Source organism: Sphaerisporangium sp. NPDC088356, from assembly GCF_040685555.1.
In the GTDB taxonomy this organism is placed as follows: Bacteria; Actinomycetota; Actinomycetes; order Streptosporangiales; family Streptosporangiaceae; genus Sphaerisporangium.
In genome coordinates, this window is record NZ_JBFBIK010000064.1 from 1 (window position 1) to 42,262 (window position 42,262).

Annotated in this window: 29 protein-coding genes; 19 read left to right on the forward strand and 10 right to left on the reverse strand. The window is 69.0% G+C overall.

Features of this window, described 5'->3' with window-relative positions:
* Positions 1–130 precede the first annotated feature (130 nt).
* On the reverse strand, positions 131–5,959 hold the full coding sequence (pulA, locus tag AB0O34_RS22655) for a pullulanase-type alpha-1,6-glucosidase (protein WP_363918353.1): 5,829 nt from the start codon (positions 5,957–5,959) through the stop codon (positions 131–133).
* 611 nt (positions 5,960–6,570) lie between these two features.
* Between pulA and AB0O34_RS22660 the strand changes: the two genes are divergently transcribed.
* Complete coding sequence (locus tag AB0O34_RS22660; RefSeq protein ID WP_363918303.1) at positions 6,571–7,155, forward strand: hemerythrin domain-containing protein; 585 nt, start codon at positions 6,571–6,573, stop codon at positions 7,153–7,155.
* A 13-nt stretch (positions 7,156–7,168) separates the two neighbouring features.
* Here the strand turns inward: AB0O34_RS22660 and AB0O34_RS22665 are convergent, their stop codons facing one another.
* Complete coding sequence (locus AB0O34_RS22665; RefSeq protein ID WP_363918305.1) at positions 7,169–7,843, reverse strand: hypothetical protein; 675 nt, start codon at positions 7,841–7,843, stop codon at positions 7,169–7,171.
* A 41-nt stretch (positions 7,844–7,884) separates the two neighbouring features.
* On the opposite strand from AB0O34_RS22665, the gene AB0O34_RS22670 reads away from it, so the two are divergent.
* Positions 7,885–8,145 carry a hypothetical protein gene (locus AB0O34_RS22670; protein WP_363918307.1) on the forward strand — a complete coding sequence of 87 codons (261 nt, stop codon included), beginning with the start codon at positions 7,885–7,887 and terminating at the stop codon, positions 8,143–8,145.
* Positions 8,146–8,165: 20 nt separating this feature from the next.
* The gene (locus AB0O34_RS22675) at positions 8,166–8,750 is read left to right on the forward strand and encodes a hypothetical protein (protein ID WP_363918309.1); all 585 of its coding nucleotides are present in this window, start codon (positions 8,166–8,168) and stop codon (positions 8,748–8,750) included.
* Between the two features lie 35 nt (positions 8,751–8,785).
* Here AB0O34_RS22675 and AB0O34_RS22680 read toward each other — a convergent pair whose 3' ends face one another.
* The 4 genes from AB0O34_RS22680 to AB0O34_RS22695 form a co-directional block, all read right to left on the reverse strand.
* Positions 8,786–9,202 (reverse strand): DNA-binding protein, encoded by a 417-nt coding sequence (locus tag AB0O34_RS22680; RefSeq protein ID WP_363918311.1) that lies wholly within the window; start codon positions 9,200–9,202, stop codon positions 8,786–8,788.
* A 122-nt stretch (positions 9,203–9,324) separates the two neighbouring features.
* Positions 9,325–10,241, reverse strand: a protein-coding gene (locus AB0O34_RS22685) for an IS5 family transposase (protein ID WP_363918355.1) whose coding sequence is annotated in 2 segments (ribosomal slippage) — positions 9,325–9,876 and positions 9,879–10,241 — 915 coding nt in all. Because the reading frame shifts where the segments join, the coding sequence is not laid out codon by codon here.
* The gene (locus AB0O34_RS22690; protein ID WP_363918313.1) at positions 10,242–10,463 is read right to left on the reverse strand and encodes a hypothetical protein; all 222 of its coding nucleotides are present in this window, start codon (positions 10,461–10,463) and stop codon (positions 10,242–10,244) included.
* Between the two features lie 242 nt (positions 10,464–10,705).
* Positions 10,706–11,704, reverse strand: a complete 999-nt coding sequence (locus AB0O34_RS22695; RefSeq protein ID WP_363918314.1) for a Fic family protein — start codon at positions 11,702–11,704, stop codon at positions 10,706–10,708.
* Between the two features lie 673 nt (positions 11,705–12,377).
* Between AB0O34_RS22695 and AB0O34_RS22700 the strand changes: the two genes are divergently transcribed.
* The 4 genes from AB0O34_RS22700 to fabG all read left to right on the forward strand — a co-directional run bounded on the left by AB0O34_RS22700 (position 12,378) and on the right by fabG (position 17,489).
* Complete coding sequence (locus AB0O34_RS22700) at positions 12,378–14,540, forward strand: NB-ARC domain-containing protein (RefSeq protein WP_363918316.1); 2,163 nt, start codon at positions 12,378–12,380, stop codon at positions 14,538–14,540.
* A gap of 163 nt (positions 14,541–14,703) precedes the next feature.
* Positions 14,704–15,114, forward strand: coding sequence for a hypothetical protein (locus AB0O34_RS22705; RefSeq protein ID WP_363918318.1), 411 nt, complete (start codon positions 14,704–14,706; stop codon positions 15,112–15,114).
* 78 nt (positions 15,115–15,192) lie between these two features.
* The gene (locus AB0O34_RS22710) at positions 15,193–16,566 is read left to right on the forward strand and encodes an NADP-dependent succinic semialdehyde dehydrogenase (RefSeq protein WP_363918357.1); all 1,374 of its coding nucleotides are present in this window, start codon (positions 15,193–15,195) and stop codon (positions 16,564–16,566) included.
* Between the two features lie 173 nt (positions 16,567–16,739).
* A complete protein-coding gene (gene fabG / locus AB0O34_RS22715) occupies positions 16,740–17,489 on the forward strand; it encodes a 3-oxoacyl-ACP reductase FabG (RefSeq protein WP_363918320.1) in 750 nt (249 codons plus the stop codon).
* 11 nt (positions 17,490–17,500) lie between these two features.
* Here fabG and AB0O34_RS22720 read toward each other — a convergent pair whose 3' ends face one another.
* Together AB0O34_RS22720 and AB0O34_RS22725 are read right to left on the reverse strand one after the other, a co-directional pair.
* Positions 17,501–18,214 carry an anti-sigma factor antagonist gene (locus AB0O34_RS22720; RefSeq protein ID WP_363918322.1) on the reverse strand — a complete coding sequence of 238 codons (714 nt, stop codon included), beginning with the start codon at positions 18,212–18,214 and terminating at the stop codon, positions 17,501–17,503.
* 273 nt (positions 18,215–18,487) lie between these two features.
* The gene (locus AB0O34_RS22725; protein ID WP_363918324.1) at positions 18,488–19,534 is read right to left on the reverse strand and encodes a zinc-dependent alcohol dehydrogenase family protein; all 1,047 of its coding nucleotides are present in this window, start codon (positions 19,532–19,534) and stop codon (positions 18,488–18,490) included.
* A gap of 239 nt (positions 19,535–19,773) precedes the next feature.
* Here AB0O34_RS22725 and AB0O34_RS22730 point away from each other — a divergent pair, with 239 nt between their 5' ends.
* From AB0O34_RS22730 to AB0O34_RS22745, 4 genes are all read left to right on the forward strand, one after another.
* Positions 19,774–20,325 carry a DUF2243 domain-containing protein gene (locus tag AB0O34_RS22730; RefSeq protein WP_363918326.1) on the forward strand — a complete coding sequence of 184 codons (552 nt, stop codon included), beginning with the start codon at positions 19,774–19,776 and terminating at the stop codon, positions 20,323–20,325.
* Positions 20,292–21,125, forward strand: coding sequence for a cytochrome c oxidase assembly protein (locus tag AB0O34_RS22735; protein ID WP_363918328.1), 834 nt, complete (start codon positions 20,292–20,294; stop codon positions 21,123–21,125). The genes AB0O34_RS22730 and AB0O34_RS22735 overlap by 34 nt, the downstream gene beginning before the upstream one ends.
* 235 nt (positions 21,126–21,360) lie before the next feature.
* On the forward strand, positions 21,361–23,013 hold the full coding sequence (locus AB0O34_RS22740; RefSeq protein WP_363918330.1) for a catalase: 1,653 nt from the start codon (positions 21,361–21,363) through the stop codon (positions 23,011–23,013).
* 156 nt (positions 23,014–23,169) lie between these two features.
* Positions 23,170–24,144, forward strand: a complete 975-nt coding sequence (locus AB0O34_RS22745) for a YihY/virulence factor BrkB family protein (RefSeq protein WP_363918332.1) — start codon at positions 23,170–23,172, stop codon at positions 24,142–24,144.
* A gap of 1 nt (position 24,145) precedes the next feature.
* On the opposite strand, the gene AB0O34_RS22750 is transcribed toward AB0O34_RS22745, so the two are convergent.
* A complete protein-coding gene (locus AB0O34_RS22750; RefSeq protein WP_363918333.1) occupies positions 24,146–24,664 on the reverse strand; it encodes an Lrp/AsnC family transcriptional regulator in 519 nt (172 codons plus the stop codon).
* 155 nt (positions 24,665–24,819) lie between these two features.
* Here AB0O34_RS22750 and AB0O34_RS22755 point away from each other — a divergent pair, with 155 nt between their 5' ends.
* The 6 genes from AB0O34_RS22755 (at position 24,820) to AB0O34_RS22780 (ending at position 40,306) form a co-directional block, all read left to right on the forward strand.
* Complete coding sequence (locus tag AB0O34_RS22755; RefSeq protein WP_363918335.1) at positions 24,820–27,171, forward strand: pyruvate dehydrogenase; 2,352 nt, start codon at positions 24,820–24,822, stop codon at positions 27,169–27,171.
* Between the two features lie 54 nt (positions 27,172–27,225).
* Complete coding sequence (locus tag AB0O34_RS22760) at positions 27,226–27,651, forward strand: PH domain-containing protein (RefSeq protein WP_363918337.1); 426 nt, start codon at positions 27,226–27,228, stop codon at positions 27,649–27,651.
* Between the two features lie 123 nt (positions 27,652–27,774).
* A complete protein-coding gene (locus tag AB0O34_RS22765; protein WP_363918339.1) occupies positions 27,775–30,438 on the forward strand; it encodes an exo 1,3/1,4-beta-D-glucan glucohydrolase in 2,664 nt (887 codons plus the stop codon).
* A gap of 483 nt (positions 30,439–30,921) precedes the next feature.
* A complete protein-coding gene (locus AB0O34_RS22770; protein WP_363918341.1) occupies positions 30,922–39,216 on the forward strand; it encodes a LamG-like jellyroll fold domain-containing protein in 8,295 nt (2,764 codons plus the stop codon).
* Positions 39,217–39,379: 163 nt separating this feature from the next.
* Entirely contained in the window at positions 39,380–39,733 is a 354-nt protein-coding gene (locus AB0O34_RS22775) for a hypothetical protein (protein ID WP_363918343.1), read from the forward strand.
* A gap of 138 nt (positions 39,734–39,871) precedes the next feature.
* On the forward strand, positions 39,872–40,306 hold the full coding sequence (locus tag AB0O34_RS22780) for a putative glycoside hydrolase (protein WP_363918345.1): 435 nt from the start codon (positions 39,872–39,874) through the stop codon (positions 40,304–40,306).
* Positions 40,307–40,453: 147 nt separating this feature from the next.
* Here the strand turns inward: AB0O34_RS22780 and AB0O34_RS22785 are convergent, their stop codons facing one another.
* Positions 40,454–40,870: a RidA family protein gene (locus AB0O34_RS22785; RefSeq protein ID WP_363918347.1), complete on the reverse strand. Its 417-nt coding sequence runs from the start codon at positions 40,868–40,870 to the stop codon at positions 40,454–40,456.
* A gap of 172 nt (positions 40,871–41,042) precedes the next feature.
* Here AB0O34_RS22785 and AB0O34_RS22790 point away from each other — a divergent pair, with 172 nt between their 5' ends.
* Positions 41,043–41,978 (forward strand): oxidoreductase, encoded by a 936-nt coding sequence (locus tag AB0O34_RS22790; protein WP_363918349.1) that lies wholly within the window; start codon positions 41,043–41,045, stop codon positions 41,976–41,978.
* Positions 41,979–42,076: 98 nt separating this feature from the next.
* The coding region (locus tag AB0O34_RS22795) for a hypothetical protein (protein WP_363918351.1) at positions 42,077–42,262 on the forward strand (186 nt) is incomplete at its 3' end.

A 42,262-nucleotide genomic window follows, 5' to 3' on the forward strand; every position in this document is an offset into this window, starting at 1 on the left:
CTCCTGGTCGTTGGATGCGATCCCGTGCGGGGCCGGGTGCTGCAACACCCGGCCCGGCGTGCGCCCCTCCCGCCGGTGGACCGCCGGCGCCCGGCCGACCGGTCCCGCGGCGCGGGAGGGGGTGGTGCGCCTACGACCGCACGAAGACCGCGACCGTACGGGCCGGGACGGTCAGGGTGCCGGTCGAGGAGTCGAAGGCCGACTGCCTGACGACGGGGTCGCCGGAAGCCGCCTGGACCGGATGGAGGGTGACCTTAGTCCCCTTCAGCGCGGCCACGGTCTGCGACCGCGTCTGCGGCGCCGCGTTGAAGACGACGGTGATCGACTTCCAGCGCGGGTCGATGCCGGAGGAGTCCAGGTGCATGGTGAGGACGCCCGGGGTCTCCGTCGCGCCGCTCACCGGGAAGGACAGCCGCTTCTGCACCTCGGCCAGGGAGCCGAGCGAGAACGCGGGGGAGGAGGAGCGGATCTTCAGCAGGTCGCCGAAGCGGGCACGGGCGGCGCCGATCGCCGCGCAGTCGGGCTTCAGCGCCGGATCGGCCAGCAGGGGCTTGGCGTACGGCCACTTGGCCTCGTTGTCCGCCTTGGGCGGCAGCCCGCCGCCGAAGCCGTTGCCCGCCGAGCAGTCCCACAGCAGCCGGTTGAACCAGTCGCCGGAGTCGAAGGAGTTGCGGTCCAGGGACTTCGACCGCAGCCGCTCGGTTCCGGCGTTGAGGAACGCGGTGCCCTGCGACAGCAGCACCGAGGCCAGCGAGAGCGACTGCATGCGCACCCGGTCGGTCATCGGCGTGCTCTGCGGCAGCTTGTAGGCCAGGGCGTCGAACAGCGTCTCGTTGTCGTGGGCGTCCACGTAGTTGACGGCCTCGCCCGGGGCGCCGGTGTACCCGGCGGGGGAGCCGTTGTAGTCGACCTCCGAGCCCTTCACCTCCTTGCCCGTCGAGGCGGTGAACCGGAAGTCGCGCAGGTTGCCGGTCAGCCCCACCTTGATCAGGTCCTGGTAGTGCAGGAGCCGCGCCTCCTGCTGCTCCGCGGTGCCGTTGGCCGGCGAGCCGTTCGGCGCGCCCGCGAGGCCGGATCCGAAGCCCTGCACCCGGGGGTCGGCGTCGAAGGGCCCGCCGCCGCGCACCGCGTCGCGCAGGCGGTCGTTGAAGGTGCCGATGCCGGTGCCCGCCATGTTGGCCTGCGTGGCCTGGACGAAGCGGGCGTTGTCCGCCACCTCCCCGAAGTTCCAGCCCTCGCCGTACAGGATGATCGACTTGCCGTCGACGCCGTCGCGCGCGACCGTCAGCCTGTCGAGCGCGGCCCGCACCGCGAGGATGTTCGCCTTCGGGTGGTGGCCCATCAGGTCGAAGCGGAACCCGTCGACCTTGTACTGCCTGGCCCAGGTGACGATGGAGTCCACGACGAGCTTGCCCATCATGGCGTTCTCGGGCGCGGTGTTGGCGCAGCAGGTGGAGGTGGCCACCGTGCCGTCCTCCAGGAGCCGGTGGTAGTAGCCCGGCACGATCCTGTCGAGCACCGACTTGGGGTCCTGCCCGGCGGCGTAGGTGTGGTTGTAGACCACGTCCATGACGACCCGCAGCCCGGCCCCGTTGAGCCCGGCGACCATCGACCGGAACTCGCCGATGCGGCGTGACCCCTCCGGGTCGGTGGAGTACGACCCCTCGGGCACGGTGTAGTGCACCGGGTCGTATCCCCAGTTGAAGGAGTCCTTCGCGGCGGTCTTCGCGACGCATTCCTGCTGCTGCTCGGAATCGGCGGGCATCGAGGCCAGGTCGCACGACGGCTCGGTGCGGTCGGCCCTCTTCTCCGGGACGCTCCCGATGTCGAAGGCGGGCAGCAGATGCACGTGCGTCAGCCCGTCGGCGGCCAGCGCCTTGAGTTCCTTCATTCCGGCGGAGTCACCGGTGAAGGCCGCGTACGTGCCCCGCTTCGCCGCCGGGACGGTCGGGTCCGAGGCCGAGAAGTCGCGCAGGTGCAGCTCGTAGATGGACGCCTTGTCCTGGCTCACCGCCTTCGGCTTGCGCAGCGAGGCCCACCCGTCGGGCCGCAGCGAGCGGTCGTCCAGGTCCACGAGCTGGCTGCGCGCGGAGTCGGCCGCGAGCGACTGGCTGTAGGGGTCGGTCACCTCGTTGGTCACGACCTTGCCGGCCGCCGGGGCGTACACGGTGACCAGGAAGGTGTAGTACCGCCCCTTCCAGGTGGGCATGCCGCGCACCGACCAGACCCCGGTGGCGTCGTCGCGCCGCATCTGCTCGACCGTACGGCCGGCGCCCGACGCGTCGCGGTAGAGCGCCAGCTCGACCTTCTGCGCGGTCGGCGCCCACACCGACAGCGTGGGCGACGCCGACCCTGTCGTGGGCCACACGGGCCCGAGCTCGGCGCCCGAGGCCTTGGCGTAGAGGTCGTCGAGCACGCCCGCGACCTGCACGCCGGTCGCCGTGAGCAGCACACCCGCCGCGTCCCGCTCGACGGCGACGACCTGCCCGCGCAGCGCCTTCCGTACCAGGTCGGCGTCGCGCGGGTCGACCTTGAGCGCGGCGTAGGAGGCCAGGTGCGGCCACTTGGCCTTCTGGGCGTCGGTGAGCCCCGCGCCGGGGACCAGGCGGACGACCCGGAGGTCGCCGGTCAGGTCGCCCTTGGCGTACGCGATGTCGCCCTTCTCGGAGAAGACCAGCGAGTAGTGCGCCGCGGCGGAGGGGGTGACGTTCCACGCGACGGTGTCCCGGTCGATCCAGTTGGCCTTCGCCTTGGACAGATCGGCGTCCGCCCCGCGCGCCGGAGGCTGCGGCAGCAGGTGGCCCTCGGTGGCGGCCAGCCGCCAGACCTCGTTGCCGTCGGTGGCGAGCTCCAGCGACTGGTTGTCGGGCAGGTCCTTCTCGTCGCCCTTGTGGATGATGTAGCTCAGGCTCGTCGCCCCCTCGGCCAGCGGCACGCGGTAGTACGCCCCGAAGCCGTCGGTTCCGGCCGGCTGGACGGGCGTGGCCCACTCGGTCGGGTCGGCCGCCCCGCCCCACACGTGCAGCCCCCAGCCGTCGTAGTTCCCGTCCGCGCGCCGGTAATGCATGATCGCGACGTTCTCCGCGGCGGACCGGCTCTTGTAGAGCCTCGCGTCACCGGACTTGACGTACGCCTCCGGCTGGGTGGCCGGGGTGAACGACTGGTCGGGGCCGGGGTCCTTGGTGTCGCCCTTGTGGATGATGTAGTTCAGCGGCACCGCCGGGTCCTTGAGCGGCACCTTCCAGAACGCGCCGTAGGAGTCGGTGCCGTCGGGCGGGCGCGGGGTCGCCCACTCGGTGCCCGCGCCGTCGGCGAGCCCGTCGCCCCACAGGTGCAGGCCCCACCCGTCGTAGTCCTTGCCGGGGCGGCTGTAGTGGACGGTCGCGTACCCCTGCGCCGCCGCCCGGGAGGCGAACGTCTCGGGCTTGCCCTCGGCCAGCCACACCTCGCCGTTCTTGGCCGGGTTGACCGTACGGTCGCCGCCGTCCTTCTCGTCGCCCTTGTGGGCGATGATCCCCACGCTGGCCGTGCCCGGCTTGAGCTTGATCCAGGCGAACCGCCCGAAGGCGTCCTCACCGGTGAGCGGCAGCGGGGCGCCCCACTCGGTGGGCTGCTCGACGTCGCCCCACACGTGCAGGCCCCAGCCGTCGTAGTCCGAGCGCTGGTAGTGCACGACCAGCCAGTCGCGCGTGACCGCGCCCGGCTCCTCGGGGACGGGCGCCGCGCCGACGGTGACCGTCTCGCTCGCGGAGGCGAACCTGCCCGCCGAGTCCTTCACGACCGCCTTGTAGGCGATCTTGGTACCGGCCGCGAGCCCGCTCAGGTCGTGGAAGACCCGGAACGTACGGGCCGAGCCGGTGACCGTGGGCGCGTCGTCGGTGCCCAGCACCTTCCACGGGCCGTCACCGGCCTTGGCGGCGAACGTCACCTGGTCGAACCCGGTGCCCGGCACGGTCGCGGTGACCGGGATCCGCCCGTCGGCCGCCGTGCCCCTGACCTCCGCGCCGGGGAGCGCGATCGACACGGCGGGCGCGGCGGCGGGGGCGGCGAGCTTGGCCGAGGCGCGGTAGACGACCGCCGAGAGCGGCGGGACCGTCACCGGGAGCCGGCGGTCGGCGGCCGAGGTGGCCGTGGCCGCCGCCTCGCCGTAGACCTTGGTGAAGGCCATCCCGGCGGAGTAGGTCGGGACGGCGGCGGTCGCGGCCGTCTTGGCGTTGTTCACCGCGACGACGTACTCGACCTGGTCCTTGGCGTCGATGCGGCTGAAGGCGTACAGGCCGTTCTCGGCCAGGCGCTCGATCTGGGCGCCGTCCGCCAGCGCGGGGTGCGCGTCACGCAGCTTGCCCAGCGCCGCGATGCCCTGGTAGAGCGGGTGGGCGGGAACGAAGTTGTCCTGCGCGTGGGTCGCGGTCGTGCCGATCAGGTCGTCGGTCAGGTAGCTCTGGGTCTGCGAGGCGAACATCGTCTGCCGCGCGTCCTTGTCGCCGCCCTTGCCGGTGAACCCCTGCTCGTCGCCGTAGTAGACCACCGGCTGCCCTCTGGTGAGGTACATCAGCTCGTGGGCGAGCAGGTCCCTCCTGAGCAGCTCGCCATCTGGCGCGCCCGGGTTGTCCTGGCTGATGAACCGGCCGATGCGGCCCATGTCGTGGTTGCCGAGGAACGTCGGCAGCGACGCGGCGTTGCTGTCGGCGTCGGTGTGGTAGTCATCACCCGCGTAGAGCTGGGCGAGCCGCGCCGCTCCCGCCGTGCCGCCGCTGAACGAGCGCGCGGCCTCCTGGAAGGGGAAGTCGAGCGTGGCGTCCAGCTCGCCGCGCGTGGAGTAGCGGCTGGTCATGGCGGGGTCGCTTGAGTACACCTCGCCGAACATGAAGAAGCGCTTGTTGCCGAGCTGGGCCGCGTAGCCGTGCAGCGCGGGGGAGAAGCGCTCCCAGAACTCCATGTTGACGTGCTTGGCCGTGTCGATCCTGAAGCCGTCGATGCCGGTGTCACGGACCCACGTCTTGTAGATGTCGGTCATGCCCTTGACGACCTCGGGACGCTCGGTCCACAGGTCGTCGAGGCCGGAGAAGTCGCCGTACTCGTCGGTCTCGCCGCCGCTGAAGGTGGAGTCGCCCCTGTTGTGGTACATCAACGGGTCGTTGAGCCAGGACGGGGTCTTCACTCCCTTCGCCGCGACCGGTGTGTACGGGAACGAGTCGGTGTCGACCTTCGGGAAGGTGTCCTTGCTCGCGTAGTCGCGGTCGTCGAACGGCCTGCCGTCGACGTCGACGTACGGGTAGGCGGCCTTGGACCGGTAGGAGTAGGCCTTCTCCTTGTAGTCGACGACGTCGGCGGTGTGGTTGGTGATGATGTCGAAGAAGACCTTCATCCCCCGCTTGTGCGCCTCGCGGACCAGCTGCTTCATCTGCGCGTTGGTGCCGAGGTGCGGGTCGATCGAGGTGAAGTCGGTGATCCAGTAGCCGTGGTACCCGGCCGAGGCGTCGGCCCCCGTGCCCTGGACGGGCCGGTTCTTGAACGAGGGGGTCAGCCAGATCGCCGTGCTGCCGAGGTTCTTGACGTAGTCGAGCTTGCCGAGCAGCCCGGCCAGGTCGCCGCCCTGGTAGAAGCCCTTGTCGGTGGGGTCGAAGCCGGTGCTGAGCCGGTCGCCGGTGAGGCCGCCCCTGTCGTTGCGGGTGTCGCCGTTGGCGAACCGGTCGGTCATCGCGAAGTAGAACCGCTCGCGCGACAGGTCGGCGCGCAGCGCGTCCCGCGCCAGGTCCTTGTCGGAGGGGTCCGCTTTGCCGCTCAGCGCGGAGACCAGTGGTTTCCCCTCGTCCTGCGGGGCCTGGGCGGTGGGGGAGCCGGGCGCCGCGAGGCTGGTGGCGGGAAGGGTGGTCACCGCCCCGAGGGTGGCGGCGTGGGCGGGGGACACGGCGGCGAGCGGCGACGCGGTCAGAACCGCTGCGAGGACCGCGGCCACCAAGGGGCCGGGCCTGCGTGCGGGAGACCTTCTCGCGGGCCGTGGGGGGAATGGCCAGACCACTGGAGGCTCCACGGGTCGTATTTCATGGGTGTTGCCCGGAAGTTACTCACAAGACACGATCTATGCAATGCCTTACTGAAATTTCCTGAAAATAACCAATCGGCATGACATGGGGCTGTGAGGCGGCCGGTGTCGTTGCCGAGCGGTTACTCCATGAGGTGATTTACTGAACACGAACCGTGATGTTTTCGGTCTCCCCAAAACCACCGCGATGCCGGTAACTCTCCTGGATGTGGAGAAATATGCTGTATGTCTTCTTTGGTGGCATAAATGGTGATTTGGGGCTTTGGCGGCAGCCGTACGCGCGAAGCTCCAGGGTGGGACGCCGGTGCCTGTGCCCGGGTCGCTCTCTCGCGCCCGCCCCGTCCGCCGCATTCGGCCGCCTGACCGCGAGCACGACCCGCGCGCCTTTCCGCGCCTTCCACCGCCGCCGCCCACGCGCCTGGTCCGGCCCGCACTGCGCGTTCCGCCACTTGGGACACCGGGATTCCTGATGCGTTTGATACGGCCGGTGAAGGTAAGCGGACGGTTCTCGTAAGGAGGACGATATGGACGGACGTCATGCGGCACCCGAGCTGTCGAACGAGAACGACGTGGTCGACCTGCTACTGCGTCAGCACGGCATGATCACCGAGCTTTTCGACGAGGTGGAGCGGGCCGCCGGTTCCGAGCAGGGCGAGGCTTTCCAGCGCCTCGTGCGGATGCTGGCCGTGCACGAGACCGCCGAGGAGGAGATCGTGCACCCGTACGCCCGGCTGAAGCTGGAAGACGGCGACACGGTGGTGGACAGGCGCCTCAACGAGGAGAGGCAGGGCAAGCTGCTGCTCAGCCACCTTGAGCAACTCGGGACCGACCACCCGGAGTTCTCCCACAACCTGCGGGCGCTGCGGGCCACCGTGCTGGCGCACGCGCGGGCGGAGGAGCGTGACGAGTTCACGCTGCTGCGGGCCCATACCAGCGAGGCCGAGCGCCGCGCCATGGCGGCCGGGGTGAGGGCCGCGGAGGCGATGGCGCCCACCCACCCGCATCCCGGCGTCGAGTCGGCCACCCTCAACTTTCTGCTCGGCCCGCCCGCCGCCATCATCGACCGCACGCGCGACGCCATCAGGAAGGCCATGGGCAGATCGGCCTGAGACCGCCGGGCGGTCAGCTGGTGGCCGCCGGCGTACGGGGCGTCGCGCGGGCGTCAGGGGGGATCCGCACCGGGATCTCCCCGCCCAGCCGCGCCCCCGCCGAGAGCTCCAGGTCGTCACCGCTCCAGAAGCGGCCGGGGTCGTACCAGTTGGGATTGCGCCCGGCGGGGAGCAGGCCCATGTCCTGGTACGTCGCGGCGACGACCTCCGCGCAGTAGGCGGTCTCCAGGGCGGCGTCGCCCGCGCCCCGCCTGAAGGCGGGCACCCGGCCGCGCAGCCAGCGGCCGGCGAGCCGGGCCGTCGAGGGGAACGGCGTGCCGTCGAGACGCGCGATGGCGCGCAACAGCCCGTCCTCCATCTCGCGGGTGACCGGCCTGTCGAGCTGGCGCAGCCACGCCCGCTGCCCGTACCTCGTCGCCCACACCACCACCGCGTCGCGCAGGTCGTGCAGCTGGACCCCGCGCTGGTGGGTGCCCGACCACATGTCGGGCAAGGATCGGCCCAGCTCGGCATGCCACATCAGCGGCGGCAGGTCGTCGATGACGACGGACATGCCCACGTGGTTGACCGGGCTGTTCGTCGTCATCTGGATGGCCCGGTCGGGTACCGTGCGCCCGCGGAACAGCCAGACATCGCCGGTGCGCGTCAGATCGAGGGCCTCGTCGAGGCTGATGCTTACGCCAGACATCCCATTAGCCTAGGGACATGCGCTGGTGGAAGATACTCGGCTTGGCAGGCTTCGCGGGGGTCGCGGCCACGGGAGTGGTGATCGCCCGGGCTGAGCGGCGTCGCCGCGCGTACACCCCGGAGGAGATCCGATCGCGGCTGCGTGACCGCCTCGCCGAGGCATCGGCCACCGGCCCGCTCCCCGCGAGCACGCCCCCGTCCGCCGCCGGCCGTACGGGCGTGACCGGGCGTCTGCGGGCATTCCTCCGCTCACGCGCGGACCAGACCAGAGCCAAGTGGCCGGCGCACAGGCGTCGCTCCTGAGGTTCCCCGCGCTGGTGTGAGTGTGGTGCGCGGCTTCCCTCGGCGGCGCGGGGGAGAAGCCGGACTCCCTAGACTCCCTGGCCACCTGCACCCTTGACGGAGCCGCGACCACCGCCCAGCCCTACGACACGGCGATCCCTCTGGACACCGCGACCCCCGTCGACACCGCGATCCCCCTCGACACGTCGATCCCTCTGGACACCGAGAAGCCGAGTGCCTTGGCCAAGGCCGCCGTCGGCGCGAAGGCCACCCCGACCCCGAAGCCGACGAAGACCCCGGAGCCCAAGAAGACCGCGAAGTCCGATGGTCCCGTACAGATCCTCGTAAGCGACAAGCCCAGCGCTTCGGCCAAGCCGGCCCCCTCGTCCGGCGGTCCCGCACCGGACGCGTCCGCCGACCCCGGTGACACGGCGGCTGCCGCGGACACGGGCGCTCCCACGGACAGCGCGGCGTCCACGGATACGACGGCACCGGTGGACAGCGCGGCTCCCGCGGACACGGCGGCGCCGGTGGATGGTGGCACGCCCGCGCCGAGTGACGGCGGCACGCCTGCCCCGGCGGACAGCGGAACGGCGGTGGGCGCGGGCCTCGCGGTCGTGGATTGAGCGCGCTGGTCGAGACGACGGGTGGGCTGGATCACTCAGACGCTCACGACCCGGACTGCTTTGCCACATAGCTTCAGCATGTCATCTGCATCCGATGCCAGAACGATGACTGGTTTGATCGCCCGGAGGGCGGCAGCGGCCACGACTGCGTCGATCGCGTACTTGTGTCCGTGGAGGCCCCCAGCGCGGAGCAACTCAAGAGCGTGCAGAGAAATCTCCTCCGTGACAGCCTCGACCCTTAGCCGAGATAGGTGCCAGCGAAGTCGATCGTTCTTCACGCGAATATCAAAAGCCTCGATCGGTGTCATGGCACAGACGACGACACGGAAGTCGTTGTTCTGCGCTTCTCGCACGATCGCCGTGACTTGCTGGTCGGCCGCACACCACTTCGACAACCCCTCCGAGTCCAGAACCACCGTGCCGGCACTCAGCTTGCTTCGCGCCCGTGCCATCCGTCCCCCTCCTGGAGCTCAGGAGTGGACTTCACGCTGCGAAACAACTCCGCCGCCTCGTCCCGGAGTGCCTGCGGGATAGGACCGGCCTCACTCTCGTTGGCTAGGGCGTGTCCTGTGAATCAAGGAACTGGGTCCCGGAGCCAGATCCTGATCGAGGCGACATCGATGGTGCCCTGGTAGATACGTTCGCGCTTGTCGAAGCGCATGGCCACGGCGCGGTATGACTTGAGTTTGTTGATGCAGCGTTCAACGGTGTTGCGCTCGGTGTACCGTGCGGCGTCGAATATTGGTGGCCGACCGCCCTTGCGGCCTCGTTTGAGGCGGTTGGCCTGCTGGTCCCTCTTCTCCGGGATGACGCCGTTGATGCGGTGTCTCCGCAGGTAGGCGCGGTTGCCGCGGGAGGAGTAGGCCTTGTCGGCCAGGGCACGGCCCGGCCGTCGGCGTGGACGGCCACGACCGCGCCGCGGAATGCGGATAGCCGCCATCACCCGGGTGAAATACGGGCTGTCGGCTCGCTGCCCCGCACTGGTCAGGCGCGCGATCGGACGGCACCGCCGATCGGCAGCCAGATGGATCTTGGTGGTCAGGCCGCCACGGGAACGTCCGAGCCCTTCCCGGCCCTTGGCCGATTCGTGATCTACACGATCCCCTTTTCCGGGACGTCGGCGGGCGGCTCATGACGCGCCCCGGCCGCATGATGATGCGCGCGGGCGATGGTGGAGTCGACGCTGACGGTCCAGTCCTCGCCTTCGGCCTCATCGCATCCCGCGCGCAGCCGATCCAGGATCGATTCCCAAGTGCCGTCAAATGACCAGCGGCGATGCCGGTTGTAGACCGTCTTCCAGTTCCCATAGCCCTCAGGGAGATCCCGCCACGGGCAGCCGGTCCGGGTCCGGAAGAAGACCCCGTTGATCACCAGCCGGTGATCGGCCCACCGGCCGCCCTGACGCGGATTGACGGGCAGCAGCGGCAACAGCCGCTGCCATTCCTCCTCGGACAGGTCATGACGATTCAGACGATCATCCACCGTACCGATCTACACCAAACCACCATCAAAGATCCACAGGACACGCCCTAGTAGCGCCTCCTCCAGCAGGTCGCGCTCGATCTGGCGCTCGACCGCCGCGTCTACGTAGGCAGAGAAACCACGCGCCCCGACGCGTTCCCGTACAGCACGGACATTACCTGCACGCAAGGAGACGCTGATCTTGGTAGCAGGCCCCTCCCCAAGGGGGAATTCCAGCTCAGACTCGCTCACGCCGACCACTTTACTACTGTCAGTAGCAAATTGCCCTGGGTGGGCGTGGAGTAGTGAAGATCTTTCGAGGACGAGGGCCACACCCCTGATAGGAGTGGCCCTGTCTCGATCAGGCTTCGCCGGTAGTGAGGCCGGTGAGGCAGCTCACGCCCGTGCCGCCCATGCCTCAGTGGCCGTTATGGAGGAGGGCACTGTTGGTGTGGTCGTGCCGCTCATGTCACCCTTTATCCACAGCAGACACGTCACGACCTGCGATGCCTCGACTTGAGGTAGTCGTTCACCCACTTCTTGCTGCTACGCCACATGCCGTCGTCCCCCTTGACCGCACGAAGTCGTCCCCGTGCGGCAGCTACCCGGAGGGCATTTTCGGTGACGTCGCGCGTCGCGAGAGCAGGTAGGGGGACAAGCTTGACCGGGCCGGCCACCGCCGGCATGACGAAGCGGTACAGATTTGTCGTCACACTGCGCGCGATGAGTTCACCCAATGGACCGAACTCGCCATTGTCGGCCCGACGCATCGCCTGAAGGTACTTGTCGCGGTCACGCTTGTAGATGATCGCTGGTGGATATCCAATCCTGGAAAGTATCAGGTTGAGCACCAAACGGCCGGTCCGTCCGTTGCCGTCGAGGAACGGGTGTATTTGTTCAAACCGGTTATGAACGTGGGCCAAGCGTTCGGGGAGGGGTTCCTCGGACTCGCCGCGAAGGTCATCGACAGCCTTCACCCAGTCCCGCATCTGGGGGTCGACTTCCGGCCATGGCGGCGGCTTCATACCGCCCGGGAACTTGGCGATCTCGTGCTGCCGGAAGTTCCCAGGGCCTTCGGCGGGAGTGGCATGAGGATGGGGGTCGACAGCCCACACGAGCGACATGGCGGTGTGGTGTATCTGACGAACCTCCTGGAGCGTGATGAGATCTCCGTTTTGCCAGTCTCCCGGCTCCAGTGCTTGCCCGTACACCCACTTCGCGGCATCGCCATATCCCCTCACCTCCATGTAGTCCCTGAGCGGCTTCGCGCCTACCGCCCGGCCCTCCTCAAGGAGCTTCTCCACCTCTTGCAACACGAGCGTGTTGCCCTCGATCGCAGTGCTGTTATGGGCCTCCTGGTGCCAGATGTCAGACCAGATGTCCTCCGCCTCAGCGGGCGAAGGCAATCCGCCCAAGCGGTCACGGAGTTCTCGAACGGCCTCGTCGAGGCGCTGATACACAGTCGCCCTGGACGGCCTGCCCAATCCTGACACCGACGCTCCCATGATTTTGTTCGACTGAGCCAATATAAGTGTACCGAACAAAATCAACCTAAGTTGTTCGCCTCAGCCAAAAAAAGCGAACCGAACAGATCGCTCGGTGATCCGGCGCCCACGGCCAAGGAGGGCAAGACGTGGGAGCCGATGAACACCCTGGTTGACGTCCTCACTCCCGGCCTGTGCTCCTTGCCCAGGAAGCGAACGAGATCTCTGAGCAGGCCGGGCACCGCCCGAAACTCCTGGCCACTCCTCACAAGAGGTCGTCAGCCCCGTCGAACACCAGGCCGAAGGGTTACCGGCATGGACACCAGCATCTACCACGGTGCGTTCGAGGCCGGTCGTCCGAAGAGGACTGACATCAACCGCCTGGATCGGCGGAAGGGCGATGACGCAGTTGCAGGCAGTGCGGCTCACGCCCAGAAACCGGGTGTGAACCGTACAAGTGAAGTTCGGCGCTACTCCTCCGTCGGGACCTCGCCACCTCGGCGGCGTGAGCCGAAGACAGTCCGGGGACGCGTGCGCGTACCATCCGGTCGTGACCTTCGAGGGGTTCGGTAGTCGCGGAGGCCGTATGTGAGCGTGGCATATCGCGATCTTTCCAGATCGGCGGGGCTGACTTACGATTGCGGAGCATCTGGAGCCGAGGTGACGTGGGGCGGCGAGGGATGTGCCGGCTGGGGCACACGTGGGCAACCTGCCCGCCGAGGAAACGAGCTTTGTGGGACGGCAGCGCGAGGTCGCTGAGGTCGTGCGGATGCTGGGGGAGTCGCGCCTGGTCACGCTCACGGGGGTGGGCGGGGTCGGCAAGACGCGGCTTGCTCTGCATGTCGCGGGCGATCTGAGGTCGCGTTTCCCCGACGGGGTCTGGTTCGTGGAGCTGTCGTCGCTCCGCGAGCCGGCGCTGCTCGGCCATGCCGTCAGCTCGGTGCTGCGGGTCGCCCAGCAGGCCGGCCGCTCGCAGATGGCCGTTCTCGTGGAGTTCCTCGCGCGGCGGCGCTCGCTGATCGTGCTGGACACCTGCGAGCACCTCGTGCAGGGGTGTGCCGCGATGGTGGAGACGTTGTTGGCCGCGTCCGAGCTGCGGATCCTGGTGACCAGCCGGTGTCTCCTCGGGCTGCCCGGCGAGTCGTGCTTCCAGGTCGAGCCGCTGCCCATCGAGGGCCGTTACCGCCCGGCCGCGCCTTCCGCGGGCGCGCCTGCTATGTCCGGCGGTCCGGTGGCGCCTTCCGCGAGTGTGGCTCCGGGGGGTGCGGTCGCGTTGTTCGCTGACCGGGCGGCGTCGCATGTGCCCGGGTTCGTCGCGACGCCGGAGGTGGCGCTGCTGTGCCGGCGGCTCGACGGCATCCCCCTGGCGATCGAGCTGGCGGCGGTACGGCTGCGCACGCTGTCCGTCGAGCAGATCATGGGCCGCATCGACGACCGTTTCGACCTGCTGTCGAGCGAGAGCAGTACGGGCCCGCCGCGCCACCGGACGCTGCGCACGGCCATCGGCTGGAGCCACGAGCTGTGCGAGCCGCTGGAACGCCTGCTCTGGGCCCGCCTGTCGGTCTTCGCCGGCGACTTCGACCTGGAGGCGGCGCAGGCCATCTGCGCCGACCCCGACACCGGCTCGGAAACCGGGCTGCGGCGCGAGCTGGTGGAAGACGTCCTGATCGCTCTTGTCGAGAAGTCCATCGTGCGGCGGATCGACACCGGCAGGGCGATCCGCTTCCGGATGCTGGACACGCTCAGGGAGTACGGCGCGGAGTGGCTGCGCGAGCTCGGCGAGTGCGCCCAGACGCGATTCCGTCACCGCGACTACTACCTGCGCCTGGCCCGGCGGTTCGACGAGGAGTGGTTCGGCCCTGACCAGGTCGCGTGGTACCGCCGCATGAACCACGAGCTGCCGAACCTCCGTTCCGCGCTCGACCACTGCCTCGCCGACCCCGCCGACCCCGCCGAGCACGCCGTCGGCCTCGACCTCGCCGGGAGGCTCGCCTACTTCTGGATGGCCTGCGGATTCATCTCCGAGGGACGCCACTACCTCCAGCGGGCGCTCGCCGTCAGCCATGCCTCCGGCGCGAGCCTGTCGCGGGCGCTGTGGGCCTGCGCGTGGCTGGCCGATTTCCAGGGAGACCTGGACGAGGCCAACGACCTCGCCACCGAGTGCCTGTCGCAGTCGTTCTCCGAGAGCGACCTGGCGGCGGCCGGGTGGGGCACGGTCTGCTGCGCGAACACCGGGCTCCACTGGGGCTACGTCTCCGAGGCGCTGGCCATGTACGAGCGCGCGCGGGAGACGCACGAGGACGGCGGTGACCGTGGCGCCGGCCTCGCGTACGCGCTGACGGGCCAGGCGTACGCGCTGACGCGCCTCGGCAGGCCGGAGCAGGCGCTGTCGTGCCTGCGCCAGCAGCGGTCGCTGTGCGGTTCGCGCGGCGACATCTGGTTGCACTCCTCAGGAGATTGGGTACGCAGCCTCATCGAGCTCGACCGCAGGGACTTCCCGATGGCCGACAGGTTCGCCCGCACGTCGCTGCGGGCGAAGCACCTGCTGAACGACAGCCTCGGGATGGTGATGGCGCTGGCGAGCATGGCCCGTTCGGCGGTGGGCCTCGGCGAGATGGAACGGTCGGCCCGGCTGCTCGGCATCGGCGACCTCGTCGAGCGCGGCTTCGGCCTGCGGCACGGCCCCTTCGAGCCGGACGGGCTGCGCGAGGAGGCCGAGTGGCGGGCCAGGGCGGTGCTCGGGGACCGGGCGTTCGAGGCGGAGTACGCCTGGGGCCGTGAGCAGGACATCGAGAGCGCCCTCGCGTACGCGCTCACCGGCGACGATGTCACCGGTCGCCCATAGTTTCGTCGCGGGAAGGTCATTTCACGGGCGCCTCGGCCGGTGAGGCCGGGGCCTCCTCCTGGCCAAAGGTGATCACGATGTACGGCCGTGGGACGCGCGGAAGCGGCGAAATCGGGGATGGAGGTTGTGTTGACATAGATGCCAAAAATGACATTATTCAGCCATGCGTCAGGAAGCCGAGCGGCTGCTGCAGATCCAGGACGACTTCGAGCGCTTCCGCGCCGCCACGCGGCTGCTGGTGGATCTCGATGATCTGATCCTCGAGATCTCGCGCATCAGGAACGAGAGCGCCTCGCGGATGCAGATCAGCGCGGTCACGCCCCCCACACGGTCCGACGCCGCCCTGCCCGACGACGCCCGCGCCGTGCTGGAGTGCATCCGGCGTACGGGGGCGCGGCGTTTCCGGCGGCGTGACGTGTTCCGCCGCCTCGCGCGCCGCTTCAAGACCGTCGCGGCGATGGTCCCCGCGCTGGACCTGCTTGAGGCCGCCGGCTACATCCGCAAGGTGGAGCCCAGCACCGAGCCGGGCCAGCCCGGACGGCGGCGCTCGCCCGAGTACGAGGTGCGTCTCTAGACGCGGGCCTCCCCCCGGCCGTCCTGCGAGGTGGTGAGGCGGATACTGGGAGCGAGAGCCAGGTTCCGGGGGGTGCTCATGGCGATCGCGACGATCAACCCGGCGACGGGTGAGACTCTGAAGACCTTCGAGCCGCTGGACGAGCACGAGGTGGAGGAGCGGCTCGCGCTCGCCGCCGCCGAGTTCGAGAGATACCGCACCAGCGACTTCAAGCGGCGTGCCGAGTGGATGCTGAGCGCCGCCGGGCTGCTGGAGGCCGAGCAGGACCACGTCGCCCGGTTGATGACCCTTGAGATGGGCAAGACGCTGGCCTCCGCGAGGGCCGAGGTGGCCAAGTGCGTCGGCGGCATGCGGTTCTACGCCGAGCGCGCCGAGGAGTTCCTGGCCGACGAGCCCTCGGACCCCGCCGCCGTGGGCGCCCGGCGGGCGTACGTGCGGTATCAGCCGCTCGGGCCGGTGCTCGCGGTCATGCCGTGGAACTTCCCCTGCTGGCAGGTGATCCGGTTCGCCGCGCCCGCCCTGATGGCGGGCAACGTCGGGTTGCTGAAGCACGCGTCGAACGTGCCGCAGGTCGCGCTCTACCTCGGCGGGCTCTTCGCCCGCGCCGGGTTCCCCGACGGCTGCTTCCAGACCCTGCTGATCGGCTCGGACGGGGTCGAACGGGTGCTGCGCGACGGCCGGGTGGTGGCGGCGACCCTCACCGGTTCGGAGGCGGCGGGCCGTTCGGTCGCCTCGATCGCGGGTGGCGAGATCAAGAAGACGGTGCTGGAGCTCGGCGGCTCCGATCCCTATGTCGTCATGCCGTTGGCCGACCTCGGCAGGGCGGTGGAGACCGGCGTGACCGCCCGCGTGCAGAACAACGGCCAGTCGTGCATCGCCGCCAAGCGGTTCATCGTCCACGCCGGCGTGTACGACGACTTCACCGCCCGGTTCGTGTCGCGGATGCAGTCGCTGCGGCTGGGCGACCCCATGGACGAGACGACCGACGTCGGGCCCCTCGCCACGCAGCAGGGGCGGGACGACGTGGAGAAGCTGGTCGCCGACGCGGTCGGCAGGGGCGCCCGGGTGCTGTGCGGGGGAGTGACCCCGTCCCGTACCGGGTGGTTCTTCGAGCCGACGGTGATCACCGATGTCACCCCGGACATGAGGATGTTCGGCGAGGAGGTGTTCGGCCCGGTGGCGCAGCTGTACCGGGTGGAGGACATCGACGAGGCGCTGGCGCTGGCCAACGCCACCACGTTCGGGCTCGGGGCGAACGCCTGGACCGCCGACCAGGAGGAGCAGGAGCGCTTCGCCGACGAGCTGGAGGCCGGCCTGGTGTTCGTCAACGGCATGGTCACCTCCTATCCGCAGCTCCCGTTCGGCGGCATCAAGCATTCCGGGTACGGCCGGGAGCTGGCCGCCAACGGCATCCGCGAGTTCTGCAACGTGAAGACCGTCTGGATGGGCTGAGCCCCCCGCCGGTACGCCGGGCACCCTGGACCGCTCGGATGATCTAATTTCCGGATGGGACGAGCGAAGGGCGGTGTCCGGGTGAAGGTCTTCGGCGGGACCGGTGATCGGGCGGCGGGCGCGGCACGGCGCCGCCGCGGGCGGGCGGAAGCGGCTGCCGCCGGGTGCCTCACGTGACCGGCGGCGGGCTGGTGCCGGGTCGTACGGCCCTGGTCACCGGGGCCGGGCAGGGCATCGGGCTGGCCATCGCCCGCATCCTGCACGAGCACGGGGCCAGGGTCGTGGTGACCGACCAGGACGCCGCGCTGGCCGCGACGGCTGCCGAACGGCTGGGTGGCGGGGAGCCGGTGTCCTCGCTCGGATGCGACGTCACCGACGAGGAGGCGGTCACGGCCGCCGTGAACCACGCCGTCGAACGCTTCGGCACGCTGGACATCCTGGTCAACAACGCGGGGATCACGCGGGACGCCACCCTGCGCAAGATGACCCTCGCCGACTTCGAGGCGGTGGTGGACGTCCATCTGAAGGGAACGTGGCTCGGCGTGCGGGCGGCGGCGGAGGTGATGCGCGCGGCCGGATCCGGTTCGATCATCAACATCTCCTCCCTGTCTGGTAAGTCGGGCAATTTCGGGCAGACGAATTACAGCGCCGCCAAGGCGGGCATCATCGGGCTCACCAAGGCCGCCGCCAAGGAGCTGGCTCCCCGCGGCGTCCGGGTCAACGCCGTGCAGCCGGGGCTCATCCGCACCGCGATGACCGCGGCCATGCCGCCCGACGTCTTCGCCGCCAGAGAGGCCGACATCCCGCTGAAGCGGGCGGGTGAGCCGCACGAGGTGGCGGGCGCCGTCCTCTTCCTCGCCTCGGACCTGTCGAGCTACATGACCGGCACGGTCCTGGAGGTCGGCGGTGGCCGCTTCATGTGAGGGCGAACCGGTCAGGAGGCCGGGGTCGCCTGGCCGGGCGGCAGGTCGTTGCCCGCGTCCGGTGTTTCCAGCATGGTGGACGGCTCCTGGGCGGCCGGCGTGGTTTCCAAGAGATCCATAGCGGCAGGCCGGTCCAAGGCGGAGGGTGTCTCAAAGGCCGGGGCGGCGGCTGCCGCCGGTTCCAGGAGGGAAGCCGGGGCCATCGTTGGTTCCAGGGGGGAAGCCGGGGCCATCGTTGGTTCCAGGGGGGACTGCGCGGTCACGAGTGGTTCCAAGGGGGAGTGCGGGGCCACCGGCGGTTCCAGGACCGACGGGACGGCGATCGCCGGGGGCGCGGGCATTCGGGGGTCCAGGATGGGGGATGCCCGCCGCAGGGCCTCCTCGACGGTGGCGTAGCTGTCGAAGGCGTTGTGCAGCCCAGTGATCGTCAGCACGCGCAGCAGCGTGCCCTGCAGGCCGCTGACCATCAGGGCATGGCCGGTGTTCTGGCTGCGCCGCAGCACGGCGATCAGCTCGCTCAGCCCGACGGAGTCGCAGAAGGTGACCTCGGAAAGGTCGAGGATGATGGCGGATATGCCCGGGATTTCCCAGACACCGCCGAGCTCGCCCCGGAGGAGCGGGGCGGAACGGTAGTCCAGCTCGCCTCGAACTTGGACGACTACCGCGCTTTCCTGTATGCCGCGAGAGACGCTGAGTCCCTGTTGCGGATCGGCTCCAAACTGCATGATCAGCTCCTTTGGCCTGCGGGTGTCAGGGCAGGCATGAATCCCTTCCTACCAGTTCCGGTGCGCACTTAACGCCGCCCGAGCCCCCCGGATGCGGTCTCCGGCCCCGGACCACCATCTCCGGGACGTACGGACCCATGGCGGCGCGGCGCTTCACGGCCGATGGTGTGAAGTGGAAGAGGAGCAGGGAATCAGTCCTTGACGGCGCCGGTGAGCCCGGTGACGAAGTACCTCCGAAGCCCCAGGAACAGGAGGATCACCGCTACGGGCGGCCTACGGATGACCGGGGAGGATCATCGTCACTCCGGGGGTGCCCATGGTCCCCATGGCGGCCAGGGCCTCCGGGGCCTCGCCGAGGCCGATCGTGCGGGTGATGAGCAGCTCCGGCCGCAGCGTCCCGCCGGTGATCATCGCCAGCATGGGCGGGTACGCGTGCGCGGCCATGCCGTGGCTGCCGACGATCTCCAGTTCGAGCGCGATGACCCGGTCCATCGGGATGGCCGGATGCCCGGCGACCCGGGGCAGCAGGCCGACCTGTACGTGCCGTCCGCGCCGCCGCAGGCTCTCGATGGCGACGCCGCAGGTGGCGGCGCTGCCGAGCGCGTCGACGGTGAGATGGGCGCCCCCGCCGGTGATCTCCCGGACGCGCTCGGACCCGTCCGCGGTCTCCACGAGGACGGTTTCCGCGGCACCGAAGCGCGCCGCCAGTTCGAGCGCGGTGGGGGAGACGTCGACGGCGACCACCCGGGCGCCGCTCGCGGCGGCGATCATCACCGCCGACAGGCCGACGCCGCCGCACCCGTACACCGCCACCCACTCGCCGGCCGCCACGCGCCCCTGCGAGACGACCGCGCGGAAGGCGGTGGAGAAGCGGCACCCGAGGCTCGCGGCGGTCGGGAAGGACATGGAGCCGGGCAGGCGGACGAGGTTGACGTCGGCATGCTCGACGGCGACGTACTCGGCGAACGAGCCCCAGTGTGTGAACCCGGGCTGGGTCTGGTTCTCGCAGACCTGCGCGTCGCCGGCCGCGCATGCCGGGCACCGTCCGCAGGCGCAGATGAAGGGGGTGGTGACGCGGTCGCCGGGACGCCACCGCGTCACGTCGCCGCCGACCGCCTCGACGACGCCGGCCAGCTCATGCCCCGGCACATGCGGAAATTTCCGGATATCGGGGTCGTGGCCCATCCAGCCGTGCCAGTCGCTCCGGCACAGTCCTGTCGCCTCCACCCTGATCACGGCACCCGCGCGCGGTGGCTCAGGATCGGCCACCTGGCGGACCTCCGGCTGCTCGCCGAACCCGTCGTACCGCACCGCGCGCACCGGCTTCTCCGTCCACCCGACTCCGCCACCGAACGGGACGATTGTCTCCTACCGGACATCCAACCGAAGACCGGGCCGACCGGTCAGGCACGGCCGCGGTCGCCGCGTTCGCTTCGGGGTGATCACGCTCCGCGCAAGCAGATGATCAAGCCCGGCTTACACGCCGCCACGCGGGGGGAGGTGACGGACGTGATCGGAGAACCGGTACCTCCATCGCTTGCCGAATCGGGGAGGCGACCATGATGGCGACCAGACCGGCCGGCGGGGCCGGTGGAGAGCGCGATGTCATGCTGCCGGGCATCGTCCTCGGCGTGGGGCTGGGCGGGTTCGTCGACGGGATCCTGCTGCACCAGGTGCTCCAGTGGCATCACATGCTGAGCAGTACGGACAGCGACAACATCGGCGTGCGCTACTACTCGCCCCACACCGTCACCGGGCTGGAGATGAACACGATGTGGGACGGCTTCTTCCACGTGTTCACCTGGCTCGCGGTGCTCGCCGGCCTCGGCCTGCTGTACTCGCGGGTCACCCACTCGCGCGGCAGGATCTGGAGATCCCGCGTGCTGTGGGGGTGGGGCCTGGTCGGGTGGGGGCTGTTCAACCTCGTCGAGGGGACCGTGGACCACCACATCCTGGCCATCCACCACGTGCGCACCGATGCCTACCAGACATGGTGGGACATCGGGTTCCTCGTCCTTGGTGCCCTGCTGATCGCGGGCGGCCTGCTGCTGCAGCGAGGCGGCACGGTCGTCGACCTGTGCACGGACCGCTCCTCCTCGCGGGAGGCCTGACCGTGCACGCGCACGAGACCCACGGCCAAGGGGCGGCACTCGCGGTGGTCGCCGCCGCCGTCCTGCTCGCGGGTTGCTACGCCGTGCTCGCGGCCCGGCGGCGCGGGAAGGCCAGAGGGTGGAGCCACCGGCGCACGGCGAGCTTCGCCGTGGGCGCGACGCTCCTGCTGGTGGGCTCGCTGCCGCCGGTCGCGTCGTTCGCCGGGCACGACTTCCGCGGGCACATGCTCCAGCATCTCCTCCTCGGGATGCTGGCGCCGCTCGGCCTGGTCATCGGCGCTCCGGTGACGCTCGTGCTGCGATCGGCCTCGCCTCGCCACCGGCGCGCCCTCACGGTGGTGCTGAGAAGCCGGGCCTTCCACGCCGTCGCCGACCCGTGGGTCGCGCTGGTGCTCAACGTGGGCGGTCTCGCGGCGCTGTACCTCACCCCGCTGTACCGGGCGACGGCCGGCCATCCGGTGCTCCATCACCTGGTCCACGCCCACTTCCTGCTCGCGGGCTGTCTGTTCGCCTGGGTGATCGCGGGGCCCGATCCAGCCCCGGGCCGCCCCTCGGTGCCGCGCCGGCTGGTCGTGCTCGGCGTGGCTGTCGCGGTTCACGCCACGCTGTCCCAGCTCATGTACGCCGGGCTCCTCGTCGACGTCCCGGTGCCCGCCGCCCAGCTCCGGGGCGGCGCCGAGATCATGTACTACGGAGGGGACGTCGCCGAGCTGCTGCTGGCCTTCGCGATGGTCGTCACCTGGCGCCCGGCCAGGCTGAGGCGCCGGCGCGTGACCTCCCCGCCCGCCTACGCGTCCTGAGCCTCGCCCTCGTCATCCGGGGGCGGATCGGGGAGGCGTCGGCCGGCGACGAGGTGGGGCAGCAGACCGCGACCCTGCCCTCGACCAGGATCGCGGTGCGGTGGGCCGGCGCGATCGGGCTCGGGCGCTGTGATGGTCGACACAGCACCCGTTTTTGACTGAAGTGTGAGCTTTAGCGGTGGCGAAAACGGATAGGGGTTCACGACCGTGACCGCCACAGGAGGGAGCCGTCGTCATGACGGACGTGTCGAGCACCGGACCGGAGCCCAATGACGAGCGACCGGTGCTGACGAACCGGCAAGGCCACCCGATCTACGACAACCAGAACCAGCGGACGGTCGGCGCGCGCGGCCCCGCGACGCTGGAGAACTACCAGTTCCTGGAGAAGATCAGCCACTTCGACCGCGAGCGCATCCCCGAGCGTGTCGTGCACGCGCGCGGCATCACGACATACGGGTTCTTCGAGGCGACCGGCTACCTCGGGGACGAGCCGATCAGCCGCTACACCCGCGCCGCGCCGTTCCGCGAGCAGGGCAAGCGCACCGACGTCGCCGTCCGCTTCTCAACGGTGATCGGTGGGAGGGACTCCTCGGAGTCCGCCCGCGACCCGCGCGGCTTCGCCGTGAAGTTCTACACCGAGGACGGCAACTGGGACCTCGTCGGCAACAACCTCGCGGTGTTCTTCATCAGGGACGCCATCAAGTTCCCCGACGTCATCCACTCGCTCAAGCCGGACCCTGTGACGTTCCACCAGGAACCGAAGCGGATCTTCGACTTCATGTCGCAGACGCCCGAGAGCATGCACATGATCATCAACCTGTTCAGCCCCCGGGGCATCCCGTCGGACTACCGTCACATGCAGGGGTTCGGCGTCAACACCTACAAGTGGGTGAACCAGCGCGGTGAGACCCACCTGGTGAAGTACCACTGGATCCCGAAGCAGGGCGTCAGGAGCATGACCGCCGCCGACGCGGCCATCGTCCAGGGGCGCGACCTCGGGCACGCCACCAAGGACCTCCAGGACGCGATCGACCGCGGCGAGTACCCGGAGTGGGAGCTGCGGGTGCAGATCATGACCGACGACGAGCACCCCGAGCTGGACTTCGACCCGCTGGACGACACCAAGGTGTGGCCCGAGGACCGGTTCCCTGCCCTGCCCGTCGGGCGGATGGTCCTGAACAGCAACGTCCGGAACTTCTTCGCCGAGAACGAGCAGATCTCGTTCGGCACGGGCGTGCTGATCGACGGGCTCGACTTCTCCGACGACAAGATGCTCGTCGGGCGGACGTTCTCCTACAGCGACACCCAGCGCTACCGGGTGGGCCCGAACTACCTGCAGCTGCCGGTGAACCAGGCCAAGCACGCCGAGGTCCGTACGAACCAGCGCGACGGGCAGATGACCTATCACGTCGACGGCGAGGGGGAGAACCCGCACGTCAACTACGAGCCCTCCATCACCGGCGGGCTGCGCGAAGGGCGGTACCCGGCCCACGACGAGCAGGGCCCGGTCATCAGCGGGCGGCTGACACGCAAGCGCATCCCGCGGACCAACGACTACCAGCAGGCGGGCCAGCGCTACCTGCTCATGGAGGAGTGGGAGCGCGACGACCTGGTGCTCAACTTCACCACCATGATCGGCGAGTGCGATCGCGCCGTTCAGGAGCGGATGGTCTGGCACTTCCTCATGGTCGAGGACGATCTCGGGCTGCGCGTGGGCGCGGGCCTCGGCATCGATCCCGAGGACGTCGCGCACCTGGAGCCGCTGGCGAGCCAGGACCTGACCGTGGAGGACAAGCAGCGGCTGTCCAACCTCGGCAAGAACGGCCCTCGCGACGTGACAGGTCTGAAGATGACCCACTGCGTCCCCAACGAGAGGTTCGTGCCCTAGGCGCCGCCGGGGGGAGCGAGAGCGCCCCGCACCGGAGGACCGAACGGCCTCCCGGAGCGGGGCGCTCGCCGTCACGGAGGGGTGTTTGCCCCTCCGGTGTCAGGGCAGCCGCGGTCGGGGAGCGGACAGTGCCTTGACCAGAAGACGGTGCATGCCATGACACATCACGACATCCGGCCTGGTTCGGAAGGCGCGGTCGAGGCGGCGCCCAAGGGCCCGTTGGAGCTTTCCGGGCGATCGTGGTGGTCGGTGCTCAAGCGCACCGTGAAGGAGTTCCAGCAGGACGACGTCACCGACTGGGCCGCCGCCCTGACCTACTACGCCGTGCTGTCGATGTTCCCGGCCCTGCTGGCCGCCATCTCTCTGCTCGGCCTGTTCGGCAGGTCCGCGACCCAGCCGCTCATCGACAACCTGGGCGCCCTGGCCCCCGGCCCCGCCCGGCAGATCATCGAAACCGTGCTCCAGTCCCTGCAGGGCAGCCAGCGCGCGGCCGGCATCACCACGATCATCGGCATCGCCGTCGCGCTGTGGTCGGCCTCCGGGTACGTCGGGGCGTTCATGCGCGCCGCGAACGTCATGTACGAGATACCGGAGGGCCGGCCGATCTGGAAGACCCTGCCGCTGCGCCTCGGCATCACCGCCGTCCTGGTCGTGCTGATGGCGGTCGGCGCGGTGGCCGTCGTGTTCACCGGTGGCCTCGCCGACCAGGCCGGGAAGGTGCTCGGCATCGGCGACACCGCGCTGACCGTCTGGGGCGTCGCCAAGTGGCCGGTGCTCGTGGTCATCGTGACGGCGGTCCTCGCCCTGCTGTACTGGGCGGCGCCCAACGTCGAGCATCCCGGGTTCCGCTGGGTCACCCCCGGCAGCATCCTCGCCGTCGTGCTGTGGATCGTCGCCTCCGTCGCGTTCGGGTTCTACGTCGCCAACTTCGCCACCTACAGCAAGACCTACGCGGCGCTGGCGGGCGTCATCGTCTTCCTGGTGTGGCTGTGGATCACCAACATCGCGGTGCTCCTCGGAGTGGAGTTCGACGCCGAACTGGCCCGCGGGCGCGCCATCGCGGCTGGCCTGCCCGCCGGGGAGGAGCCGTACGTCGAGCCCCGCGACACCAGGAAGATCGAGGACGACTAGCTCACGTACGCGCGCCCGGGCCGTCCGCCTGGCCCTCGTCGCCTGAGGCGGTGCGGTGGAGCAGGGGAGTGACCCGGTGGCTGACCAGCGTGCGCATCGCCAGGGCGGTGGTGGTGCGCTCCACTCCCGGGGTGGCCAGGATGCGGCCGGCGACCCGGTAGAGGTCGTCGGCGTCCTTGGCGGCGACCCTGACCAGCAGGTCGGCGTCCCCTCCGCTGATGCCGAGGACCTCGATGACCTCGGGAATGCCGGCCATACCGTCCGACACCGGCGCGAGCCTGTGCTGGTCGACGCGCACGGTGATGTAGGCGGTCAGGCGGTATCCGAGTATCTCGGGGTCGAGGCTCCGCTCGAAGGCCGCCAGCACTCCGCGCTCCTCCAGTTTGGCGAGCCTGGCCTGCACAGTGTTGCGTGACAGGCCCACCTGCTCCGCCAGCGCGAGCACGGTGGCCCGCGGGCTTTCGATGAGTGCGAGGAGCAGTCGTGCGTCGACCCGGTCGAGCGATCCCGAGCTGCGCATACTGCCTCACCTTCCTGGGGTCACCCCTACAAAACCGTGCATGAAGCTTACTTAATCGGGATGCTCTTGCGCATACCCGCCCTTGTTGGTCAGCATGGCTCAGCAAACTGCTCAACTGAGCGGCGGCCGAAGACTGCTGGAGAGGCAAGTATCCGATGAACCACATGGACCTCGTGGCCTCCTCCGCTCAGACCGCCGCGACCGACGACCTCGACGTCCTCCGCGAGATCGAGCAGCGGGTGCTGTGGCTGTCGACCGCGATGATCGACCACGCCAACCGCGTGCGCCCGAACCCGACGGGGCTCAAGGTCGGCGGCCACCAGGCGTCGAGCGCGTCCATCGTGTCGATCATGACATCGCTGTGGTTCGAGTGTCTCACCGCGGGCGACCGGGTGTCGGTCAAGCCCCACGCGTCGCCGGTGCTGCACGCCATCAACTACCTGCTGGGCGAGCTCGACGCGTCGTACCTCACCACGCTGCGCCAGTTCGGCGGGCTGCAGAGCTACCCGAGCCGCACCAAGGACCCCGATCCGGCCGACTACTCCACCGGCTCGGTCGGCATCGGGGCCACCGCGCCGATCTGGGGCGCGCTGGCCCGCCGCTACGTCGAGGCGCACTTCGGCGGGGCGGGCACCGGACGGCAGTACTCGCTCCTCGGCGACGCCGAGCTCGACGAGGGCGCCTGCTGGGAGGCCGTCCTCGACCCCCAGGTGGCGGAGCTGGGCGAGGTCGTGTGGGTCGTCGACTTCAACCGCCAGTCCCTCGACAGGGTGGTGCCCAACATGGGTGGCACCCGGCTGCAGGGCATGTTCGCCGCCGCCGGATGGCAGGTCCTGACCGTGAAGTACGGCAGGCTGCTGGAGGAGCTGTTCGCGCGGCCGGGCGGCGAGGTCCTGCGCGCGCGGATCGACCGCATGTCGAACCCCGAGTACCAGCGGCTGCTGCGCTGCGACGCCGTCGAGCTCCGGGCCCGCCTCACCGGCACGTACGCGTCCCTTCCCGGCGCCGACCCCGGCATCATCGCCGGGCTGCTCGCCGGCGTCGACGAGGCCACGCTGCACGCCGCCATCCGCAACCTCGGCGGCCACGACCTGTCCGCCCTCCGCGAGGCGTTCGCGGCCATCGACGACACCCGCCCGACCGTGATCTTCGCGTACACGGTCAAGGGATACGGGCTGGCGAGCGAGGGGCACCCCCAGAACCACTCCTCCCTGCTGACCGCCGACCAGCTGCACGCGCTCGCCGCACGGGTCGGGGCCGATCCCGCCCGGCCGTGGACGCCGTTCCCCGACGGCAGCCCCGCCGCGCTGCGCTGCGCCGACACCGCTTGGCGGCTGCGCAGGACGCCGCCACCGCCGCAGGACGTCCCGGACGTGCCGGAGGACTTCGGCCGCACGCCGCACGGCACCGCGACGACGCAGGCGGCGCTCGGGCGCACGCTGTTCGACCTCACCCGCCAGGCGCCCGCCGCCGGCGCCCGGGTGGTCACCGTCAGCCCGGACGTCAGCTCCAGCACCAACCTCGGCGGCTGGCTCAACAAGGTCGGGGTCTGGGCCACCGACGAGCGCAGGAACTGGTTCGACGACGACTCCGAGACCATCCTGCACTGGCGCGAGCGGCCCACCGGCCGGCACATCGAGCTGGGGATCGCCGAGACCAACCTCGTGGGGCTGCTCGGCGAGCTCGGGGCCACCTGGTCGCGCTGGGGGCAGCCGCTGCTGCCGATCGGCGTGGTGTACGACCCGTTCGTGGAGCGCGCCCTCGAACCCTGGTCCTTCGGCATCTACGCCGGCGGGCAGTCCATCCTGGTGGGCACGCCGTCCGGAGTCAGCCTCGGGCCTGAAGGCGGCGCGCACCAGTCCATCAAGACGCCGTCCATCGGCATCGAGCAGCCTGGCTGCACCGCCTACGAGCCCGCGTTCGCGCTCGACCTGGAGTGGTGCCTGCTGGCGTCCCTCGCGCGGCTCGGCAGGCCGGGCGGGCGGTCGGCGTACCTGCGCCTGTCCACCCGGCCCGTGGACCAGGCCCTCGCGAACATCCCGGCCGACCCCGCCGCCCGGGAGCTGCGCCGCCGTCAGGTCGTCGCCGGCGCCTACCCGCTCAGGCGCCACGAGAGTCCGGTGGTCACCATCGCGGCGATGGGGGCGGTCGTTACCGAGGCGCTCGCCGCCGCGGCCCGTCTCGGCGAGCTGGGCGTCGGCGCGGACGTCGTCTGCCTGACCAGCCCCGGTCTGGTCTTCGAGGGCATCCGCGGCCGTGGCGGCCACGGTGACGCGCCCACGTGGATCCTGGACAGCGTCTTCCCGGCGCGGCGCGCGACCCCGATCGTCACCGTCGCCGACGGCCACCCGCACACGCTGGCCTTCCTCGCGGGCGTCCACCAGGTGCCGGGCACCCACCTCGGGGTCTCGGAGTTCGGCCAGTCGGGAAGCATCGACGACGTGTACCGCTACCACGGGCTCGACACCGACAGCATCGTCGCGGCGGCCCTGGACCTCGCCGACTGAACCACGCTGCCAGGCGATTCCGCCCGCGAGTCGCGTGAGCGGTAGCGTGCCTCTATGACCGGCATATCCCGGCAGGCACGGCAGTGGCACGTCCGGCGCGAGTTCACCGCCGCCAAGTCGGCGGCGGCCGTCGCGTTCGGCGTCGTCGCGGCCGTCGTCTCCGGTGACACACGCGGCATGCTTCTCTGCGCGGCCGCCGCCGTGCTCCTCGGCGGGTTCGCCGCCCGCGACCTGATCGCCCCCATACGGCTCGCCGCCGACACCGAGGGGGTCACGGTGGTGACCGGGCTCGCGCGCCGCGAGCGGTTGCACTGGTCGGAGGTGGCGCACATCCGGGTCGCCCGGAACGCCAGGTACGGCCTGCGGTGGGAGCTGCTGGAGATCGAGACCGCCGAGACGCTGCACCTGTTCTCGTCGCTGGAGCTGGGAGCGTCGTGCATCGACGCCGCGGACGACCTCTTCCGCCTCAGGGCAGGCTGAGCGCCAATGTGGGAGAGCGCTCTATTGAGGTATTGACTCAGGGCTCTCACAGGGTCAAGATCTGCGAAGTGCGGCTGCGGGGGGCCGCCGCGACCCTCGCTGTGCCTCGAGAACGGACGCTCCATGACCACACCCCCTGTCCGATCAGGTGCTCGCCGCGGCGCGCTGGCGGTGATGGCCGGCCTGGCGATCCTGGCCACGGGCACCACCGGGATCCCTAGCGCGGGCGCCGACACCGCGAAGGGCGCAAGGCAGCCGGTGATCGGGAAGCCCGCCACCGACCATGGCTGCGCCCGCATCGAGAAGACCCTGCCGACACTGGCCGACTGGCCGAAGGTCCAGAGCGACATCAAGCAGAACCCGGCCGACGAGAAGCGGGTCGCGAAGATCCTCGCCGGCATGACGCTGGCCGAGAAGATCGGGCAGATGACCCAGCCGGAGATCTCCGCCGTCACCCCGGCCGAGGTCGCGCAGTACGGCATCGGCTCGGTGCTCAACGGCGGCGGCTCCTGGCCGGGCGGCGACAAGCACGCCACGCCGAAGGCCTGGCTCGACCTCGCCGACGCCTACTGGCAGGCGTCCGTGGGCACGCGCACGAAGATCCCGGTCATCTGGGGCATCGACGCCGTCCACGGCAACAACAACGTCTACGGCGCGACGCTCTTCCCGCACAACATCGGCCTCGGCGCCGCCCACGACCCCTGCCTCGTCCGCGACATCGGGGCCGCGACCGCCACGCAGATCCACGCGACCGGCCAGGACTGGGCCTTCGCGCCCACGCTCGCCGTCGTGCGCGACGACCGGTGGGGCCGCACGTACGAGGGCTTCTCCGAGGACCCCCGCATCACCCGGGCCTACGGGTACGAGGCCGTCAGGGGCCTGCAGGGCGGGAACTCACGGGGCATCGGCGGCAAGGGCGTCATCGCGACCGCCAAGCACTTCATCGGTGACGGCGGCACCCTCAAGGGAACAGACCAGGGGGTCAACCCCTCCTCCGAGGCCGAGATGATCAACATCCACGGCCAGGGTTACTACGGCGCGCTCGCGGCCGGCGCCCAGACCGTGATGGCGTCGTTCAACAGCTGGACCAACGCCGACCTCGGTATCAACGAGGGCAAGATGCACGGCAGCAAGCGGGCGCTCACCGACATCCTCAAGCAGAAGATGGGCTTCGACGGCGTCGTGGTCTCCGACTGGAACGGCATCGGCCAGGTCACCGGCTGCACGAACTCCAGTTGCGCGCGGGCGATCAACGCGGGCATCGACGTCGTGATGGTGCCCAACGACTGGAAGGCGTTCATCGCCAACACCATCACCCAGGTGCAGGCCGGCGAGATCCCGATGTCCCGCGTCGACGACGCGGTGACGCGCATCCTGCGGGTGAAGCTCCGCGCCGGGGTGTTCGACGCGCGCAAGCCGTCGGCCCGCTCCAGGGCCGGATCGGCCGACGCGCTCCAGGCCAGGCAGCTCGCCCGCAAGGCCGCGCGCGAGTCGCAGGTCCTGCTCAAGAACAACGGCAGGGTGCTCCCGCTCGCTCCCCGCTCCAAGGTGCTCGTGGTCGGCAAGAGCGCCGACAGCATGCAGAACCAGACCGGCGGGTGGACTCTCACCTGGCAGGGCACCGGCAACACCAACGCCGACTTCCCCAACGGCACGACGATCCTCGGCGGGCTGCGCGAGGTCCTCGGCACGTCCAACGTCACCTTCAGCGAGACCGCGGACGGCGTCGACCCCGCCGCGTACGACGCGGTCATCGCGGTCATCGGCGAGACGCCGTACGCCGAGGGCGTCGGCGACCTCGGACGCCGCACGCTCGAAGCGGCCAAGCTGTACCCCGGCGACCTCGCGGTGCTGGACAAGGTGCGCGGCAAGGGCGCGCCCGTGGTGACCGTGTACGTCACCGGCCGCCCGCTCTACGTCAACAAGGAGCTCAACCGCTCCGACGCGTTCGTGGTGGCGTGGCTCCCCGGCACGGAAGGCGGCGGCGTCGCCGACCAGCTCGTACGGACCTCCCACTGGAGCGAGGGCTACACCGGCAAGCTGTCGTACTCCTGGCCGAAGAGCGCGTGCCAGACCCCGCTCAACCCGGGTGGCGAAGGCTACGACCCGCTGTTCCCGCTCGGCTACGGCCTGCGCTACGGCCAGACCGGGTCGGTCGGCACGCTCGACGAGACCTCGCAGGACACCGCCTGCGGCTCCACGGGCGGCGGCGGCGGCACCGCCACCGAGGACCTGGAACTCTTCAACCGCACCGATGTCGCGCCGTACAAGAGCTTCATCGGCTCGCCGGAGAACTGGGGGGGCACCGAGATCGGCGTCGACGGCACCGCCGCGCACGCCGAGATCAGCGTCGTGCCCTCCGACGTCAACGTGCAGGCGGACGGCCTCAAGGCGACGTGGACCGGCGCCGGGCCGGCGCAGATCTACATGCAGAACCCGGCGGGCGGCACCGACCTGCGGGGCTACCTCAACGCCGAGGCCGCCCTGGAGTTCGACACCATCGTCCACCAGCCGCCGGCCGCCCGCACGGTGATCAGCGCGCACTGCGTGTACCCGTGCTTCTCGGCGGTGGTGGCGACCTCGCTGTTCCAGAACCTGCCGGCCGGGAGCAAGGCCACCGTCAAGATCCCGGTGTCCTGCTTCTCCCCGAACCTGGACTTCGAGAACGTCAACACGCCATTCCTCGTCTACACCGACGCCGCCTTCTCCGCCTCCTTCGCCAACGTCCGCTGGGTACCCAACGGCGCGAAGGACCCCGACGCCCGCAAGTGCAGCGATCTGACATAGATAGGCGGGCCGAAATGGATGCACGGGCCTGACGTAGCCCGGCCGTCATCGGCAGACCGGTATAGGACCCGGAACAGGACTGCGGAAAGGGGATTCCCTTTCCGCAGTCCTTTCCGCGTCAGCGGGCGTGTAAGCCCCCTAATTAACCGACTGAAATATTCCCGTGGGCCGGGCCGAAACATTCTGTCATGGCTGAACGCTGATGGCGCGTAGTGACGAAGGGCGCGCGGCAACGCCTGAAAGTCCTGTGACCTGCGCTTTTATGGACTGCGTGCTTGTCGGTCCCTCCGCTCCGGGCTACCTTGCGCAACGTAATGCTGTCCCATTGTGTTGTGATCTAGATCACCATTGATCTTGGTATGGCTTTTACGTACATTATCAATGATCTTCACAGTGGCTTTATAGGTCGACACGGATCGACCCAGGAATCGTCTGCGTACCGACGCCCTGGTGGCTTTTGCATGCCTATAGAAGGGGCGGCGTATGCGTCGTTCGGGATGGTCGCGACGATTGAGAATCGCGACCCTGTATCTGGTCGCACCTATGGTGCTCATATCAGGGATCGGTGTGCCCGAAGGGCTGGTACCCGCCGCCTCCGCCGGTTCGGTCGGCGGGTCGGATGCGCAATTGTCCGCCGCCGACGTCGATAGGCCCGTTCAGCAGACCGGTACGGCGGCGGGCCGGCCGCATTTGGTGCCGTCCGACGCGACCAAAGCGGATGTGAAGCCCTCAGGAGAAGCCGGGGCCGACCGGAAGCCGCCGAAGGGCGCATTGCCGATGGACGTCCGGAACGATCTTTCCAAGGAGCCCGCCAAGGGCGGGCTGAAGCCTCCGGCGTCTCCCTATCAAAAGGCGCGGGACACGCGGAAAACGGCAGGTGCAGCTGTGACGGTCGCCGCGAGTTGTTACTACCCGTCGTGGTCGGCGTTAGGGCGCTACTCCGCAGGTACCATCGTCTCGTACTTCAACGCCACTGTGGGCATGACCGAGGCGCATGACTTCCAGGCGACGCGTGATCCGCAGGGCTCCCCGCCGACGGGCACGACGGCCTGGAATGACCTCGGCCCCTGTTACGTGTACACGCCTCCGGCGCCGCAGCCGCCGACACTCGAGGATTTCTGGCCGGGGGATGACGGGCTGGTCGGGTCGCTGACGCCGACACTGGGGGCGTGGGCCACCCCGGCCACCGGCGGGGTGTCGTACTGGTTTCAGATCTGTTCCGGGCCGTCGGGGCCATCGGGAAGCTGGGATTGGTGCAGCAGCAGTTCGTGGACCAGCGGCGGCGCATGGATCGTTCCGGCCGGGAAGCTGAAGTGGGGCAAGAGCTACTGGTGGATGGTGAAGGCCCAGGACACCTCCAACGGCCTGATCGCCACCTCGCCGTGGCTGACCCTGACCGCTGAGCCCGAGCAGCCCTCGATCAACTCGCTGCTCGGCATCGGTACCGGTGGCCGACAGTTCAACCAAGTGGCGGGCAACTACACCCAGGCCGTGACCGATGCCTCGGTGGCCACGGTGGGCCCGCCGCTGGCGGTGACGCGCACCTACAACAGCCTGGATCCGCGCAGTGACGGCATGTTCGGGGCGGGGTGGACCACGCGGTGGGACATGCGGTTGGTGGAAGAGCCGCAGACCCAGACCGTGCTGCTCACCTATCCCGGCGGCGGGCAGGCGCGGTTCGGCGCGATGGGGGACGGGACGTATGCGCCACCACAAGGCACCTATGCCACACTGGCGACGGTGACCGGTGGCGGGTGGCGGTTGATGGACAAGTCCGCCACCTCTTACCTGTTCGACGCGCAGGGGCGTGTCACCAAGGTGACCGACAACCGGGGCCGGGCCCAGGATCTGGTCTACGGCACCGACGGCAAGCTTTCCAAGGTCACCTCCACCGGTGGCCGGTCTCTGAACTTCACCTGGAATGGCGGCCACGCGACCGGCGTGTCTACCGATCCGGTGAACGGGGCGCCGTTGAGCTGGTCCTACACCTACGACGGGGACAAGCTGGTCAAGGTGTGCGGCCCGGGTTCGGCTACCGCTTGCAGCACCTACGCCTACACCGACGCCTCGCGCTACAGCACCAGCGTGCTGAACTCGATGCCCACCGGGTACTGGCGTCTGGGGGAGAGCAACGGCGGTCAAGGGGCCAAGCTCGCTGACGCGGTCGGCTGGAACCTGGGTGGCGAAGACGCCTCCTTCAGCAGCGGCGGCTATGACGCGACCGTCGGTGTGGCGGGAGCCCTGGGCGGATCGTCCGACACCGCGGTGAGGTTCGCGGGCACATCCAGCTCCAGCTCTTTCGCGCGGTTGCCGAACGCCGCGATCAGCGGCAGGGGTACGTCCCTGACTGTCGAGGCGTGGTTCAAGACCACCGGCTCGGGCGTCGTGCTCGGTCACAGCGACTCCTCGTCTTCCACACCGACGAACTTCACGCCGGCGGTGTATGTGGGCACTGACGGCAAGCTGCGCGGCCAGTTCTGGAACGGATCGGCCAACCCGATCACCTCCGCCGGCGCGGTGAACAACGGCCAATGGCACCATGTGGCGCTCTCGGGCGACGGCAGCAGCCAGACGCTGTACCTGGACGGCCAGGCGGTCGGCACGCGCAACGGCACCATCGACCACCGCGACCAGTTCTCCACGCGCCTGGGCTCGGGCTACGCCTCCGGTAGCTGGCCGGCGTCCGTCAGCAGCATGCAGATGTTCCCCTTCAAGGGCGACATCGACGAGGTGGCGATCTACGGCCGTTCGCTTGCCGCGGCCGAGATCCGGGCGCACTTCGAGGCGGGTACGGCGGGCCCGCAGATGACCAAGGCCATCCTGCCGTCCGGGCGGGTGCTGGCACAGAACGCCTACGCCGCTGACAGCGGTCGCCTGCAGACCCACGCCGACGTCAACGGGGGCCTTTGGAAGCTGAGCGCGTTGCAGTACAGCAAAGACCCCAAGGGGGACCCGCAGGCCACCATCACGGTCACCGACCCGCACAACGGCCCGCTGACCTCGGTGCACGACGCGCTTCGCGGTCTCAGAGCGACCAGCGAAACCGACCAGCTCACCAAAAAGACGACGTACGAATACGACACCGGCGGTTATCCAGCGAAGATCACCGACCGGAACGGCAACACAGTACAGCTCACGCACGACGAGCGCGGCAACGAGCTCAGCGTGACAAAGTGCCGGTCCGCAGGGAACTGCCAGACCTCCTACATCAGCTACTACCTCAACACCTCGGACAAGTTCGACCCGCGCAATGACCAGATGACCGCCTACAGGGATGAGCGGTCGACGAGCAGCACCAGCAATACCTATGCCACCAAGTGGGAGTACACGGCGTTCGGGGAGCAGGCCAAGCAGACCACCCCGGCCACCACGGACTTCCCCAATGGTCGCTCCACCGCCTACGCCTACACCGACGGGACGGAGACAGCGGTCGGTGGTGGCCAGACGCCTGCCGGTCTCCTGAAGACTAAGACCGATCCCAAGGGCAATCAGCGCATCTACGCCTATACCGCCGCAGGCGACCTGGCGCAGGTCACCGAGCCCACCGGGCTGGTTACCGAGCACACCTACGACGCGATCGGCCGCAAGACCTCCAGCAGCCAGATATTCGCAGGTCAAGCAGGCGAGGAGCCGCCACCGGCCGGTGCCAACGGGCTGGTGGCCGCATACGGATTCGACGCCGGGACCGGGACGGCCATCGCCGACGATTCCGGGCACTCCCAAGCCGGCGTGGCCACCGGCACATCGTGGTCGGCGTCCGGGAAATATGGGAAGGCGCTGTCGTTCGACGGCGCATCCTCCTTGGTGACGGTGCCCGACTCGCCGTCCTTGAGGCTGTCGCAAGGAATGACCCTGATGGCTTGGGTCAAGCCCGCCGCTCTGGACAACTGGCGGCAGGTCCTGATGAAGGAATTCACCGGCGGGATGTCCTACGGGCTGTATGCCTCCGACGGGTCGCAGCCCAACGGCTGGGCGGTCAACACCGACGGGACGGAGGGCAATGTCTACCCCCCGCGGGGCCTTCCCCTCAATACCTGGTCGCACATCGCGGTGACCTACGATGGCGCCAAGCTCCAGTTCTACGTGGACGGCACCATGACGGCCGAGCGGGACTTCTCCGGCTCTCTGCGTGCCGACGGCGGTCCGTTGCGGATCGGTGGCAACAGCGTCTGGGGCGAGCATTTCTCCGGGCTGATCGACGAGGTGCGCGTCTACAACCGGGCACTTCCGGAGACCGAGATCCAGTCCGACAAGGACACCCCGGTCGCCGGTTCGGGACAGCAGAGCGCCCCCAGCACGACGTCCACGACCAGCACGACCACCATGACGTCCTTCGCCTACGACTCCTTTGGCCGGCTGGCCATGGCGACCGGTACAGGGGTGAAGAACCAGGTCAGCGGGGTCACCCACACCGCTGAGGCCCGTTACACCTATGACGACGACAGCAACAAGCTGACCGAGACGCTGGCCGACCTGACCGGTGGCGACCCGGCCCGTACGACCACCTACGAGTACGACACTTACGGTCGCGTCGAGAAGGTCACCGGCCCGGAGGGTGGGGCCAAGCTCACCGCCTACGACCACATGGGGAGGGTCGTCAGCACGACCGACGCGGCCGGGGCGACCTACAACTATGGCTACACCTCGCGGGGCGAGCCCGCCACCACCACGCTGAAGGGATGGACCGGCAGCCCGACCAGCCCCGAACCCGCTAGGGACGTGGTCATGCAGTCCAAGACCTACGATCCGGGCGGCCGGCTGTACTCGCAGACGGACGCGATGGGGCGCACCACCAGGTACACCTACTTCGGCGACGACCGGCTCGCCGAGGAGATCGCCGACAAGGTCAAGCTCAACGCGTCCACCACCGCGGTCGACGTGGTGCTGACCTCCTCGACCTACGACGCAGCGGGCAACCTCACCCGGCAGGTCGCCGGTGGCGGCAAGACCCGCGTCGACTACGTCTACGACGCAGCGGGCGGGATGACCTCCTCCACCTTGGATCCGACCGGACTGGGCAGGAAGACCGCCTACGTCTACGACGCCAACACCAACGTCACCCAGGAGACCTTGTCGGGCACCGGCACAACACGGACGGAGGCCAAGTCCTACCGTTACGACGCCGGTGACCGGCTCATCGAGCAGACCGTCGAGAACGGCGCCACGGACCTTACTACCTCGTGGACGGTCGACGACCGCGGCCTCGTCACCGAGATCACCGACCCGCGCGGCCACGCCCCAGGCGCGACCCGCATGGACTACACCTCGCTGATCAGCTATGACGCCCTCGGCAGGCCGATCAAGACACAGGGTCCGCCGGTAAAGATAGAGCTTGGCGGTGCGGCAGCGGTCAACGAGCGGCCCACCGTGCAAATGGGTTACAACACGGCGGGGCAGGAGACCCACAAGACCGCGCCGGACAACCGGACCACTCTCACCACCTACGACAAGGCCGGACGGGTCACCTCAGTCACCGGGACCCCCTACACGCCACCCGGTGGGACCTCCGTGACGCCACTGACCTCATTCGGCTACGACGCCGCAGGACGCGTCACTTCGGTGACTGACCCCCGTGGCAACACATCCAACTCCACCTATGACGTTCTGGGCCGCACGGTTCGCATCACCGATCCGCCCGCCACGCAGGGAGCGACGCGTGGTGTCTCGGACTACACCTACACCCTCACCGGAGAGCGCCTCTCGGCGACTGACCCGACCGGAGCCCGTGCCGAGGCCACCTACGACGGCATGGGCCGCCAAGTCACCTCCACGCGGATCGAGCGTAAGCCGACCGCCGCCGCACTCACCACGACCAGCGAATACGACACGGCGGGAAACCTGGTCGCGGTGAAGCGGCCCGCTGGCAACCGCAGCCAGATGACGGTCAACGCAGCCGGGGAGATCGAAGCGGAGACCGACGCGCTGGGCAAATCCACCACCTTCGCCTATGACCCGGCCGGCCGGATGACCAAGGCGACCGACGCGCTGGGCAACGCGACGTCGGCCGAATACGACCTGGCGGGGCGGAAAATCGCCGCCAAGGACCTCAACCCCTCGGGCACCGTCCTGCGCACCTACGGTTTCGACTACGACGCCGCCGACAATGCCATCGCCGAGACCAGCCCTGAAGGTCACGTCATCCGCCGGTCCTTCGACGCCGCTGACCGGGTGACGCAACTGGTAGAGCCCGTGTCGGCCAGTAAGACGATCACCACGTCATTCGGATACGACGCCGCGGGACAACGAACGCGCACCACCGACGGGCGTGGCAACGCCTTCATCGCCACCTACAATTCACTCGGCCTGGTGGAATCCCGTATCGACCCGGCGACACAGGCCCATCCCAATCTGCCGGACCGCACCTGGACCGCAGCGTACGACGCGTCCGGGAACCTGGTCAGCGTCCTGCAACCCGGCGGGGTCCGCATCACCAGCACCTACGACAACCTGAACCGCCTGGTGAACGAGACAGGATCCGGGGCCGAGGCAGCCACCCAGAGCAACACCTTCGGCTACGACCTGGCCGGGCGGCGTACCAGTGCGGGCGACCTCAACTTCACCTTCAACGACCGCGGCCTGCTGCTCAAGACCGCCGCGACCGGCAGCTCCAGCGACCTGTCATCGTTCGGCTACGACGCCAACGATCGGCTGGCCCAGCGCACCGACGCCTCCGGCTCGGCGACGTTCACCTGGGACAACGCCGACCGCCTCAAGACGTTCAGCGACCCGGTCACCGCCACCACCCTGACCTACGGCTACGACAACGCCGACAAGCTCACCAATATCGACTACGGCACCAGCGGCCCCAAGCGCACCTACTCCTACGACCCGATGGACCGCCTCACCGGCGACACGCTCAAGACCTCTGCCGGCGCCGCCATCGCCTCCATCACCTACGGCTACGACCGCGACGACAACCTCACCACCAAGACCACCGCCGGAACCGCCGGCGCGGGCACCAACACTTACGCCTACGACCACAGCAACCGGCTGACCTCCTGGACCGCCCCCGGCGGCGCCGTCACCAACTATGCCTGGGACGACTCAGGAAACCGCATCCAAGCTGGCACCAAGACCTTCACCTACGACGAACGCAACCGGCTGCTCTCCGGCGACGGCACCACCTACACCTACACCGCACGCGGCACCACCGCCACCGAGACCAAGGGCAACGTCACCAAGGTCCTGCAGTTCGACGCCTTCGACCGGATGACCAGCGATGGGGACGCCGGCTACACCTACGACGCGTTGGGTCGGCTGGCCAGCCGTACCCAGGGTGCCACCGTCGGCCGATATCTCTATGGTGACTTCGGCAACGACGTCGTGGCCAGGACTGATGGGGCCGGCGCCGAGCAGGCCACTTACAGCCGAGGCGTCGGCGGCGAACCGATCGGCATCTCCGATGGCAGCGGAGCGCGCTTCGCCTTCGCCGACCAGCACGGCGACGTCGTCGGCACCTTCGGCGCCACAGCCACCTCGCTGGCCGACTCGATCGCCTACAGCCCCTTCGGCGAGGAGACCGCCAGAACCGGCGCGAAGCACGAACTCGGCTACCAGGGCGAACTCACCGACCCCACCACCGGCAAGGTGAACATGCACGCACGCTGGTATCAGCCGGGCACCGGCACTTTCGCCAGCCGCGACAGCGCCACTCTGAATGCCGACCCCTCTGTCCAGGGCAACCGGTACACCTATGCCAACGCCGCTCCGCTGACCAACAGCGACCCGACCGGTCACAGCTCCCTGGCAATCTATTGCAGCAACTGCCCCGTGCCCGTCGTCGAGAACATGCCCGGGTACATGTGCCAGAACGGAATCTGCGTCCGGCCGGACGCGACGGAGCGATGGTGGAACGACTACATCAACTCCCCGGGCTTCGAGTACTACAACAACCCCCTGCTCTCCGATGAGGAGATCAAGCGACTCGGAGATAAGTACATGCCGAACGGCAGGCCCGTCGAAAAGGGTGTGCCGTTCTGGGACATGAGCCCTGAGGCGCAAGAGCTGTACATGCAGAATTACAGCTCTTTGCTGACGCATGAAGAGCTTCTTCGGAACGCCGCGCTGTCCATGATGAGCGCCGGGGACATTAAGGGCCTGGACGCATTGGCTAATGGCCTGCCAAGTGGCGGCAACGGCAAGAAACCGACCGGCACGGAACTCTACAACGCACTTAAAAAGAACCAAAAGCTTATCAATCTCCTTACGGAATGTCATTCTCATCTGGATAGTGCGACGTGCAGAGGGTTGATCCAGACGGCGTGGAACAACTTGCGTGCAACCCTCTGTGGGGCCACTGGTAGTGTGCCTGGGAGTCAGCCGTGCAACACCAACCCGGCGGCGAAAATGGCCCTCGGACTTTTGGGAATTCCGGTAGAGTTGTTCGAATTCCTTGCGACGACCAATCCGTACATGAGCAGGGAAAAATTCAATGCGGCCGTGATTCAGTGGGCGCAGAAACACGGAGCGAGATGTGAGCCGGACGCCGCGACTGGCCTTACGGTGTGCGGTGGACTGAAAAAGGGCTTCCACTATCCACGCGGGGGAATCACCATTGGGGGCGTTACGCTTACCGGCCCCAGGCGGGATAAACTCAGCCCGGAGTTCCGGAAGCATGAGGCGGAACATATGCGGCAGTTCAACTGGTACTATAACAAAACCGGCTTCTGGCCGACCTTTCTGGTTTATTATCTGCTTACGCAACCCCCAGGTGATCCGTGTGACAATGTCTACGAACGACAGGCCGAACGCGAGGGTGACACCGGCTATGGTTGCTAGCTCTGTCGGGATCACAAAAATCCTCTTCCTGCTGACGTGGTCCTTACGTAAGTCGACGGCCCTGGTGCTCTGTATGCTTTCTCTGGTGGCTTGCAGTCCGCTGCCTGGAGACCCGATGCCGAGGCCGGTGGGAGTCAGTCGTACCGCTGGTGGCCACATCCAAATGCTCGTTGCTCTCTGTCCCGACGAGCAACTGGCGTCTCTTGAGGTGGCGGACAACGCGACGTTGAGGCCTATCTGGAAAGTGTCTAACCCAATCGGCCCGATGAGGCGAGGCGGGTGGATATCCCTCGGTGAATCAGATGAGTTCGAAGTGCAGGACATTTCGTTGCCGGTGGATGTGCCTCAGAATATTGCCGCCACGGCTCAATTGACGAACGGTCACAGGTTCGGCTCCGCCTTCGTGCGTGATGAAATACCGCAGGATATGGCCGGTACGGGGCGCGTGCTGAACCCGGAGGGGAAAGAAGTCGCGGAAAATGAGTTTCTCCGGGAGGTCCGTGACGAATACTGTTGATTCCTCCGGACTTGGACTCAGAGTAGAGGAACATCCGCGTCAGATCGTGGCTAAGCTGCGTCGGCCCTGGTCCCCCGAGAACTGGGGGGCACCGAGATCGGCGTCGACGGCACCGCCGCGCACGCCGAGATCAGCGTCGTGCCCTCCGACGTCAACGTGCAGCAGGACGGCCTCAAGGCGACGTGGACCGGCGCCGGGCCGGCGCAGATCTACATGCAGAACCCGGCGGGCGGCACCGACCTGCGGGGCTACCTCAACGCCGAGGCCGCCCTGGAGTTCGACACCATCGTCCACCAGCCGCCGGCCGCCCGCACGGTGATCAGCGCGCACTGCGTGTACCCGTGCTTCGCGGAGGTGGTGGCGACCTCGCTGTTCCAGAACCTGCCGGCCGGGAGCAAGGCCACCGTCAAGATCCCGGTGTCCTGCTTCTCCCCGAACCTGGACTTCGAGAACGTCAACACGCCATTCCTCGTCTACACCGATGCCGCCTTCTCCGCCTCCTTCGCCAACGTCCGCTGGGTCCCCAACGGCGCGAAGGACCCCGACGCCCGCAAGTGCTCCGACCTGACTTGAACCGGCTCGCCATAGGCGGACCGGCATAGGCCGTTCCGCGGAGGGCCACGAAAAGGGCATCCCCTTTCCGTGGCCCTCTCCACGTCGGCGGGGCGTTGAGAAAGCCGCTAATTCACCGGCTGAGATGATCGGGCGTCCGGCCCCCGGTCAGGTGGTTGTGGGGACGGCGGCGACGGCTTCGATCTCGATGAGGATGTCGGGGCGGAAGAGGCCCGCTACCTGGACGAGGGAGCTGGTGGGCGGGCGGTCCACGTTGACGAACTCGTCTCGGACGGCGCGGACGGTGGCCAGGGCCGAGGTGTCCACGACGAAGATCGTGAGCTTGAAGACGTCGTCCCAGGTGGCGCCGCCCGCCTCCAGGGCGGCACCGACGTTCTGCATGACCTGGCGAGTCTGGGCCTCCCAGTCGCCCTCGGCCGCGACGGAGCCGTCCGCGGCGATCGGGACCTGACCGGAAGTCCACACGAGCCGGCTGCCCGGGGGGACGCTGGCGACGTGGCTGTACCCGTTGGTCGCGGGCAACGTCGGTGGAGTGCTGAACTCGGCGCCTGTCATGTCCAGCATGATCCCACCGCCGGCCACCGGCCCGGTGACGGGCGGGGCCAGGTGCCCCGGTGCCCTAGCCCCGCCCGCCCGTCAGGGGAAGAGTGTTCAGGCGGTGTAGGTCGGCTTCCGAGGTCCGCCGCCGAGCACGGTCGTGGCCGGTCCGGGGCGACGGGGGTGGCAGACTCCGGTGATGACCTCAGAGACCATCACCGCCGCCGCGGCCGGCACCTGGCAGCTCGGCGACCTGACAGTCAACCGGATGGGATTCGGCGCGATGCGCCTCACGGGCAGCGCCGCCTTCGACCTCGGCACGCCGAGCGATCGCGGCCGATCGATCGCCGTGCTGCGCCGCGCGATCGAGCTCGGCGTGAACCACATCGACACCGCCGCGTTCTACTTCTCGCCGCTGCGCTCCGCCAACGAGCTGATCAACAGCGCCTTGGCCCCGTACCCCGACGACCTGGTCATCACCACCAAGGTCGGGCCGGGCCGTGACCCCTCGGGTACGTGGCTGTCCCTGGCCGCACCCGAGCAGTTACGCGGCCAGGTCGAGGAGAACCTGCGCCAGCTCGGCCGTGACCACCTCGACGTGGTGAACCTGCGCGTCCACGGCCCCGACTCGATCGCCGAGCGGTTCGGCGCTCTGGCCGAGCTGCGCGACGCCGGGCTGATCCGCCACCTCGGCGTCTCCAACGTCAGGCCGTGGCAGCTCGCCGAGGCCAAGGCCATCGCGCCGGTGGTCTGCGTGCAGAACCGGTACGGCATCGACTCGCCGCCCGAGTATGACGAGTTCCTGCGCGCCTGCGGTGAGCAGGGCGTCGCGTTCGTGCCGTTCTTCGCGATCGCCGGCACCGGGCGCGAGAGGGGAGCGAGCGCTTCTGAGAGCGAGGAACTGCTCGCCGTCGCAAGTGCGCACGGGGCGACTGCGGCGCAGGTACGTCTGGCGTGGACGCTGCAGCGAGGGCCGCACGTACTGGCCATCCCGGGCACCGGCAACCCCGACCACCTGGCCCAGAACGTGGCCGCCGGCGCTCTGCGGCTCACGGAGGACGACCTGACCCGCCTCGAAACCCTCCGCCACGGGCAAGAGTGGGGGGAAGCGGGCCGCTCTCGAAGGACGACCTGACGGGCCTGGAGTCCCTGCGTCCTGGGGAGAGTCATGGACACCGGGCCGTTCTCGAAGGAGGACCTGGCCGGCCTGGAATCCGTGCGCCCCGGGGGAGAGTGAAAGGCACCGGGCCGCTGCCCACCCGAGACCGCGACCTGCCGGGCCGTCACGTCGTGGCCCGCGATCACGCCGGCGGTTCGGCGTCCGTGTTCCCGCCATCGGGGGTTGGACACGTTCTTGGGTGGGACGAGGTCGGCGCGCAGGTCTCCGAGGGCCAGCTGGACGATGCCCTCGGGGTCGTC

What these genes read in the sequence shown, in the direction of transcription:
- AB0O34_RS22660 (WP_363918303.1), top strand. Translation starts at nt 6,571, where the DNA reads ATGGACGGACGTCATGCGGCACCCGAGCTGTCGAACGAGAACGACGTG.
- AB0O34_RS22665 (WP_363918305.1), bottom strand. Translation starts at nt 7,843, where the DNA reads ATGTCTGGCGTAAGCATCAGCCTCGACGAGGCCCTCGATCTGACGCGC.
- AB0O34_RS22680 (WP_363918311.1), bottom strand. Translation starts at nt 9,202, where the DNA reads ATGGCACGGGCGCGAAGCAAGCTGAGTGCCGGCACGGTGGTTCTGGAC.
- AB0O34_RS22705 (WP_363918318.1), top strand. Translation starts at nt 14,704, where the DNA reads ATGCGTCAGGAAGCCGAGCGGCTGCTGCAGATCCAGGACGACTTCGAG.
- AB0O34_RS22710 (WP_363918357.1), top strand. Translation starts at nt 15,193, where the DNA reads ATGGCGATCGCGACGATCAACCCGGCGACGGGTGAGACTCTGAAGACC.
- AB0O34_RS22720 (WP_363918322.1), bottom strand. Translation starts at nt 18,214, where the DNA reads ATGCAGTTTGGAGCCGATCCGCAACAGGGACTCAGCGTCTCTCGCGGC.
- AB0O34_RS22730 (WP_363918326.1), top strand. Translation starts at nt 19,774, where the DNA reads ATGATGGCGACCAGACCGGCCGGCGGGGCCGGTGGAGAGCGCGATGTC.
- AB0O34_RS22740 (WP_363918330.1), top strand. Translation starts at nt 21,361, where the DNA reads ATGACGGACGTGTCGAGCACCGGACCGGAGCCCAATGACGAGCGACCG.
- AB0O34_RS22745 (WP_363918332.1), top strand. Translation starts at nt 23,170, where the DNA reads ATGACACATCACGACATCCGGCCTGGTTCGGAAGGCGCGGTCGAGGCG.
- AB0O34_RS22750 (WP_363918333.1), bottom strand. Translation starts at nt 24,664, where the DNA reads ATGCGCAGCTCGGGATCGCTCGACCGGGTCGACGCACGACTGCTCCTC.
- AB0O34_RS22755 (WP_363918335.1), top strand. Translation starts at nt 24,820, where the DNA reads ATGAACCACATGGACCTCGTGGCCTCCTCCGCTCAGACCGCCGCGACC.
- AB0O34_RS22760 (WP_363918337.1), top strand. Translation starts at nt 27,226, where the DNA reads ATGACCGGCATATCCCGGCAGGCACGGCAGTGGCACGTCCGGCGCGAG.
- AB0O34_RS22765 (WP_363918339.1), top strand. Translation starts at nt 27,775, where the DNA reads ATGACCACACCCCCTGTCCGATCAGGTGCTCGCCGCGGCGCGCTGGCG.
- AB0O34_RS22770 (WP_363918341.1), top strand. Translation starts at nt 30,922, where the DNA reads ATGCGTCGTTCGGGATGGTCGCGACGATTGAGAATCGCGACCCTGTAT.
- AB0O34_RS22775 (WP_363918343.1), top strand. Translation starts at nt 39,380, where the DNA reads ATGCTCGTTGCTCTCTGTCCCGACGAGCAACTGGCGTCTCTTGAGGTG.
- AB0O34_RS22785 (WP_363918347.1), bottom strand. Translation starts at nt 40,870, where the DNA reads ATGCTGGACATGACAGGCGCCGAGTTCAGCACTCCACCGACGTTGCCC.
- AB0O34_RS22790 (WP_363918349.1), top strand. Translation starts at nt 41,043, where the DNA reads ATGACCTCAGAGACCATCACCGCCGCCGCGGCCGGCACCTGGCAGCTC.